Below are 54,847 nucleotides of genomic sequence, written 5' to 3'. Positions count from 1 at the left end.
CCGTCCTGCTGCTCATGCAGTCGCGCGGCCGGGTGACCGCGGCCGGGCTGGCCGCGGAGCTGGAGGTGTCCGTGGCCACCGCGCGCCGGGACCTCGAGGCGCTGTCCGCGGCGGGCGTGCCGGTATATCCGCAGGCCGGGCGCGGGGGCGGCTGGTCCCTGCTGGGCGGCGCCAGGACCGACCTCAGCGGCCTCACCGCCAACGAGGCCGAGGCGCTGTTCCTGCTGGCCGGCCCGGCCGCGTCCGCCACACCCGAGGTCAAGTCCGCGCTGCGCAAGCTGGTGCGGGCCCTGCCCCAGACGTTCAGGGACGACGCCGAGGCCGCCGCCGACGCCGTGGTGATCGACCCCACCGGCTGGGGCGAGCGCGACCCCGACCGGCCCGAGCTGGTGCGGATCCTGCAGAGCGCCACCGTGAGACGCCGCAAGGTCAGGCTCGGGTACGAGGGCCGCTCCGGCGAACGTACGCACCGGCTCGTCGACCCCTGGGGCCTGGTGGACAAGGACGACGTCTGGTACCTGATCGCCGGCACCGAGGCCGGGCAGCGCACGTTCCGGGTGGACCGGATCGCCGAGGCCGAGGTGACGGAGCTGACCTTCCAGCGGCCGGAGGGGTTCGTGCTGTCGGAGGCGTGGGGGAAGGTCGTGGACGAGATGGAGCGGCGGCGCTCGCTGCTGTCCGCGACCGTGCTCATCGCCGAGCGGTTCCTGCCGGTGCTGCGCCACCAGTTCGGGCGCCACTGCGAGGTCGAGCGCGTCGAGGAGGACGGGCGGGTCAGGGCACGCGTGGCGGCGCCCATGGCGTTGTCGATCGCCGAGCAGCTGGCCGGATGGGGTGCGACGGTGGAGGTCGTGGAGCCGGAGGAGGTCAGGGTCCAGCTGGCCAGGATCGGGTCCGAGCTCGTGGAGCGCTACCGCGTCTGAGCTGTGAGGGCCTGAGCTGTGAGGGCCTGAGCCGTCAGGGGAGCGTGGCCGACAGGGCCGCGTGCTCCCACCGGATCTGCTCCCACGCCCGCTCCACGTGCCGCCGCTCCGTCGCCACGCCGCCGATGGCCATCCGCAGCACCACCCGGTCATCGATCCTGGTGTGCGTCATGTACATGGACCCGCCGGCGTTGAGCAGCTCCAGCAGCCGCATCGTGGCCCGGTCCGCCTCGTCCGCCGCCAGGCCCGGCCACACCGGGCGGAAGCACACGAGCCCGAGCGGGTGCGGCTCGTGCACCTCGAAGCCCGGGTCCGCGGAGATCCACGACGCCAGCTCCTGCGCCAGCGCCACCCCCTTGCGAATGTGCGCGCGCAGCCCCTCGGCCCCGTACCAGCGGATCACCGACCACAGCTTCAATGCCCTGAAGCGCCGGCCCAGCGGCACCTGCCAGTCCCGGTAGTCGACGACGGAGCCGGTCGCGGTGGCGGGGTTCCTGAGGAACTCGGGCATGACCGACAGCGCGTCGAGCAGCGGGGCGCGGTCGGCCGTCCAGAGCACGGTGCAGTCGAAGTTGGTCAGCAGCCATTTGTGCGGGTTCGTGGAGTAGGAGTCGGCGTACTCGGCCACGCCCTCGTTCAGCCACCGGAGCTCGGGGCAGATTGCCGCGACCCCGGCGTAGGCCGCGTCCACGTGCAGCCAGATCCCGCGTTCGCGGCACAGCTCGCCGATCGCGGGCACCGGGTCGACGGCGGTGGTGGAGGTGGTGCCGACGGTGGCGCACACCATGACCGGCACGGCGCCGTCCGCTTCGTCCTGGTCCAGCAGGGTCCGCAGGTGGTCGGGGTCCATGGCCAGCGTACGGGGATCGACGTCCACCACCCGTACGCCGGCCGCCCCCAGCCCCGTGATCCGCGCCGCCCGCTCCAGCGACGAGTGCGTCTGGGACGACACGTAGATCGTGTACCTCCGGGTGACGCCGTCGGAGGCGACCCGGCCGCCGCTCGCCCGGTGCAGCGCGGCCAGCAGCGCGACCAGGCAGGCACTCGACGCCGAGTCCTGGATGACGCCGCCGCCCGCCCGGTCCGTACGGAAATGCTCCGGCAGGCCGAGCAGCCCGGCCAGCCAGTCGACCACCACGGTCTCCAGCTCCGTGCACGCCGGGCTGGTCACCCAGAGCATGCCCTGCACGCCGAGCCCGCCGGACAGCAGGTCGCCCAGGATGGCCGGGCCGCTGGCGTTGGAGGGGAAGTAGGCGAAGAAGCCGGGATGCTGCCAGTGCGTGATGCCGGGCAGCAGGATCCGCCCCAGGTCCGACAGCACGGCCTCGAACGGCTCGCCGTGCTCGGGCGCCACGGCCGGCAGCGCGCGGCGGATGTCCCCCGGTCTCACCTGGGACATGACGGGATGGGACTCGATGCCGGCGAGATAGTCCGCGATCCAGTCGACGACCTGCCTGCCGTGGCGGCGGAACTCCTCGGGGCTCATGTGACCGCTCATCCGACCACTCTGATCGCCTGGCGGGCGTCGGGAAAGGGGACGGGCCGGAGGCTTTGCCGCCTCCGGCCCGTCTATGTCGAGCGGTCGATCGACCGCCTTGGGTCAGTAATGTCCGCGGTGGCGCCGGCCGCCGAACGACTTGCCGAGGTGGAAGCCGCCGGGCAGGTGCACGGAGACGTGGCGGCGGCCGTCGGGAGTGGTCGTGACGTGGAAGCGGCGGTTGCCGTAGCTGTGGCCGACGCCGCGACGTGACAGGTTGATCCGGAACGGGCCCACCTTGATGGTCTTGCGGTAGTGCCAGCCCATGTCCCTCCTTCGCCGTTTGTGCGCTCACCCTGACAACGGACGGGGCCGCCGTCAGGTTCCGGCGAGTACCCGGGCCAGGGCTTCGAGGGCGTGCGGGTAGGCGCGTTCGGACGCGGCGGCGTACCCGATGAGCAGGCCGCCGGGGCCGTCGCCGCGCCAGAGCGGGGAGGCGGCGCGCAGCGCGATGCCCCTGCGCTCGCACTCGGCCAGCAGGTCCCCTTCCGCGGGACCCTCCTCCGGGAGCAGGAGGAGCGCGCGCAGCCCCGCGGCCACCCCGGGCAGGGCGACGCCGGGCAGCGGCTGGCCGGGCCCGGGGCCGAGCCGGGCGAGCAGCAGCTCGCGGCGGCGGCGATAGCGCAGGCGGGCGGCGCGGATGTGGCGGTCGTAGTCGTGGGTCTCGATCAGCCTCGCCAGCACGAGCTGGCCGAGCACCTCGGTGTGGGTGTCGGTGTGCAGCTTGGCCTCGGCCACGGGGCCGATCAAGGACGGAGGCACCGCCATCCAGCCCAGGCGCAGGGCCGGGGCGAGGGACTCGGAGGTGGTGCCGACGTACACGACCCCATCGGGCGCGGTCCCCTGGAACGCGCCGACCGGCTGCCGGTCGTAGCGGAACTCCCCGTCGTAGTCGTCCTCCACGACGAGCCCGCCCCACTCGCGCAGCGCGCGGCGGCGGGCGGGGTGCAGGGGCACGCCCGTGGGGTACTGGTGCGCGGGCGTGACGACGGCCGCCGCGGTCGCGCCGGTGAGCGTGTCCACCTGGGCGCCCAGCCCGTCCACGGGCAGCGGTACGGTCTCGCGCCCGGCACGGCGCAGCACCTCGCGGTAGAAGTCGTGCCCCGGCTCCTCCGTGGCGATCGGGCCGTCGATCACCTGGACGAGCAGGTTGAGCGCCTGGACGAACCCCGTCGTGACCACGATCAGGTCCGGCGTGGTGATCACCCCGCGCGTCCTGGCGAGGTAGCCGACCAGCGCCGCCCGCAGCTCGATCCGGCCGCGCGGGTCGCACGGGCCGAGGACCTCGGCGGGTGCGGTGGAGAGCACGTGCCGGGTGGCCCGCAGCCACGCCCGCGCCGGAAACGCCGACACGTCGGGCTGCCCGGGCCGCAGGTCATGCAGCGGCGCCCCAGGGGGTCCGGCCGGCAGCCGCAGGTCATACCCCGGCCCGGGGGAGGGCTCGGACGGCGGTTCCGGACGGGTCGGCGTGGTGGGGGACACGTCGGCGACCTCGGTGGCCGAGCCCGGGCGGGTGGCCAGGTAGCCCTCGGCGACGAGCTGGTCGTAGGCCGCGCTCACCGTGCCGCGCGACAGCCCCAGCTCCGCCGCCAGCGACCGCGTCGAAGGCAGCCGCGTGCCGCGCGGCAGCCGCCCGTCCCGGACCGCCTGCCGCAGCGCCTCCTCCAGCCCGCGCCGCCGCCCGCCGCCGGTGGAGACCTCCAGATGCAGGTCCACCCCGAAACCGGCCCAATCTTTCCGCACAGAACCGGATCTTACGCATGGTCCGGTACCCGGGCCTACGGTAGGTGAGCAGGCAGAACCCGGAAGGACGACGTCAACATGATCGTGATCGCTCACCTGAGCGACATCCACATCGGCGCGACGCCCCAGAGCGTCGACCGCGCCACCTCCGTCATGCGCTACCTCGACGCGCTCCCCGCCGACCTCGACGCCGTGCTCGTCACCGGCGACATCGCCGACCACGGCCTCCCCGAGGAGTACGAGGAGGCGCGCAAGCTGCTCTCCTCCCGCCACCCCGTCCTGGTCGGCCCGGGCAACCACGACGTGCGGGAGCAGTTCCGCCGCGTCCTGCTGGGCGACCGGAGCGGCGGCGCGGGCCCGATCAACCAGGTCCTGCGCACGGACAGGGCCGTCTACGCCATGTGCGACTCCTCCATCCCCGGCGAGGACTCGGGCCATCTGGACGACGAGACGCTGGCCTGGCTGGACGACGTGCTCGCGGGCGCGGACCGGTCGGTGTTCGTGGCCTTCCACCACCCGCCCACGCTGCTGCACAGCCAGGTGGTCGACGGCATCAGGCTGCACCGGTCCGAGCCCCTGGAAGAGCTGCTCGGGCGGCATCCGGACGTGCCCGCCGTGCTGGTCGGCCACGCCCACACGGGCGCCGCCACCACCTTCGCCGGCCGCCCGCTGCTGGCCGCCCCCGGCGTCGTGTCTACGCTGAAGCTGCCGTGGGAGGGCGGAACGACGTTCGCCAACTGCGCGGACTACGACCTCCCGCCGGCGATCGCGTTCCACGTGCTCGACGACACGGGCCGGATGACCACGCACTACCGGGTCGTCGCGTAGCCGCCGGGCGGGCCTCCAGGAGGAGGCCCGCCCGCGCCGTCATCGCTCGGTCAGCCGTACGAACGTCACCGAGTGCGCGGGGAAGTCGTAGGTGAAGGCCGAGGAGAAGCCGTGCACCTGCCGCTCCACCGGCGCCACCCGCTCCGGCTCGGAGAGCGAGTTCGTGTCGGACGGCGAGCCCGTCAGCGTGGTCACCGTGGCGACCGGCCGGAACCGCGCCGCGCCGAGGTCCACACTGCCGCGTACGGACGTGTCCCGCACGTTGACGACCTTGAGCGTCACGGACTTCCCGTCTCTGGACACCACCTGGTAGAGCGGCTCCACGACGGCGTCGTCCACGAAGTCGTTGATCTTCTGCCCGTCCAGCCAGGTCGTGATCCGCCGCCCGCTCACCTGGATCTTGATCCGGTAGTCGCGGCCGGTCTCGATCGTGGTGGCGGAGGTGGCGATCGAGGACTTGGCGCCGTTGGCGGCCTTCTCTATGGCGGACTGGGTGTTGCCCCAGCCGCCGAGGTTCCACCAGTAGAAGTTGCCGGTGTCCTTGACCCCGAACATGATCAGGAAGCCCTCGGCCCCGGCGGTCTTCCTGGCGGTGACCTCCATCGTGTAGTTCGACCAGTCGGCCGAGCCCGCCGTGGACCTGGCGTCCGTCACCTGGGCGGTCTGCGCGTAGGCGCCGTCCTGCACGGCCCAGGTCCCCAGACCGGGGGTCCACCTGCCGGCTCCGGCCGAGAAGTCGTCCGCCAGCAGCGTGGTCCCGTCGGCCGCGGTGACCTTCACGTCGTCGTACCGGACGGCGGTGTTCCACGCGCCGAGCCCCACCGCGCCGCCGATGTCCTCGACCGTCCCGCCCTCGCCCGTGAAGGTGCTGGGCAGCACCCGGTCGCCGACGTTGGCGGAGAAGAGGCGCTGCACGTAGTAGTTCGGCGAGCCGTAGACCTGGTCGTTGTCGAACCAGATGAGATCCGGCGTCCAGTCCACGTAGTCCACGTTGGCCAGCAGCGGCGCGTACGACGCCAGCCGCACGACGTCGGAGTTGCGCTCCAGGCCCGTCATGTACGACGCCTCCGCCAGCGCGTTGTGCCACGTGTTGCCGCGCGAGGCGTACTCGCCCACGAACACCTTCGGCCCGCCGCGGTCATAGGCGTCGTAGCGGTGGTTGTTGGTCAGGAACCACTCCGGGCTGTTGTAGTAGTGCTCGTCGACGAGGTCGGCCTTCTGGTCGCGGGCGAACTGCCACATCCGGTCGAACCAGGCGCCCTGTGACGTCTGCCCCGCGTTGCTGATGATCTTGACGTCCGGGTACCTGGCCCTGATGGCGTCCGCGAACTTCGGATAGTTCGCGAAGAACTCGGGGTAGATCTCCTCGTTCCCGAGCCCGATGTACTCCAGCCCGAACGGCTTCGGATGCCCGAGCCGGGCCCGCTTCCCGCCCCACTCCGAGGTGACCGGCCCGTTGGCGAACTCGATCAGGTCGAGCGTGTCCTGCACCCACCGGGCCAGCTTGGCCTCGTCGGTCAGCGGCCGGTTCTCGCCGCACCCGTTCACGCCCACCGACAGCACCGGCAGCGCCCGCGCCCCGATGTCCTCGGCGAACTGGAAGTACTCGTAGTAGCCGAGGCCGTAGGACTGGTTGTAGCCCCAGAAGTTGAAGTTGGTCGGCCGCTCCTCGACCGGGCCGATCGTCTCCTTCCACTGGTAGATGCGCCGCCGGTCCTGGTTGTCCGCGTACGGGTCGTACGTGCCGACGTTCGTCACGCACCCGCCGGGGAAGCGCAGGAACCTGGGCTTCAGGCCGGCGACCATCCTGGCCAGGTCCGTCCGCATGCCGTGCCCCTTGAACGTGTCACGCGGGAACAGCGACACCATGTCCAGGTCGGTCCGCCCGCCCGGCGCCAGCACCATCAGCCGCCCCGCGTCCGTCGTCCCCGAGGCCGTGAACGACGCGGTGTACTTCGCCCAGCCGCCGGCCTTCACCCGCAGCGTGACCGTGCCGAGCACGGTGGAGCCGCTCTCGACCGAGACCGTCAGCGGCCCGGCCGCGTCACGCCTGGCCCAGAACGACATGTCGTACCGCTTGCCCTGCTTCACGGGGATGCCGCGGTTGAACCCGGCGTTGCTCGCGCCCGCGGTGCCGTCGCCGGTCACGTCGAGCCGCAGGTAGTTGCGGTTGGCGGCGTTCAGCGGCCGGTCGGTGCCGATCGCGAGCTCGGCGGTGGCGCCGCGTTCGTCCTTGGACCACGCGGTCAGGCCCGTGTAGGAGCGCTCGTCCACGCTGTTGAACTCGAACGAGCGGTTCTGCACCAGCTCGGCGTAGAGCCCGCCGTCGGCGGCGTGGTTGATGTCCTCGTAGAAGACCCCGTAGAGGTCGGGGCTGACCTCGGTGCCCCTGGCCCCGGTGTCCACGGCCAGCTTGCCCGAGCTGTAGCCCTCGACCCTGAACTTCGTGATCGCGCTCCCCACGACCAGGGTGCCGTCGCCGACGGAGACGTTCTGGCCGCCCGAGGAGAGCACGACCTTGCCGCCGCCCGCGTCCTTGAGCCGGAAGACCGACGCGGTCCCGCCCAGCCGCACCTTCCCGGCGGAGACCCGCAGGAACTCGCCGCTCGCCACGTCCTTCAGCGTCACGCCGTCACCGGCGGCCGTGGCCGTGAGGGCCAGGCTGGTCATCCCCGCCTTCGCCGACGCCCGCACCACCCCCGACGGGCCGGCCGACAGGTACGGCAGCGCGCCGGAGCGCAGCGTAAACGCCCCGGACGGCACCACCGGCCTGCCCTCGCTCGCCTTGATCGCGATGTAGTCGAACGCCGCCGTCACCGACGTGCCGTTCTGCGCCGACAGCGCGAACAGGCCGAGCTGCTTGACGTCCAGCTTCGCGCTCACCTTGGCCGCCTGCACCCAGGCTGACCCGTCCCAGTACGAGGAGACGAACTCGTCGCCGGTCCTGGCCAGCTTGACGATCTCGCCGGTCGAGCCGGGCCGGGCCGCGAAGCTCGCGTTGAACGAGGCCCCGACCTCGGTGTCCGTCTCGATCACCGGCCCGCCCGCGGACCCGACGTGGGCGAGCCCGGCGCGTACGTAGTTGTCCCAGTCCTGCCAGGCCAGCAGGCCCGCGCTCTGGTAGTCCAGCGCGACCGGGGCGCTCAGCTTGGTGACCACCTCGAAGTCGCCGGCGGGGACCTCCACGAGGAAGAGGTTCCTGGCGGTGTTGGTGCCCTGGTACGTGTCGCCGGTCAGGCTCTCCACGCGCAGCGCGCCGCCCGACAGCGACCAGCGGGAGCTGTCCGGCGACAACACCGTCCAGTCCTCGCCGAGCGCGGTGCCGTCGAACTGGTCGACCACTGCGCCGTCCGGGATGGGCTCGGCAAGCGAGGCCGCCGCGGTCGCCGGCGGTGGCGCCACCAGCGAGGCCGCCAGGAGCAGGGCGGATAAGGCGATTCGCGTCATGAGCGGGGGGCTCCTCAAGGTTGTTAGCGTTAACAAGGCGAGTGAGCGTTAACAACGGCGATCCGCGACAAGTTAAGGACTGGCCCAGACCCTCGTCAAGGCCCAGCCCATGTGATCCGACCGTAATCAGGCGGCCCCTTGACGAGACCGGTTGTTAACGTTCACAGTCGGGGCGAGCTCACCAAGCACTTCAAGCATCCTCAGCACATCGAAAAGTAGGCGTCGGCGACGCCCTCGGGGACCGGTGTGGCCGGTGCGTAGGCCGTTGCGCAAGGCAGGAAGGCGCCGGCGTCCCGCATTGGGATGTTAGCGCTCACATGAGAAGGGAACCCCCACGTGTTGAAGAGGATCTCGGCTTTAGTTCTCGCCGGTCTGACCGCGATGTCCATGACCGCCTGCGGCAGCGGCGGTGGCGGCGGTGGTGGCGGCGGCTCGATCACCATGGGCTTCTCCCAGGTGGGAGCGGAGAGCGGGTGGCGCACCGCGAACACCAAGTCCGTGCAGGACTCGGCCAAGACCGCGGGCATCACGCTCAAGTTCTCCGACGCCCAGCAGAAGCAGGAGAACCAGATCAAGGCCATCCGCTCCTACATCCAGCAGAAGGTGGACATCATCGCCTTCTCGCCGGTGGTGGAGTCCGGCTGGGACACGGTGCTCAAGGAGGCCAAGGACGCGAAGATCCCGGTCATCCTGACCGACCGCGCCGTGGACTCCAAGGACACCTCCCTCTACAAGACCTTCCTCGGCTCGGACTTCGTCGAGGAGGGCAAGAAGGCCGGCCAGTGGCTGGTGAACGAGTACAAGGACGCCAAGGACCCGGTGAACATCGTCGAGCTTCAGGGCACGACGGGCTCGGCCCCGGCCAACGACCGGAAGTCCGGCTTCCAGGGGGTCATCGGGGCCGATCCCAAGTTCAGGATCATCGCCTCGCAGACCGGCGACTTCACCAGGGCCAAGGGCAAGGAGGTCATGGAGGCCTTCCTGAAGTCGAACCCGGACATCGACGTCCTCTACGCCCACAACGATGACATGGGCCTGGGCGCGATCGAGGCCATCGAGGGCGCGGGCAAGGTGCCCGGCAAGGACATCAAGATCATCACCGTGGACGCCGTCAAGGACGGCATGCAGGCGCTCGCCGACGGGAAGATCAACTACATCGTCGAGTGCTCGCCGCTGCTCGGCCCGCAGCTCATGGACCTGGCCAAGAAGGTCGTCAAGGGTGAGCAGGTGCCGGCCCGCGTGGTGACCGAGGAGACCACGTTCACGCAGGAGCAGGCCAAGCAGGTCCTCTCCTCCCGCCAGTACTGACCCGCCTTCCGGCCGCGCGCCTCCGTACTCCGGCTGGGGTCCCTTGGGATGGAGGGAGTGGCGAAAGCGCCGCCGTACTCCGGCCGGGGTCCTGGGCACTTCCACCAGCCGGGGTGCGCGGGGCGCGGCCGTCCTTCCGGACGCCCCCGGGCCCTGGACCGGGGCGCAAGGGAGGCGTAGTGACGAGGCAAGGCGCGGTTTTCCTGCCATATGAGGAGAGACATGGTCACACCCGCGCCGGTCCTGACGATGAGCGGGATCGGCAAGCAGTTCCCTGGCGTGAAAGCCCTGGACGGCGTCGACCTGCGGCTGCTATCGGGCGAGGTGCACGCGCTCATGGGAGAGAACGGCGCGGGCAAGTCCACCCTGATCAAGGTGCTCACCGGCGTCCACCCCGCCGACGCGGGCACCATCGAGCTGGGCGGCGCGCCCGTCGCGTTCGGCAGCCCCCTGGAGGCGCAGCAGGCCGGCATCAGCACGGTCTACCAGGAGGTCAACCTCTGCACGAACCTCTCGGTGGCCGAGAACATCTTCATCGGCCGCGAGCCCCGGAAAAGGGGACGCATCGACTGGAAACGGATGCGCGCCAGGGCCGCCGAGCTGCTGTCCCGGCTGGAGCTGAGCGTGGACGTGTCGGCGCCGCTGTCGACGTACTCGCTGGCCGTCCAGCAGATGGTGGCCATCGCGCGGGCGATCGACATCGAGGCGAGGGTGCTCATCCTGGACGAGCCCACCTCCAGCCTGGACGCCGACGAGGTCGAGCAGCTCTTCCGGGTGATGAGGCGGCTGAAGGAGGAGGGCATCGCCATCCTCTTCGTCTCCCACTTCCTCGACCAGATCTACGAGATCTCGGACCGCATGACGATCCTGCGCAACGGCAGGCTCGTCGGCGAGTACCTCACCGATCGGCTCCCGCAGGTCGAGCTGGTCGCCAAGATGATCGGCCAGGAGCTGGCCGCGCTGGAACGGCTGCACGGTGAGGCCAAGGTCTTCGACCGGCCGCTGGTCGAGGCGCGCGAGCTGGGCCGGCCGGGAGCCATCGAGCCGTTCACGCTCACGATCCACGAGGGCGAGGTGGTGGGCCTGGCCGGGCTGCTCGGCTCCGGCCGTACGGAGATCGCGCGGCTGCTGTTCGGCGCCGACCACGCGGGCACGGGCGAGATCGCGGTCGGCGGGACCCCGGCGTCGTTGCGCACGCCCCGCGCGGCCATGAACCACAAGATCGCGTTCTGCTCCGAGAACCGCAAGGCCGACGGCCTCATCCCCGACCTCACCGTGCGCGAGAACATCATCCTCGCCCTCCAGGCCACCAGGGGCTGGACCAGGCCGGTGCCGCGCGAGCAGCAGGACGAGCTGGTCGGCAGGTACGTCAAGGCCCTGAAGATCAGCCCGCCCAACCCCGAGCACCTCGTACGCAACCTCAGCGGCGGCAACCAGCAGAAGGTCGTGCTGGCCAGATGGCTCATCCTCGAGCCGCGCCTGCTCATCCTGGACGAGCCCACCCGGGGCATCGACGTCGGGGCGAAGACCGAGATCCAGCGCCTGGTGGCCGAGCTGTCCGACGGCGGCATGGCGGTGCTGTTCATCTCGGCCGAGCTGGAGGAGGTGCTGCGGCTCAGCCACAAGGTCGAGGTGCTGCGCGACCGGCGGCTGGTGGCCGAGCTGCCCAACGACGACGAGCTCACGACGGACGTGCTCATGGAAACGATCGCGAGCGGAGGCCGGACCTCATGAGGCGGCTGCTCTGGCCGGTGGTGGTCCTCGTACTGCTGCTGGCGCTGAACGTGTTCTTCACGCCCAGCTTCTTCTCGATCCAGGTCAGGGAAGGCCACCTGTACGGGAGCCTGATCGACATCCTGCGCTTCGGCGCCCCGCTGATCCTGGTCTCGCTCGGGATGACGCTGGTCATCGCCACCGGCGGCATCGACCTGTCGGTGGGCTCGGTGGTGGCGATCTCGGGGGCGCTGGCCTGCCTGCAGATCAGCGAGGACGCGAGCCTGTTCACCGCCGTGGCGGCCGCGCTCGGACTCTGCCTGGTGCTGGGCGCCTGGAACGGGTTCCTGGTCGCGACCGTCGGCATCCAGCCGATCATCGCCACGCTCATCCTCATGGTGGCCGGGCGCGGCCTGGCCCAGCTCATCACCGACGGGCAGATCATCACCGTCAACAGCCCGGCGTACAAGGTGATCGGCGGCGGCTACTGGCTGACCGTGCCGTTCGGCATCATCATCGTGCTCGGCGTGCTGGCGATCACGGCGTTCCTCACCCGGCGGCTGGCGCTGGGCATGCTGATCGAGTCGGTCGGCGGCAACGCCGAGGCCAGCCGGCTGGCGGGCATCAGGGCACGCGGGATCATCATCATGGTGTACGCGTTCGCCGCGCTGTGCGCGGGCGTGGCCGGGCTGATGATCAGCTCGAACGTCTCCAGCGCCGACGGCAACAACGCCGGCCTGTGGATCGAGCTGGACGCCATCCTGGCCGTCGTGATCGGCGGCACGTCGCTGTCCGGCGGCCGGTTCTCGCTCGGCGGCACCGTGCTGGGCGCGCTGATCATCCAGACCCTGACCACGACGATCTACTCGATCGGCGTGCCACCGGAGACCACGCTGCTGTTCAAGGCGCTGGTCGTGACGGCGGTCTGCCTCATCCAGTCCCCGTCCTTCCGTGAGAAGGCGTTCCGCAGACGCGGCCGCGCCGCGCCCGCCGGTCCGGTGGCCGAGGAGAAGGTGCGAGTGACCACATGAGCACGCTGACGATCGGGCGGGCGAGCGTGCCCGCCAAGTATTTGCCGGTCCTCGTGACCGGGTGCCTGTTCCTGGCCATGTTCGTGGTCGGCGGGATCCGCTATGAGGGGTTCGCCAGCGGGCAGGTGGTGCTCAACGTCTTCATCGACAACGCCTTCCTGCTGGTGGTGGCCGTCGGGATGACGTTCGTGATCCTGACCGGGGGCATCGACCTGTCGGTGGGGTCGGTGGTGGCGCTGTCCACGATGATCTCGGCCAGCCTCATGGCGGGGCCGGGGTGGCCGCCGTACCTGGTGATCCCGCTGGTGCTGGTCATCGGGTCGGGGCTGGGGCTGGTGATGGGGTACATCGTGCACGCCTTCGACATCCAGCCGTTCATCGTGACGCTGGCGGGCATGTTCTTGGCGCGGGGGCTGTGTTACACGATCGGCACGGACTCGATCCCGATCAACGATCCCACCTTCACGGCGTTCGCGCAGGCGAGGATCGACCTGTTCGCCGACATGTGGATATCACCCAGTGTGATCATCGCCGTGGTGGTCGTGCTGGTGGCGGCGTACGTGCTGCACTACACCCGGCTCGGCCGCGCGGTGTACGCGACCGGCGGCAGCGAGCAGTCGGCGCTGCTGATGGGGCTGCCCGTGGGCCGGACGAAGATCGCGGTCTACACGATCAGCGGGTTCTGCTCGGCGCTGGGCGGTGTGCTGCTGTCGTTCTACATGCTCTCCGGCTACGGGCTGCACGCCGTGGGCATGGAGCTGGACGCGATCGCGGCGGTCGTCATCGGCGGCACCCTGCTGACCGGCGGCAGCGGCTTCCTGCTGGGCACCGTCCTCGGGGTGCTCGTGCTGGGCCTGATCCAGACGATCATCAGTTTCGAGGGGACACTGTCCTCATGGTGGACCAAGATCTTCATCGGAATGTTGCTCTTCGTCTTCATCTTGCTGCAGCGCCTGTTTTCGGCCCGTGCGAGGCGCTGACCTGCGGTGAAAGTTACCTGAAAGTTTCCGGTAGGTTATGCGCGCCCGTTGACACGAGCGTTGTTAGCGATAACAATCGGCGGAAGCGAACGAGAATTATGTTCTGATTCGTTACTTTCTGTAATCGAATTCCTCGCTCTACCGGCAGTTGCCGCGTCCAGCGCTGCCGGACCCCCATCGCAAGGAGATGACATGAGGTTGGGACGAATCGGGGGCGTGGTATCCGTCATCGCGCTCGCCGCGACGATGACGGCCTGCGGGTCGAGCACGAAGACCGTCGACGCCCAGGCTTCCGCCTCGGCCTCCGCCGGAAGCGGGGGCGCCCTGATCGGCGTCACCATGCCCACGAAGTCGTCGGAGCGCTGGATCCACGACGGCGACAACGTCAAGCAGCAGCTGGAGAAGCTGGGCTACAAGGTCGACCTCCAGTACGCGGAGAACGACATCCCGACGCAGGCCAACCAGATCGAGAACCAGATCACCAAGGGCGCCAAGCTCCTGATCATCGCCTCGATCGACGGCACCGCCATCACCTCCCAGCTCCAGCAGGCCGCCGACAACAAGATCCCGGTCATCGCCTATGACCGTCTGATCCGCAACAGCCCGAACGTCGACTACTACGCCACCTTCGACAACTTCAAGGTGGGCGTGCAGCAGGCGACCTCGCTGCTCAAGGGCCTCGGCGTCGAGGACGGCAAGAAGGGCCCGTTCAACGTCGAGCTGTTCGGCGGCTCGCCCGACGACAACAACGCCACGTTCTTCTGGAACGGCGCCATGTCGGTGCTCAAGCCGAAGATCGACGACGGCACCCTGAAGATCGCGAGCGGTCAGACCGACTTCAAGCAGGCCGCCATCCTGCGGTGGGACCCCGCCACGGCGCAGAAGCGCATGGAGGACATCCTCACCAAGACCTACGGCGGCAAGAAGGTGGACGGCGTGCTGTCGCCGTACGACGGTCTGTCGATCGGCATCCTGTCGGCGCTCAAGAGCTCCGGCTACGGCACCAGCGGCCAGCCGTACCCGATCGTGACCGGCCAGGACGCCGAGCTCGCGTCGGTGAAGTCGATCATCGCCGGTGAGCAGTACTCCACCATCTTCAAGGACACCCGCAAGCTCGCCGAGCAGACGGTGAAGATGGCCGACTCCGTGCTCAAGGGCCAGAAGCCCGAGGTCAACAACGAGAAGGACTACGACAACGGCAACAAGGTCGTCCCGTCGTACCTGCTCGACCCGGTGATCGTGGACAAGAGCAACTACAAGGAAGTCATCATCGGCGGCAACTATTACACCGAGGACCAGCTCAAGTAAGGGCCAGAGCCCCGGGGACCCCAGGGGTCCCCGGGGCTTCCTCTCTGAGCGAGGGAAATATGACCGAGCACATCTTGCGGATGAGCGGGATCACCAAGACCTTCCCCGGCGTCAAGGCGCTGCAGAACGTCAACCTGTCCGTCCGGCGGGGCGAGATCCACGCCATCTGCGGCGAGAACGGCGCCGGCAAGTCGACGCTGATGAAGGTGCTTTCCGGGGTCTACCCGCACGGCGAGTACGAGGGCGAGATCACCTTCGAGGGCAGGACGGTCGAGTTCGGCGGCATCCGCGACAGCGAGCACGCCGGCATCGTGATCATCCACCAGGAGCTGGCGCTCAGCCCCCAGCTGTCGATCGCCGAGAACATCTTCCTCGGCAACGAGCGCGCCAAGCGCGGCTTCATCGACTGGAACCGCACCAACTACGAGGCCGGCGAGCTGATGAAGCGGGTCGGCCTGCGTGAGAACCCGACGACGCCGATCGCCGACATCGGCGTGGGCAAGCAGCAGCTCGTCGAGATCGCCAAGGCGCTCTCGAAGGAGGTGAAGCTGCTCATCCTCGACGAGCCGACCGCCGCCCTCAACGACGACGACTCGGCCCACCTGCTCGACCTGCTGCGCGGCCTGCGGGACGAGGGCATCACCTGCGTGATCATCTCTCACAAGCTGAACGAGGTCACCGCCATCGCCGACTCCGTCACGATCATCCGCGACGGGCAGACGATCGAGACCCTCGACATGGCCACCGACGCCGTCACCGAGGACCGCATCATCGCCGGCATGGTCGGCCGGGCGCTCGACAACCGCTTCCCGCCGCACGAGCCGACCATCGGCGACGAGGTGCTGCGCATCGAGGACTGGACGGTCTACAGCCCCAGCCAGCCGGGCCGGAAGGTGGTCGACGGCGCCGCCCTCACGCTGCGCCGGGGCGAGATCGTCGGCCTCGCGGGGCTGATGGGCGCCGGGCGCACCGAGCTGGCGATGAGCGTGTTCGGGCGCGCGTACGGGGTGCACATCTCCGGCAAGATCTTCAAGGACGGCAAGCCGATCGAGATCCGCAACGTGCAGGACGCGATCAAGCACGGCATCGCCTACGCCACCGAGGACCGCAAGCGGTACGGCCTCAACCTCATCGAGGACATCAAGCGCAACATCTCGGCGGCCGGGCTCACCGGGCTGTCCAAGCGCGGCTGGGTCAACGAGAACGAGGAGTACAAGGTCGCCGAGCAGTTCCACAAGAGCATGAACATCAAGGCGCCCACCGTCAACAGCATCGTGGGCAAGCTGAGCGGCGGCAACCAGCAGAAGGTCGTGCTCTCCAAGTGGATCCTGACCGAGCCGGACGTGCTCATCCTCGACGAGCCCACCAGAGGCATCGACGTCGGCGCCAAGTACGAGATCTACACGATCATCAACCGGCTGGCCGACCAGGGCAAGGCCGTGCTCGTGATCTCCTCTGAGCTGCCCGAGCTGCTCGGTCTGTGCGACCGCGTCTACACCCTCTCCGAGGGCCGGATCACCGGCGAGGTGCCGCGCCAGGAGGCCACCCAGGAACACCTCATGTACCTGATGACCAAGGGACAGGAAAAATGAGTAGCATCACGCCCACCGACGTGGAGGTCGGCGCCAAGGGCGACGGAGGAGCTCCACGGCAGCCGGGCAGGGTGTCGCTCGGCGGAGTGTCGCTCAACCTGCGATCCAGCGGCATCTACATCGCCTTCGCGCTGATCGTCGTGCTGTTCTCGGTGCTGACCGACGGCGCGATGCTCACGCCGCAGAACATCTCCAACATCATCGTCCAGAACTCCTACGTCCTGATCCTCGCGATCGGCATGATCCTGATCATCATCGCCGGGCACATCGACCTGTCGGTCGGCTCGGTGGTGGCGGTCACGGGAGCGCTGGCGGCCGTGCTCATGGTGAACATGGGCTGGCCCTGGCCGCTGGCCCTGCTCGTCACGCTGGTGGCCGGGGCGCTGATCGGGGCATGGCAGGGCTACTGGATCGCGTACTTCGGCATCCCGGCGTTCATCGTGACGCTGGCCGGCATGCTGCTGTTCAGGGCGCTGACCCTGACCGTGCTGGGCAACCAGGGCATCGGCCCGTTCCCCGACCAGGTCCGCACGCTGGCCAACGGCTTCACCAACGGTTACCTCAAGAACGTCGGCCTCGGCCCGCTCGGCGGCGCCGACCTGTTCAGCCTGCTGATCGGCGTCGTGGCCATCGCCGGCATGGCGGTCTCCCAGTGGCGCACCCGCAACGCGCGCCAGGGCTACGGGCAGGCCGTGGAGCCGATGGCGCTGTTCGTGCTGAAGCTGGCGGCGGGGGCCGCGCTGATCCTCTTCCTGGTCGTGCAGCTCGCCCGCTTCAAGAACCTCCCGTGGGTGCTGGTGCTGCTGGCGGTGCTCGTGCTCGGCTACTCGCTGATGGCCAACCGCACGGTCTTCGGCCGGCAGATCTACGCCATCGGCGGCAACCTCCAGGCGGCCGTCATGTCCGGCGTGAAGGTCAAGTCGGTGGTCTTCTGGATCTTCGTCAACATGGGCGTGCTGTCGGCCATCGCCGGCATCATCTTCGCCGGCCGGCTCAACCAGGCGGGTCCCACCGCCGGTAACAGCTTCGAGCTGGACGCCATCGCCGCGGCCTTCATCGGCGGCGCGGCCGTCCAGGGCGGTGTCGGCAAGGTGGTCGGCGCCATCACCGGCGGTCTGATCATGGCGGTCATCAACAACGGTATGTCCCTGATCGGCTCGCCCAGCGAGCGGGTCATGCTCGTCAAGGGAGCGGTCCTCCTGGCGGCCGTCGCGTTCGACGTGTGGACCAAGCGCAGGGCAGGTGCCGCGCGTTAGTAAGATCCCCTGAGCCCAGCGAAAGGAGAGACCGTGACGACCCCCAAGCGCCGCCTGCCGGTCATGGCCGATGTGGCCAAGGAGGCGGGCGTGTCGCACCAGACGGTCTCCCGGGTGCTCAACGACCACCCGAACGTCCGGGCGGACACCCGCGCCCGGGTGGAGGAGGCGATCACCCGGCTGGGCTACCGACGTAACCTGGTCGCCCGCGCCCTGGTCACCAAGCGGTCGAGGACGCTCGGCGTGGTGAGCTTCGACACCACGCTGTACGGCCCGGCCAGCACGATCTACGGCATCGAGCAGGCGGCCAGGACCGCGGGCTACTTCGTGAGCATCGTCAGCCTGAAGTCCATCGACGCGGCCAGCGTGCGCGACGCCATCGACTACCTCGCCGAGCAGGGCGTGGACGGGGTCGTGGTGGTCGCGCCGCAGCGCTCGGCCGGGCGCGCACTGGAGAACCTGCCGAGCGGCATGCCGGCGGTTGCGGTCGAGGGCACTCACGCCGCCGACGTGTCGGTGGTCTGCATCGACCAGGTCCAGGGCGCCAGGCTCGCCACCCGCCACCTTCTGGAGCTGGGTCACGAGACCGTCTGGCATGTCAGCGGCGCCCCCGACTGGCTGGAGACCGAGGGCCGGATCGAGGGCTGGCGCGCGGCCCTGGAGGAGGCGGGCCGGCCGGTGCCCGAGCCGCTGGCCGGTGACTGGAGCCCGCGCGCGGGTTACGAGGCCGGCAAGAGCCTGGCGGCGATGGAGGGCGTCACGGCCGTGTTCGCCGGCAACGACCAGATGGCGCTCGGCGTGCTGCGCGCGCTCAGCGAGGCGGGCGTGCGGGTGCCCGACCAGATCAGTGTGGTGGGCTTCGACGACATCCCCGAGTCGGAGTTCTTCTCGCCGCCGCTCACCACGGTCAGGCAGGACTTCGACGTGGTGGGCAGGCACTGCATCGAGGTGCTGCTGCGCCAGATCGACGCCGGGCCCACCGCGTACGAGCGCCTGGTCGTCCCTCCCAGCTTCGTCGTGAGGTCGAGTACCTCGGCTCGGCGGTAGATGATGTGCAGGCCACAGAAAAAATCCCCTGGAGTGGAATGTGAACGCTAACAGTTACGTGGTCGGAGTCGACTTCGGCACGCTCTCGGGGCGTGCCGTCGTCGTCCGCGTGAGTGACGGCGCGGAGCTGGGCAGCGCCGTCCACGAGTACGCCCACCGCGTCATCGAGCACAGCCTGCCGGGATCCGACGAGAGGCTGGGCCCGGACTGGGCGCTGCAGTCGCCGCAGGACTGGATCGACGTGCTGAAGATCGCCGTACCCCAGGCGGTCGCCGCCTCGGGCGTCGCGCCCGAGCAGATCATCGGCATCGGCACCGACTTCACCGCCTGCACCGTGCTGCCCACGACGGCGGACGGCACGCCGCTGTGCGTCGAGACCCCGTCCGAGCCGCACGCGTGGCCGAAGCTGTGGAAGCACCACGCCGCGCAGTCGCACGCCGACCGGATCAACGAGCTGGCCGCGCGCCGGGGGGAGAGCTGGCTGCCGCGCTACGGGGGCAAGATCTCCTCGGAGTGGGAGTTCGCCAAGGGCCTGCAGGTCCTGGAGGAGGCCCCCGAGGTGTACGCCAGGGCCGAGCGCTGGATCGAGGCCGCCGACTGGATCATCTGGCAGCTCACCGGCGTCGAGAGCCGCAACATCTGCACTGTGGGATACAAGGGGATCTTCCAGGACGGCTCCTACCCGTCCGAGGAGTTCCTCGCCGAGCTCAACCCCGGATTCGCCGGGTTCGCGAGCAAGCTCGCCACCGGTCAGGTCGGCGACCAGGTCAACGGCACCACGCTGGCCCCCCTCGGCGGCCTCGCCGGGCGCCTGACCGCGCAGGCCGCGCAGTGGACCGGCCTGTCCGAGGGCGCGGCCGTGGCCGTCGGCAACGTGGACGCGCACGTCACCTCGGCCGCCGCCGACGCCGTCGGGCCCGGCCAGATGGTGGCCATCATGGGCACCTCCACCTGCCACATCATGCCCAGCGACCAGCTCGCCGAAGTGCCCGGCATGTGCGGCGTCGTACGCGACGGCATCGTGCCCGGCCTCTGGGGCTACGAGGCCGGCCAGTCCGCGGTCGGCGACATCTTCGCCTGGTTCGTGGACAACTTCGGGGGCGACCTCGACCACGAGAGCCTCACCGCGCTGGCCGAGAAGCAGGCGGTCGGCGAGCATGGGCTGGTCGCGCTCGACTGGTTCGGCGGCAACCGCTCGGTGCTCGTGGACCACAACCTCTCCGGCGTGATCATCGGCCAGACGCTGGCCACCAAGCCCGAGGACGTCTACCGGGCGCTCATCGAGTCCACCGCGTTCGGCGCCCGGATGATCGTGGAGACGTTCGAGAAGTCGGGCGTGCCGGTCGAGGAGTTCGTGGTCGCCGGCGGCCTGCTGAAGAACCGCTTCCTCATGCAGGTCTACGCCGACGTGCTGCGCCGCCCGCTGTCGGTCATCGGCTCCGACCAGGGCCCCGCGCTCGGCTCGGCCATCCACGCGGCCGTCGCCGCCGGTGCCTACCCGGGCATCCAGGAGGCCGCCGCGGCCATGGGCAAGCGCACCGAGGCCGCGTACGTGCCCGACGAGGCCAGTGCCGACGCCTACGACCGGCTCTACGCCGAGTACCACAGGCTCCACGACTTCTTCGGGGACGGGAAGATGCTGCACACCCTCCGCGCGATCAGGAACGAGGCCCAGGCATGACAACGAGGAAGACCGTCGCCGACCTGCACGCGGAGCTGGTCCGCTACAACCTGGTCGTCTGGACCGCGGGCAACGTCTCGGGCCGGGTCCCGGGCGAGGACCTGTTCGTCATCAAGCCGTCCGGGGTCTCGTACGACGAGCTGACCCCGGAGAACATGGTCGTGTGCGACCTCGACGGCAACCTCGTGGAGGGTGAGCACTCGCCGTCCAGCGACACCGCCGCGCACGCGTACGTCTACCGCAACATGCCCGACGTCGGCGGCGTCGTGCACACCCACTCCACCTACGCCTCCGCCTGGGCGGCGCGCGGCGAGGCCATCCCCTGCGTGCTGACCGCGATGGCCGACGAGTTCGGCGGCGAGATCCCTCTCGGCCCGTTCGCGCTGATCGGCGACGACTCGATCGGCCAGGGCATCGTCGAGACGCTCAAGGGTCACCGCTCCAAGGCCGTCCTCATGCAGAACCACGGCGTGTTCAGCATCGGCAAGGACCCGAAGGCGGCCGTGAAGGCCGCCGTCATGTGCGAGGACGTGGCCCGCACCGTCCACGTGGCCAGGCAGCTCGGCGAGCCGCTGCCGATCCCGCAGGACGACATCGACCGCCTGTACGACCGCTATCAGAACGTCTACGGACAGAGGAGCCCGCGTTGAAGATCTGGTTTCTGACCGGCAGCCAGGGGCTGTACGGCGAGGACACGCTGCGCCAGGTGGCCGAGCAGTCTCAGCGGATCGCCGAGCAGCTGCCCATGCCCGTCGAGTGGAAGCCCGTGCTCACCGACGCGGCGGCGATCAGGCGCGTGATGCTGGAGGCCAACGCCGACGACTCGTGCGCCGGCGTGATCGCGTGGATGCACACCTTCTCCCCGGCCAAGATGTGGATCTCGGGGCTCGACGCGCTGCGCAAGCCGCTGCTGCACCTGCACACGCAGGCCAACGTGGAGCTCCCGTGGAGCACCATCGACATGGACTTCATGAACCTCAACCAGGCCGCGCACGGCGACCGCGAGTTCGGGTTCGTGCAGACGCGGCTGGGCGTGCCGCGCAAAACGGTGGCCGGGCACGTCAGTGACCCGTCCGTGGGCGAGCGCATCCTGACCTGGGTGCGGGCCGCCAAGGGCCTGGCCGAGGTGCGCACGCTGAAGCTGGCCCGCTTCGGCGACAACATGCGCGACGTGGCGGTCACCGAGGGCGACAAGGTGGAGGCGCAGCTCCGCTTCGGCGTCTCGGTCAACACGTACGGCGTGAACGACCTGGTGGAGGCCGTGGACGCGGCCTCGGACGCGGACGTGACGGCGCTGGTCAAGGAGTACGCCGAGCAGTACACCGTCGCTCCCGAGCTGCTCGGCGAGCGCAACGAGTCGCTGCGTTACGCGGCCAGGATCGAGCTGGGCCTGCGCGGCTTCCTGGAGGCGGGCGGCTTCAAGGCGTTCACCACGAACTTCGAGGACCTCGGCGGCCTGCGCCAGCTCCCGGGACTGGCCGTGCAGCGGCTCATGGCCGACGGGTACGGCTTCGGCGGCGAGGGCGACTGGAAGACCTCGGTCCTCCTGCGCACCCTGAAGTCCATGGCGCCCGGCGGCACCTCGTTCATGGAGGACTACACCTACGACCTGTCGCCCGGCCAGGAGCTCATCCTGGGCGCGCACATGCTGGAGGTCTGCCCCTCGATCGCCTCCGGCACGCCGTCGTGCGAGATCCACCCGCTGGGCATCGGCAACCGGGAGGACCCGGTCCGGCTCGTGTTCGACGCCGAGCCCGGCCCCGGCATCGTGGTGGGCCTGGCCGACATGGGTGACCGGTTCCGGCTGGTGGCCAACGAGATCGACCTCGTGGCCCCGCCCCAGCCGCTGCCCAAGCTGCCGGTCGCCCGCGCGGTCTGGAACCCCCGCCCCAACCTGCGTACGTCCACGGAGTCGTGGCTCACGGCGGGCGCGCCGCACCACACGGTGCTCTCCACGGCGATCGGCCGCGCGGAGCTGACCGACCTGGCCGACATGCTCGGTGTGGAGCTGCTGATCATCGACGCCGACACGACGACCGAGCGGTTCACCAAGGAGATCCGCTGGAACCAGGCGTACTACCGCCTGGCCCAGGGCTTCTAGTCCTCGGGCGGTTTCTTGGGGGCGTTCCTGCGCTGCTCCTCGGCGCGTTCGCGGCAGCGGCGCAGGAACTCCTCGTCGTCGTCCGGGTTGCCGGCGGCGAAGCGGCCCGGGCGGTCGTACTCGGGGAACGCGTTCGGCCGGGTGGCCGCCTGCGACCGGTCCGGTCGGCCCGCCACCAGCCAGGCGATGGAGCCGATCAGCGGGAACAGCAGCACGACGACCACCCAGACGATCTTCGGCAGGTTCCTGCAGAGCACGTCGGGCGTGGTGATCGCGTCGAAGAGGCAGTAGAGCCAGAGCACGAGCGTGACAAGGCCGACAGCCTCGGACAGGTAGAGCACGGCACACCTCCGTCAGCGGCTCCCGAAGCTAGCGGCACCCGGGCGGGGCTGACAAGGTGGTTTGTGGGAAGGTAATGCCGTGACGCTGACCAATTGGGCGGGAAACACCGCATTTCGGGCGCAAGATGTCCATCACCCGACCTCGCTCGACGAGCTCCAGCGGCTCGTCTCGGCCGGCTCCCGCGTGCGGGCGCTGGGGAGCGGCCACTCGTTCAACGACGTCGCGGACACCGACGGCGACCTCGTCGTGCTCGACCGGATGCCGGACGCGGTGGAGATCGACAGCGCGGCGGCCACGGTGCGGGTGCCCGCGCGCATGACGTACGCGCGGCTCGCGCCGCAGGTGCACCGGGCCGGGTTCGCGCTGGCGAACATGGCCTCGCTGCCGCACATCTCCGTGGCCGGCTCGGTCGCGACCGGCACGCACGGCTCCGGCGACGCCATCCCCGGCCTGGCCTCGGCCGTGTCCTCGCTCGACCTCGTCACCGCCGACGGCTCCGTGCTCACGCTCTCCCGCGGCGACGCCGACTTCCCCGGCGCGGTGGTGGCCCTCGGCGCGCTCGGCGTCGTCACCTCGCTGACCCTCGACCTGGTGCCGGCCTTCGAGCTGCGCCAGTACGTACGCGAGGGCCTGACCGTGGCCGCGCTCGCGGACTTCGACCGGATCATGTCCGCCGCCTACAGCGTCAGCCTCTTCACCGACTGGCGCGACACCCGCGTCTGGCTGAAGAGCACCGAGGAGCTGACCGACGCCGACTGGCACGGCACCACCCCGGCCGACGGCCCCCGCCACCCCCTGCCCGCGATGTCGGCGGAGAACTGCACGGTCCAGCTCGGCGTGCCCGGGCCGTGGCACGAGCGGCTGCCGCACTTCCGTCCGGACGCCGAGCCGAGCGGCGCGGGCAACGAGCTGCAGTCGGAGCTCATCCTGCCCCGGGAGCACGCGGTCAAGGCGCTGCGCGAGCTGTACGCGATCGGTGACCGGATCCGGCCCGTCCTGCAGATCTCCGAGGTGCGCTCGATCGCGCCCGACGACCTGTGGCTGAGCCCCTTCCGCGGTCGCGACAGCGTCGGCATCCACTTCACCTGGATCAGGGACGTGGCCGCGGTGCTGCCGGTGCTGGAGCTGGTGGAGGAGACACTGGCGCCGTTCGCGCCCAGGCCGCACTGGGGCAAGCTGTTCACCCGCCGGCCCGAGTGCCCCGGCGAGTTCCGCTCGCTGGCGCGGCGGCTCGACCCCGAGGGCAAGTTCGCCAACGACTTCACGCGGATACTGCTGCAGGAGTAGCACTCTCGCGCGGGCGTGCGCCCCCGGATGTAGGAGACCACCGGTCCGGGGGACGATGTCGCCGCGGCGCGGATCCGCGATCGTTGGTGGCATGACCGATCACCCGTTCAGGTTCGGCGCGGTCGCCGGACATGCCACCGACGCCGGCGCGTGGACCGGCCTGGCCCGCAGGGCGGAGAGCCTCGGCTACTCGACGCTGCTGGTCCCCGACACGCTCGGCACGCTGTCGCCCTTCGTCGCCGCCGCCGTGGCCGCGACGGCCACGACGACCCTGCGCGTCGGCACGTTCGTGCTGAGCGCCGCCAACCGGACTCCCGAGGCCGTGGCGTGGGAGACCGCCACCCTGCACGCGCTCACCGACGGGCGCTTCGAGCTCGGTCTGGGCGCCGGACGCCCGGACGCGGAGCGGGACGCCGCGGCGCTCGGCGTCGGGTACGGCACGCCCGGCCAGCGCATCGAGCGCGTCGCCCGGACGATCGAAGCGGTCAAGGACGTACGCGTCCTGGTCGCCGCGTCCGGGACCAGGCTCCTCAAGCTCGCCGCCCAGCAGGCCGACACCGTGGCGCTCGGGCTGCCGCCGCACTACACGGAGGATCAGGTGGCGGCGAAGCTGGACGAGCTGTACGAGCTGGCCGGCGACCGCTTCCACGACCTGGAGCTCAGCATGAACCTCGCGGCCGCCGGTGCCGAGCCGCCCTCGTGGCTGAACGTCCCGGCCGGCGGCACCGGCGTCCTGCTGGGCACCGCGGACGAGATGGCGGACACGCTGCGCAGGCGCCGCGACCGGCTCGGCGTCTCGTACGTGTCGGTGAACGCCCAGTACCTGGACGAGTTCGCGCCCGTGGTGGAACGCCTCACCGGTACCTGACGGGACCTGACAGGTATGACCGGCACGATGGAGCCATGACCGCCAAGGGAACCTTCGACACCGCAGGCTGGGACGCCAAAGCACCGTTCGTGGAGCGTGACGGCGTCTCGATCGGGCTCGTGACCATGTCCAAGACCTTCCACGGGGACCTGACGGCCACCAGCGTCGTCCACCTGCTGACGGCCTCGACGCAGGTCGAGGACTCGAGGTCGTACGTGGCGCTGGAGCGCATCGAGGGCACCCTCGACGGCCTCGCGGGGGCCTTCGTCGTGCAGCACAACGCGGTCAGCGACCGCGGCGAGCGGTCGCTGAGAATCTCGGTCGTCCCCGACTCGGCGACGGGGGAGTTGCGGGGGCTCAGGGGCGAGATGGACATCATCATCGCCCCTGACGGCTCGCACTCCTACACATTCGACTTCACCCTCTGAAGCGCCACGACCAGCAGCGCCACCGCTCCCAGCCCGAACACCAGGTGGCTGGCGAGGTCGAGCCCGAGGGACGACGGCACCAGCGGGTGGGAGAAGAACGCGTGCCAGGCGTAGGTCAGCAGCGCCCCGCCGGCCAGCGCCATCCGGTGCCTGCCGTCCCACCCCTCGCGCGCCGACCAGGTGAGCGCCGCCCAGGCGATGCCCGCCTCGGCCGCGACGAGCCCGGCGATGGTCAGCCAGACGGGCAGCCCCTGGATCACCGTCTGTAGCTCGAACACCAGCCCGGCGACCAGCGCCACCCCGAGCACCAGCCACGGTGACGGCGCCCGCCCTGTGGCCCACTCTGGGGCCCGGCCCGGGCGCGGCAGCCGGAAGGCCGCCACCACCAGCAGGACCACGATCACCACGATGGACACGAGCTGCGGCACGGACGCGAGGAAGTGCCCGTTCTGGTAGGAGAACAGCGTGGTCGACGCGGCTCCCAGCACGGCCAGCGCCGCCGCCACGCTGAGACCGGCCCTGCCCAGCCACGGGGTGGTCCGCCGCTCGCCGGCCAGCTCCTCCATGACCGCGATGGGCACGCTCACGCTCCACACCGTGTGCAGGGCCAGCACGAACAGCGTCCACGGCACCCCGATCCCGAGCGCGGAGATGTAGCCGGGGTCGAGCAGCCGCTGCCCGGCGTAGTCGGGGTTGAAGAGCGACATCGTCATGATGCCCTCCTCGAACACGCCGTAGGCGAGGGCCATGAGCACGATGCTCGGCCACCCGAGCCCTTTCCTCCTGGCCACCTCCCGGATGACCACCGTGGCGCCGCCGTAGGTGGGGGCGAGCAGGAGCAGGAAGTACAGGTACGTCAGGGGGAAGTCGCCGAGCAGGAACTCCGCGACGAGCGGGGAGAGCAGGGCCAGCCCCAGGGCCAGGAGGATTCTTCTCATGCCTCGATGGTCCGGCGATTTCGCGGCGTTGACCGGTGCCATCGATCCTGACCTCGGCATGACAATCGTCCTATGCCTGGTGCTCCTCCTCCGTGAGCTGCCCCAGCACGGTCTCGGCGATGGCGCCCAGCGCCTCCAGTTGGGCCGGGGTCAGCACGTCGACGACGTAGCGCCGTACGGCCCTCTCGTGGTGGAGCCTGGCCTCGGCGGCGAGCCGGCGGCCCTCCTCGGTGACCCGGATGACCGACCCCCGGTTGTCCTCCTCGCACTCGGCGCGCGTGACCAGCCCGCGCTGCTCCATGCGCCGCAACTGGTGGGACAGGCGGCTCTTCTCCCATGCCAGCCCGCACCGCAGCGCCAGCGCCCGCATCGACTCCTCGGGCGACTCGGTGAGGTGGGCGAGGATCTCGTAGTCGGCCTCCGACAGGCCGGTGGCCCCGGCGAGCTCCCGGTTGATCCGCCCGGTGAGCTGCACGCGCATGCGCTGATAGCTGGCCCACTGGGCCGCCTGGCGGGTGGAGAGCGTGGACATGACGACAGTCTAGTATGGTTGATGCATCAACCTAATTGTGTGAGAGGGCTCGGATGAACTACGGCCATCCACTGACGTTCGGCACGTTCATCACCCCCGGAGCCGAGGCCGTGTCGCTGGCGGTCCGGAGTGAGGAACTGGGGTACGACCTGGTCACCTTTCCGGATCATCCGGACACGTTCGACACGTGGACGCTTCTGTCGTGGGTGGCCGGACGGACCTCGCGGGTGGGCCTGTCGGCCAACGTCCTGGACCTCGCGCTGCGCCCGCCCGCCGTGCTCGCCCGCGCGGCGGTCAGCCTCGACCTGCTGTCCGGCGGCCGGCTGTCGCTCGCGCTGGGCGCCGCTGAGGGGGCCGGCGAGGCGATCGACGTGATCCGCGGCATGTGGGACGAGGACGGCGGGCCGCTGCGGTTCGACGGCGAGCACTACCGGCTCGGGGGCGCGCAGCCGGGGCCGCCGGCCGCGCACGACGTGCCGATCTGGCTGGGCGCGGACGACGCGGGCTCGCTGCGGCTGGTGGGGGAGCGGGCGGACGGCTGGCTGGTGTCCCTCGACGAGTGCGGGCCGGACCGGATCAGGGCCGGGAACAAGCTCATCGACGAGGCCGCGGTGGCGGCCGGGCGCGATCCCCGGGAGATCCGCCGGCTGGTCAACGTCCCGGCGCGGTCCCGCGTGGAAGACCTGCTCCCGCTGGCCGTCGAGGACGGGATCGGGACGTTCATCCTCAGGTCGGACGACCCTGAGGCCGTCGAACGGTTCGCCCTGGAGGTGGCGCCCGCGCTGCGCGAGGCCGTGGGACCGACCGGCCGTCAGCTGCGCCGCGCCTCCGTGCGCGCCGTGCGGCGAGCCGGGATCGACTATGACCTGGTGCCCGCGTCCCTCCCGGTGATCGAGCCGGGCGACCCGGGGTATTCGCGGGTCAGGTCGACCTACCTGCGGGGCGGGGCGCCGGGGCTGGTCATCCGGCCGCGCGACGCCGGCCAGGTGGCCGAGGCGCTGGCGTTCGCGCGGGCCCACCCGCACCTGCCGTTGGGGGTGCGCAGCGGCGGGCACGGGATCAGCGGCCGCTCCACCAATGACGGCGGCATCGTCGTCGACGTGTCCGGGCTGAACTCCATCGAGGTGCTCGACCGGGCGAACCGCCTGGTCAGGATCGGGCCCGGCGCGCGCTGGACGGACGTCGCCGCGGCCCTGGAGCCGTACGGGTGGGCGCTCAGCTCCGGCGACTACGGCGGGGTCGGCGTCGGCGGCCTGGCCACCGCCGGCGGCCTCGGGTTCCTGGCCCGCGACCACGGCCTGACCATCGACCACCTGCGCGCCGTCGAGATGGTGCTCGCCGACGGCTCGGTGGTGCGGGCGAGCGAGGCGGAGAACGCGGACCTGTTCTGGGCGGTACGCGGCGCGGGCGCGAACTTCGGCGTCGTCACGGCGTTCGAGTTCGAGGTGGACGAGGTCGGCGACGTCGGGTGGGCGCAGCTCGTCATGGACGCCAGGGACACGGCTACCTTCCTCGAGAGGTGGGGCGCGGTCCAGGAGGCGGCCCCGCGCGACCTCACGAGCTTCCTCATCGTGAGCCCGCCGCGCGCCGGACGTCCGGCGACCGGGCACGTGATGGCCATGGTCAACGCGGGCGTGCCGGAGACCGTCATCGACCGGCTCCAGCCGATGGCGGACATCGCCCCGCTGCTCGACCAGCAGGTCGTGATCACCTCGTACGCCGCCGTCATGGCCAACGCGGCCGGCGACGGCCACAACGGCCAGGGGGAGCCGGTCACCCGCTCCGGGCTGGTCGAGCACATCACCCCGGAGTTCGCCGCCGCCGCGGCGCGGCTGATCCACAGCGGCGCGGTCTACTTCTTCCAGATCCGCTCGGTCGGCGGCGCGGTGGCCGACGTCCCTGCCGACGCCACCGCCTACGCCCACCGCTCCGCCAACTTCTCGGTCATCGCGTTCGGGGCGAACCGGCAGCGGGTGGACAAGGAGTGGGCCCGGCTGGAGCCGTACGTCAACGGCCTCTACCTCAGCTTCGAGACCGACGGGCGGCCCGAGCGGCTGGGCGACGCGTTCCCTCCGGGCACCCTGCGGCGGTTGCGCGAGCTCAAGGCACGGTACGACCCGGACAACGTCTTCCGCGACAACTTCAACATCCGACCTGAGGAGTCATAGATGACCGACTACGGGCACGACCTGCTGTTCGGCGCGTTCGTCACCCCCACGGCGCAGCCCGCCACCCACGCGGTGGAGGTGGCCGTGGCGGCCGACCGCGCCGGCCTGGACCTGGTGACGTTCCAGGATCATCCGTACCAGCCGAAGTTCCTCGACACCTGGACCCTGCTGTCCTACGTCGCCGCCCGCACCGAGCGCGTCCGGCTCAGCGGCAACGTGCTCAACCTGCCGCTGCGGCACCCGGCCGTGCTGGCCCGCAGCGCGGCCAGCCTGGACCTGCTCAGCGGCGGCCGCTTCGAGCTGGGCATCGGCGCGGGCGGGTTCTGGGACGCCATCGAGGCCATGGGCGGCCGGCGGCTGTCCCCCGGCCAGGCCGTTGACGCGCTGGAGGAGGCGATCCGGATCTTCCGCGAGATCTGGGCGGCCGACGAGCCGGGCGGCGTCCGGGTGGACGGAGAGTACTACCAGGTCAAAGGCGCCAAACGCGGCCCCGCCCCGGCCCATGACATCGGGGTCTGGCTCGGCGCCTACAAGCCGAAGATGCTCAAGCTGACCGGCCGCGCCGCCGACGGCTGGCTGCCGTCGCTGTCCTACCTGCAGGGCGGCCCCGGGGACCTCACGGAGGGGAACAAGCACATCGACGAGGCCGCGCTGTCCGCCGGCCGCTCGCCCGCCGACGTACGCCGGCTGCTGAACCTCTCGGGCCGCTTCGCGAGCTCCAGCCGCGGCCTGCTCGACGGGCCGCCGGACCAGTGGGCGGAAGAGCTCGCCGGCCTCGCCCTGGACCACGGTGTCAGCACGTTCATCCTGATGGCGGACGACCCCTCGGTGGTGGAGCTGTTCGCGGCCGAGGTCGCTCCGGCCACCCGCGAGCTCGTCACCGCCGAACGCGAAAAATGACCGTCAGAGCGTGCTGATCGCCGCCTTGACGGTGGCCAGGTCGCCGAGGACGACCTCGTGGAGGCGCACGTGCGAGCTTCAGGCCAGGGACCGGGCCTTCACCGAGCTGGTGTGCCTGGCGCACCGGAGCGACGAGTCCGAGGTCAACCGGTTGATCGTCCGGCTGGTCGAGCGGGCCCAGCGGGCGGAGGCGCTGCGGGCGGACGTCGGGCCGATCGACCTGGCGTTCTTCATGATGGCCAGCTCGCGGGTGGCGGAGGCCGATCCCGAGCGGTGGCGCCGCCACTTCACGCTGAGCCTCGACGCCCTGCGCGCCGGATAGTCCGGGTCAGACCTCGTCCGGGAGGGTCTCCATCGTGTTCAGGATGGGCACCAGCTGCTCCTCCTCGTAGTCCAGGTGCGCCTCCAGCTCGCGGGCCAGGCGGTCGAGCTCGGCCGCCACGCCGTCGCCGTCCTCGTCCAGCAGGACGCGGATGCGCTCCATGAGCCGCGCCACCACCACGTGCTCCGCCCGTAGGCGCTCCAGCGCCTGTGCCAGCTCGGGGTGCTCGCCCGCGAGGTGGGGGAAGAGCGCGCCGTCCTCTCCCTCGTGGTGGGCGTGGAGGGCGTCGCAGAACGCCAGGCAGTGCGTACGCAGGTCCGTTCCGCGCGACGAGCGCAGGTTGGCCAGGTCGCGCCGGAAACCGTCGTGCAGCTTGATCAGCTCGTCACCCCAGGCGACGAGCCGCGCCGAGTTTTCGTACATGTATAGAAAGTAGCATGGCAGGATGCCCGCACGTACAGGAAGGCCGCCCAGGATCTCCCGGGCGGAGATCGTGGCCGCCGCTCACCGCGTCATCGAGGAGGACGGAGTCGGCGGCCTCACCATGCGCAGGCTCGCCAAGGAGGTCGGCAGCACGGCGATGGCGCTGTACCACCACGTACGCGACAAGGAGGAGCTGCTCCTGCTCCTCCTCGACGACTACGCCGCCGGCATGCCCAGGCCCGAGCTGCCGGACGAGCCGCGCGAGCGCGTGGTGGCCGTGGCCACTGCCATGCGCGACGGGCTGTCCGGCTGTCCGTGGATCGTGGACGTGCTCAGGGCCGACGACCTGCTCTCGGTCGGCGCGCTCTGGTATCCGGAGAAGATCGTCGACGCCGCCGTACGCGCCGGGCTGTCGGTCGAGCGGGCCGTGGACGCGTACCGGATCATCTGGCACTACACGGCGGGGGAGCTCGGCTCCCGGGCGGCGGCCGGGAAGCGGCGGGCGGAAGGGGGGCCGACGTATCGGGAGCGGGTGTTCGCCGAGCTGGATCCCGAAGAGTTCCCGCTGATCAGCGCGGTGGGCGTACGGTGGGAGGAGTTGACCGCGCAGGACACCTACGCCCGGGGGCTGCGCGCCCTGGTGGACGGCCTGTTGCCGTAAATGGGTGGCCGCGCGGGCGCGGCATGTGAAACGGTCGGGTTCTGATGATCCACTGGACCGAGGCAGGGCAGGAACGGTCGGCGATCTGGCGTTCCGCGCTGGGCGCGCCGCCACCCAGGCGGGTGGTCACCGCCGACGACCGGATGACGGCCGACACCGCTTACCGGCTGGCCTGCGAGGGCACCGCGCTGCTCTGGCAGGGCGACTTCCAGAACGCTCGCCAGCTGCTGGCGGCCATGGGGCGCCGGTGCAAGCCCGCCGCCCCCGGCGCCGGGTTCCACCGCTACCGCCAGGCCCGCTCCCAGCGCGCCCGCACGCTGGGCATGCTGCTCGTCCCGTTCGCGGAGGACCACGTGGTGCCGCTGCGCAGGGCGCCGGACGTGCGCGAGGCGTGCGCCGAGGTGTACGGCGCCGAGGCCCCGCCGGCGGTCGGCCAGCTGCGCGAGCTGCTCGGCCTGATCGGGGCCCACGAATGGCGGCACAAGGGCGTCTACGTCCCCGCGCTCGAGGCCCGCATCCACCCGTACCATGGCGTGTTCTCGCCGATCAGGGGCGAGTACGTCGACCTGGTCGCGCGGGCGCCGCTGCCGGAGGACCACCGGCTGGCCTTCGACATCGGCACCGGCACCGGCGTGCTGGCCGCCGTGCTGGCCAGGCGGGGCGTGCACCGGGTCGTGGCCACCGACCTCGACCGGAGCTCCGTCGAGTGCGCCGAGGACAACCTCGCCCGCCTCGGGCTGGACGACCGGGTGGAGGTCGTGCGCGCCGACCTCTTCCCGCCCGGCCGGGCGCCGCTGGTCGTGTGCAACCCGCCGTGGTTGCCCGCCAAGCCGGTCTCGCCCCTCGACCAGGCCGTCTACGATCCCGGCGGGCGGATGCTGAACGGGTTCCTCGACGGTCTCGCCGGGCATCTGGAGCCGGGCGGCGAAGGCTGGCTCATCCTCTCCGACCTGGCCGAGCACCTTGGCCTGCGCACCAGGGCCGACCTGTCGGCCGCGTTCGAGCGGGCGGGGCTGCGCGTGGCCGGGCGCCTGGACGTCCCGCCCCGGCACCACCGGCCGAAGGACGAGCAGGACCCGCTGCACGAGGCCCGCGCCGCCGAGGTCACCTCCCTGTGGAGGCTCACGACCTGAGGGTCACGCGCTGAAGGCCCGCCGGTACGCCGACGGCGACGTCCGCATGGCCCGCGTGAAGTGGTGCCGGAACGTCACCGCGCTCTCGAAACCGACCGCCGCCCCGATCTCCTCCACCGGCGCCCCGGTGGACTCCAGCATCGGCAGGCTGGCCGCCACCCGCTGCGAGATCACCCACCGCAGCGGGCTGGTGCCGGTCTGCCGCTTGAAGTGCCTGATGAACGAGCGCTCCGACATGTGCGCCACCCTGGCCAGATCCGCCACGGCGATCGGCCCGGCCAGATGCTCCAGGGCCCACGACATCGCCCTGGCCACCCCGCCGTCGTCCGCCACCGGTGTCACGGCGGCCTGGATGAACTGCGCCTGACCGCCCTCCCGGTGCGGCGGTATGACCAGGCGGCGGGCCACGGAGTTGGCCACGTTCGGCCCGTGGTCGCCGCGTACGAGGTGGACCAGCAGGTCGAGGCCCGCCGCGCTGCCCGCGCTGGTCAGCACGTCGCCGCCGTCCACGTACAGGACCGAGGGGTTGACCCGGACGAGCGGGAAACGCTCCTGGAGCAGCTCGGCGTACTTCCAGTGGGTGGTGGCCTCGCGCCCGTCCAGCAGCCCGGCCGCCGCCAGCGCGAACGCGCCCGAGCAGATCGACACCAGGCGCGCGCCGCGCGAGTGCGCGAGCCGCAGCGCGGACACGAGCGCGCCGGAGACCTCTCCGCGCACGTCCGCCACCCCGGGCACGATCACCGTGTCGGCCTCGGCCAGCACGTCCAGCCCGTGCGCCGCCTGCATGGTGAACCCGCCCACCACCCGCAGCGGCTCCGGCGTCTCCGCGCACACCGCGAGCGAGTACCACGGGAGGTCCAGCTCGGGCCGGGCCAGCCCGAAGAACTCCACGACGCAGCCGAGCTCGAACGGCGCCATGCCGTCGAACGCCAGCACGGCCACCCGGTGCGGCCTGGAGGGATACGGCAGGAGCATGCCTCGCATGTTAGCCCCAGCCTTTCAGCGGCAAGAGAGGTATATGCATATATCGGCTGTGCAGACCGTTTTGCCGGATCATCGCTACGCGCAGGTGGAGATCACCGAGGCGTTCTCCCGGCTGACCGACTGCGACGAGGAGCTGCTGCGCCGATTCCATGCGGCGGCCGGCGTGGAGGGCCGCAATCTCGCGCTCCCGCTGGCCGACTACACCAAGCTCGACTCCTTCGCCCGCGCGAACGACATCTACCTCGAAACAGCCCTCGACCTGACCGAACAGGCCGTCAAGGGTGCCCTGAACAAGGCCGGCGTGCGCCCGGAGCGGGTCGATCACCTGCTGCTCTGCTCGACCACCGGCATCGCCACGCCCTCGCTCGACGCCCGGCTGGCCCAGCGCGTGGGGCTGCGGCCGGACGTCAAGCGGGTGCCCGTGTTCGGCCTCGGGTGCGCGGCGGGGGCGTCGGGGCTGTCGCGCCTGCACGACTACCTGCGCGGCTGGCCCGACCACGTCGCGATGCTGGTGTGCGTGGAGCTGTGCTCGCTGACGATCCAGCGGGACGACACCTCGGTCGCGAACCTGGTGGCCAGCGCGCTGTTCGGGGACGGCGCGGCGGCCGTCGTGGCGACCGGGCGCGGCCAGGGCCCCGAGGTCGTCGCCACCCGCAGCCGGCTCTATCCGGACACCGAGCACCTCATGGGCTGGGAGGTCGGGCCGCACGGGTTCCGGATCGTGCTGGACCCGGACCTGACCACGTTCGTGGAGCAGGTGCTGGCCGGTGACATCAAGGCGTTCCTGGCGGACTACGGCCTGACCCCCGGGCAGGTCGCCACCTGGGTCTGCCATCCCGGCGGCCCCAAGGTCATCGAGACGATCGCGCGGACCCTCGACCTGCCTCCCAAGGCGCTCGACGTGACCTGGCGGTCGCTGCGCGAGCACGGCAATCTGTCCTCGGTCTCGGTGCTCCACGTGCTCCAGGAGACGCGGGGCCGGCCGGACACGCCCGCCGTGCTCCTCGCGCTGGGGCCGGGATTCTCCGCCGAGCTGTTGCTGCTGCACTGGTGAGCGCGTACCTCGTCCTGATCGGGCTGGTCGCGCTGGAGCGGCTGGCCGAGCTGGCGGTGGCCCGCCGCAACCTGGCCTGGGCCAGGTCCAGGGGCGGCGTCGAGTACGGCCGGCGGCACTACCCCTGGATCGTCCTGGCCCACGCGGCGCTCCTCGCGGCGGCGCCCGCCGAGGTGTGGCTGCTCGGCCGGCCCTTCGTCCCGTGGCTGGGCTGGCCGATGCTGGCGGTCGTCGTCCTGGCCCAGGGGCTGCGCTGGTGGTGCGTCGGCACGCTGGGCAGGCAGTGGAACACCCGCGTGGTCGTGGTGCCGGGAATGCCGCTGGTGCACCGGGGGCCGTACCGGTGGCTGCGGCACCCCAACTACGTGGCCGTGGTCGCCGAGGGCCTCGCGCTGCCGCTGGTGCACTCGGCCTGGCTCACCGCGACGGCCTTCGCCGCCGCCAACGCGGTGCTGCTCACCGTACGGGTGCGGGTCGAGGACGCGGCATTGTCACGCTAGGGCCACAGCCCGATGGCCGGGACGTACTCCTGGTCACCCCAGCTGTCGCGGCTGTCACGACTGATCACGCGTCGATCGCGGTTTGTGCTCGCTTACGTCACCGGCTCGGCCTGGGCAGATCAAGTTCCGTCGTAGGGCATGGAGGTGGTTGCAATGAAATTTCGCCCTTTAGTGGCGGGAATCGGCATTGTTGCGCTGCTCGCCCTCTCTGCGTGCGGAGGCGGCTCCGGAAGCTCGAGCAGCGGTGAACGCGCGGCGAAGGCTCCGGCGAACGCGGAACCGGCCCCGGTCCGCCCGTCCGCGTCACCCGCCAAGACGAACGGCGAGGAGGACACGACCACGGCCCAGATCTCCACGTTCGCCCTCGACGTGGACACGGCCTCGTACGGTTACGCCCGGCAGACCCTCCGGGGAGGCCGCTGGCCCGCGCCCGGCGAGATTCGCCCGGAGGAGTGGATCAACGCGTTCCGGCAGGACTACGCGCCGCCGTCGGACGACGGCTTCGCGGTGCACGTGGACGGCGCGAAGCTGCCGGAGCGCGACCAGGCGATCCTGCGCGTGGGCCTGCAGACACGCGGATCGGACGCGGCGGCGCGGCGGCCCGCCAACCTCACGTTCGTCGTGGACGTGTCCGGCTCGATGGCCGAGACCGGGCGGCTGGACCTGGTCAAGTCGGCCCTGCTCAAACTGCTCGATCAGCTCGCGCCCGGCGACCAGGTGTCGATCGTGTCGTTCAGCGACGACGCCGAGGTGCTGGCGTCGATGACCCCGCTGACAGCGCGGCAGGAGCTGCGCGACGCGGTGAACGAGCTGACCGTCTCGGGCGGCACGAACCTCTCGGCCGGGCTCGTCACCGGCTACCAGGAGGCGTCCAAGGCGTTCCGTCCCGCCGCCACCAACCGGGTCATCCTGCTCTCCGACGGCCTGGCCAACCAGGGCTCCACCGAGTGGCGTACCATCCTCGACCAGGTCAAGGAGTACGCGGGCAAGCAGGTCACGCTGCTCACCGTCGGCGTCGGCCGCGACTACGGCGACGAGCTGATGGAGCAGCTCGCCGACAACGGCGACGGCATGGCCGTGTACGTCAGCAGCCAGGAGGAGGCCGACAAGGTCTTCACCACGCAACTGCCCGCGAACATCGAGCTGCGGGCGCGCGACGCCAAGGCCCAGGTGGTCTTCAACCCGTCGGTGGTGGAGAGCTACCAGCTCATCGGGTACGAGAACCGCGCGCTGAACACGGAGGACTTCCGCGACGACACCCAGGACGGCGGCGAGATCGGCCCCGGCCACTCGGTGACCGCGCTCTACTCGCTGCGGCTCAAGCCGGGCGCCGACGGGCAGCTCGCCCAGGCCACCGTGCGCTGGCAGGACCCCGACACCCGGTCCGCCTCCGAGGCGAGCAAGTCGCTGCGGGCCGACGAGCTGGCCGCGTCGCTGGACAAGGCGCCGGTCCGGTTCCAGGTGGACGTGGTGGTGGCCGCGTTCGCGGTCTACCTGCGGGACCGCAAGGCGTTCGGCATGGACCTGCCCGAGCTCAAGGAGCAGGCCGCCCGGCTGGCGCCGGCTACCGAGGACCCGATGGTGACGGAGCTGGTCCAGCTCATCGACCAGGCCCGGTCGGTGGGGTAAGGGGCTTCAGCCGAGTATGGGGGCGGCGGTGGCGGAGCTGTAGTAGAAGTCGTACATCGCCTGGGCGAACCCGTCCTTCGACACGTGCGCCACCTTGTTGCCGCGCAGCCGATCGAAGGACGCCCGTGACGCCGCCCCCGCCACGTCGTACGCCGACCACAGGCGCAGGAACTCGGCCCGGTCGAGCCGGTCGTCACCGTCGTCGTCGAGCGCGTCCCAGAGGGCGTCGGTGATCGGCCTGACCACGTTGGCCACGAACTCGGCGCGGTCGAGCTCCGGGGCCAGCGCGTAGCCGATGTAGGACTCCCTGCTGATGCGGCCCTCTGGGTCGGTGCCGATGTTGTGGACGGCGTACTGCCAGACCCGCTCGTACGCGTCCGCGACCCGCTGTGCGCCCTGCCCCGAGAGCCCGAGCCGGGCGCACAGCGCCGACGCGACCACGATCATGTCGCGGTGGTCGAGGTAGCCGTTGTGATCCATGTCGCTCGTGTCGAACGCATGTCCAGCATTTCGAGCATCCGCATCCATAGCCGGCCACCTCAGGTGACGATGCTGTTACAGAGTGTTACTGAGATGGTCGGCGGGGCGGGCTGCCTGTGTCAATGCGGTGGAGACGAATCCCTGCGCGGATGCCGGGCGCACCGGCAGCAGGCCGGCGTAGAGCAGGTCCACCATCGGCATCGGCCTGGGGTAGCAGAACACCGACGAGCCCGTGCCGAGGATCGACGGGGTGTCGATCACGAAGGGCAGCTCGGCCAGGAGGAACGGCAGGGCGTGCTCGGCCTGCTCGCGGGAGAGCTCCGGCGCGCCGACGATGGGCCGTACCGCGTCCATGCAGTGCTCCCTGAAGACCGGATCGGTGGCGAACAGCCGCTCCAGCCTCATCCGCGCGCAGTCGTAGGCCGGGACGGAGGCCAGCTCGTTCCAGTCGAACACGGTGGCGTTGGGCGGGTCGAGGGCGTCGAGCGCGCGGACCACCCGGTTGCGCGTGTTGTTGGCCGCCGCCCTCGCCTTGGCCCCGGCCTTGGCCTCCGGACACCCCCTGGCGACCAGCGTCCCGGCCAGCTCGACGCCGGGCACGAGGACGTGCACCCGGGCGAACGTCCTGGTCGCCCAGTCGAGCAGGTGTCTGATGGTGCGGGGGGTGAAGTACCCGTTGAGCGCGCTGACGCCGATCACGGCATGCTCGCGGCGGTCGAGGAGCTGGGCGCATCGCGGGTCAGGGGCAGTGGTTGCACGCTGGGCACGGCAACGGACAGTAGCAAGCTTTTACCCTGCGTATGCTTACTTTTTAACGTGTGCTTGAGGGGTCCGTAAGTCGGATACACTCGTACACGCAGCAAGGGGCTATGGCGCAGTTGGTAGCGCGCCTCCATGGCATGGAGGAGGTCTGGGGTTCGAATCCCCATAGCTCCACCCCGACCTGACCGCCTCTGCCTCACCTTGATGGGCAGGGGCGGTTTCGCGTTGTCCCGGTGTTCTTACTCGCGGGCGGTGTCGCGGTGGGCCAGGTAGAGCTGGCCGAGCCGGTCGATGCGCCAGAGCTGGCCGAGCGTGACCAGCGTGGCGCCGAACACCGTCGGCCAGATGTCGAGCGCGATCAGCCCCCAGATGAGCAGCGCGAACCCCGCCGAGCCTACCCCGATGAGCAGCCGCTGCACGTTGCGGTGGTCGCCGGTGACCAGCGACCGGTCGCGCAGCCACAGCTTCTCGCCGTAGATGCCCCGGGCCGACCAGCTTCCGGGCTGCTCGATCGCCGGGAAGACGTGCGGGTTGACCGCCAGCCAGACGACGACCAGGCCCACCGGGACGAGGGCCCACCAGCCGAGCCACTCCCTGCTCCAGATGGCCGCGATCATCAGCGGGATGGCGGCGAACCGGGTCCAGACGCTCCACGGGTTGGCGTGCCGCTTCCACGCCTCGTCCGTCATGCCCGCGGCCTGCGCGTACTTCTTCAGCACATTCATGCGACGAGCCCCCTGGCCAGCGCGTTGATGGTGGCCTCGACCACCTGGGAGTGGTCGGGCCCGAACCTGTCGCGGTTGAGCACCAGGAGGCCGGCCGTGCGCAGCACGCCGACCAGCACCTCGGGCGGGACGTCCGCGACGAAGACGCCGTCGGCCTGCCCACGGGCGAGGTAGTCGAGCAGCGGCGTCAGCAGGTGAGGTGTGACGCGGGCGACCTCCTCGGCCCCGACCCTGCGCGCCACCGCCTCCAGCTCCTCGGGCCGGGTGAGCAGCCGCCGGTAGAACGGGTCGGTGGAGAGCACGTCGATCAACTCGCGCATGATGTGGGCGAGCGCCTCGACGCCGGGCGGCCGGTCCAGGGCGGTGGCCAGCCGCTTGCCGAGCATGGGCGCCCTGCGGATCATCACCTCCTTGTACAGCTCCTCCTTGGACTCGAAGAACGCGTAGAAGCTGCCCTTGGCGATGCCCGAGGCGGCGACCAGCTCGTCGAGCGAGGTCTTCTTCAGGCCCTGGGTGGCGAAGAGCTCTTCGGCGGTGTCGAGCAGGGACGCGGTGATGCGCGCCCGGTCCTCGGTCGTGAATGCCACAGCCATGTGTGTCCCTATGACTGGATCGGATATTCAGTCATAGCCTAGCACTCCTGGAGATATCGAATGCGTGTTCGTATAATGATCGGTATGGATACCGACACGCAGGACCTGCCCGAGCTCTGGCGCCCGCCCGTCGTGGAGCACGCCACGGCGGCCCGCTACCTGCTGGCCTGGGGCGACGACACCGAAGGGGTGCGATGGGGATTCCTGCTCTGGCCGCCGCAGGCGAGCGAGGGCGCGCGATGGGTGCACTGGAAGGACATCCGGCCGGTCACGGGGGAGGACTACAGCACGGTGCCGGTCGCTGGTCCGTGGATGTGACCTCGCGAAGGAGAGATTCCCTGACTAAAGTCAGAGATATGGACGGTGCGGCGATCGGCCAGGTGCGCAGGTTCCAGCGGACCGTGACGCAGCGGATCGGGGCGCTCAACGACAGCTTCCTGGCCAGGGATCGGGCGCTCGGGCAGTCGCGGGTGCTCTGGGAGATCGGCGCGGAAGGCAGCGAGGTGCGTGTCCTGCGGACGCGGCTCGACCTCGACTCCGGCTACCTGAGCAGGCTGCTGCGGTCGCTGGAGGCCGACGGGCTGGTGGTCATGGACGACGGCGGCTCCGACGGCCGGGTTCGCACGGCCCGGCTCACGCCGGCGGGGCTCGCCGAGCGGGAGGAGCTGGATCGCCGGTCCGACGAGGCGGCGGCGCACATCCTCGAACCGCTCTCCGACGCGCAGCGCGACCGCCTCGTGGCCGCCATGTCCGAGGTCGAGCGCCTGCTGCTCGCCTCCATGATCGCCATCGACGTGCTCGACCCGCGCCATCCCGGCGCCCGCCGCTGCCTCCAGGCCTACGCCGACGAGCTGGCCCGCCGGTTCGAGGGCGGCTTCGACCCGGCCCGCAGCATCTCCGCCACCGACGCCGAGCTGCGGCTCCCGGCCGGGATGCTGCTGGTCGCCGCGCTGCACGCCGAGCCGGTCGGGTGCGTGGCGCTCAAGCTCCACCCGGAGGCCGGGTCCGCCGAGATCAAGCGGATGTGGGTGGACCCGGCCGTGCGCGGGCTGGGGCTGGGACGGCGGCTGCTCGCCGAGGCGGAGGGGAAGGCGGCCGCCCAGGGGGTCCGCACGCTGCGGCTGGAGACCAACCGGGCGCTCACGGAAGCCGTCGCCCTCTATCGGGCGAGCGGCTACCGGGAGGTGGCGGCGTTCAGCGACGAGCCGTACGCGCATCACTGGTTCGAGAAGCGCCTGCCTCGACCGGGGGGTTGAAGCGGTGATAGCCGGGGGCGGTCCAGCCGGCCGACACGGTCCCGCCCAGGTGCGCGTACTCGTCCAGCTCGAAGCGCACCGTCCGCTGGTCCCCCCATTCCACCCGGGCCCGGCCCGTGAGCTGCAGCGTCTCCCCACGCTCCCAGTCCACGAACAGCAGCCCGGCCGCCGGGTCCAGCTCCAGGTTGCCCAACGTCATGTACATCGCGTTGCCCTGGTAGTCGGGGAACTCCAGCGAGCGCGCCCCCGTCACCCGGACGAATCCGGGGTTGCCGCCCCGGTGCGACACGTCCGCCCCGAGCCCTTCGGCCCGCGTGGCGATGAAGAACGTGTCCGCCTCGGCGATCCACGTACGGTGCCGGTCCGCCAGCGCGATCCCGCGCCCCAGCCCCGCGGGCTCGCCCGGAGCGGAGGTGGGGGAGCGGGTCTGGATGTACTTGGGGCAGTTGGAGTAGACCTGCTCCGTCCACACCACCAGGGCGTCGCCGGCCCGCACGGCGGTGCCGTTCACGCGCATCCGGCGCCGCGTGTGCGGCTCGATGGCGATCAGGCCGACGTCCCGTTCATGCTCGAACAGCCCGTGGAGAGGGTCGTCGGCGCCCGGCAGGGCGTGCAGCACGATCGTGCGGTCGTCCGCCGCGGAGGCGAACCCCGCGGGGCCCGTGAGCACGCCCGCCCACACGCGCCCGCCGTCGTCGGCCGCGCCCAGGACGACCATGTGCTGGTTCCGCAGGAACTCGGCGGCCGGCTCCGGGATCTCCGGGCGCGTCCGTGAGCTCCCGTGGTCCTCCAGCCGCACCCCCGCCCGGCGCTGCACGGCGACCTCACCCGGATGCCTCATTAGAAGAACCCGCAGGTCGGCGCTTCAGAGCTGGGCGCGGGCCGGTCGCCCGCGCCGTCCGGGGCGAAGATCTCCAGCCGGATGCCGTCGGGGTCGGCGAAGAACACGCCGCCCGACGAGGCGCCCTCGCGGTGCGGCACGACGCCGTCGTGGAAGAGGGTCGCGCCGATCTCCCTGATCATCGTCTCCGCCCGGCGTACCGCGTCGAGGTCCGCCACCTGGAACGACAGGTGGTGCAGGCCCGGCCGGCCTGCCTCGAAGCGGCCCGCGCTCTGCTGCCAGAGCGTCAGCACCAGCGTGCCGTCCTGGGTCAGGAACGCGTACCGGCGGCCGTCCTCCTGTGACTCGCCCGCCACCGTGAAGCCGAAGACCCGCGTGTAGAAATCTTTGGACTTGTCGAGATCGGTGACGTTGAGCCCGACGTGCCCGGTCTGGAAGGACATTCCCCGCTCCTCTAACGCATGCGCGGCCGAGTTGCCGTTAGAAATACTATAACGGAAACTCGGTCTTGCAAGCGTTAGATTTTTTTGTGCTCCCGGTAGTGCCTGGCCGCCCGGGCGCGGTTGCCGCAGCCCGTCGAGCACCACTCCTGGCGCGGGTGCTCCTTGACGAAATAGAGCACGCAGCGCGGGGCCTGGCAGGTGCGGACCAGTGCGCGGTCCGGCCCCGCGAGGAACTCCACGGCCGCCGTGGCGAGCCTGGCGAGCAGTCGCGTGCCGGGGGAGGCCTGCGTCGCGGGCGCGGTGGCGAGGGACGGCTCGCCGTTCCAGTGCAGTTGGGGTGCGGTGGGGGCGGCCAGGGCGGTGGCGTTGACCAGGGCCAGCGACTCCTCGAACCCGGGCAGGTCCGCCGCGTCCGCCCGGCTCGGCGGGCCCGGCGCCACGGCCTTGGCGAACAGGGCGCGTACGGCCTGGCGCAGGCGCACCGTCTCCTGGCGCAGCTCCTCCGTGACGGTGAGGTCGCCGAGGTCGGGCGCGTGCGTCCGCACCCAGGCCGTCATGCCGTCCGTGTCGGCCAGCCTGTCGACCGATCCGGACCGCTCGGCCCTGATCGTGCTGACGAATTCGAGGGTCAGGGACATGCTCCCAATCTAACGCGCCTCGCCTCTGTCATCCGTTAGTCAAAAACATGCGTGGTCCGAAAATTTGCTGACTCCGCACTTTTTTCGATACGGTGAGCCCATGAGCGGGCTGAGAGAGCGGAAGAAGCAGGCCACGCGCGAGGCGCTGATGACGGCCGCCCTCCGGCTGGCTCACGAGCGCGGGCTGGAGCGCGTACGCGTCGAGGACATCGCCGCCGAGGTCGGCGTCTCGCCCCGCACGTTCAACAACTACTTCTCCAGCAAGTACGAGGCGATCGCCGCCCGCCACATCGACCGCATCACGCGTTCGGTGGCGGCGCTGCGGGCCCGGCCGCCGGCGGAGCTACTGTGGGAGGCGCTGACCGAGGCCATGGTCGAGCCCTGGGCGCTGGCCCGCACGGAGGTGGCGCCCGATCCCGAAGTGCTGGCGAGCATCAGGATGCTGGCGGAAGAGCCCGCGCTGCGGGCCGAGTCGCTGCAGATGGTGTTCGCCGGGAACAACGAGCTGGCCGCGGCCGTGGCCGAGCGCACCGGCACCGACGCCGCCCGCGACCTCTATCCCCACCTCGTGGCCGTCGCCGTGGGCTCCGCCGTGCAGGCGGCCGTCGCCCACTGGCTGCGCTCCGACCCGCCGGTCCCGCTCGTGCCCCTGCTGCGCGAGGCCCTGGGCGCGCTGGCCGCGGGGCTGCCCGATCCTTCCCTCTGAGGAGAACGCATGGACATCGTGATCATCGGCGGCGGCCCCAACGGGCTGATGCTGGCCTGCGAGCTGGCCCTGGCCGGAGTCCGCCCGACCGTCGTCGAGCGCCTGCCCCGGCGCAGCGACCAGCCCAAGGCCAACGGGATCGTCGGCCAGGTCGTCAGGCTGCTCCACCAGCGCGGCCTCGCCGTGGGGGACGCGCCGATGCCGGGGTTCGTGTTCGGCGCGCTGCCGCTGAACCTGGCCGGGCTGGAGGACAACCCGCTGTACGGGATGGGGATCAAGCAGCCCGCCCTGGAGGAGCTGATCGAGCGGCGGGCGGTCGAGCTGGGTGTGGAGATCAGGCGCGGGCACGAGCTGCTCGGCTTCACCCAGGACCCCCACGGCGTCTCGGTGGAGCTCCGGGGGCCCGAGGGCGCGTACGAGCTGCGCACCCGCTACCTGGTGGGCTGCGACGGCGCGCACAGCACGGTCAGGAAGCTCGCGGGCATCGGCTTCCCCGGCGTCACCTCGACCGACGTCGTGAGCCGCAGCGCCCACGTCACCCTGCCGGGTGCGGTGATCCGGCCAGGCACGGTGGAGCTGGAGGTGCCGGGGCTGGGCACGTACGTGATGTACGCCTGGCACAGGACAGAGCGCGGCGCTTACGCGATCCTCCCCGCGGACCACGGGACCCTGCTGGTCAGCGCCATGGAGTGGGACGCCTCCGCGCCCGACGACGACGAGCCGATGACCGTCGGCGAGCTGCGCGCCGGCCTGGCCCGCGTGCTCGGCGCCGACCTGCCGCTCGCCGAGCCCACCGGCGAGGGCCCGCACCTGCTCAGGCGGCTCAAGGGCCGCAACACCCGCGTCGCCGACCGCTACCGGGAGGGCAGGGTCTTCGTGGTGGGCGACGCCGCGCACGTCCACTCGGCCATGGGTGCGCCCGGCCTCAACCTCGGCCTGCAGGACGCCGCCAACCTGGCCTGGAAGCTGGCCGCCGAGGTGCGGGGCTGGGCGCCGCCTGGGCTGCTCGACACCTACGGTGCCGAGCGCCGCCCGGCCGCCCTGCGCGTCGCCGTGCACACCCAGGCGCAGCTCGCGCTGGCCGCGCCGGGGCCCGAGATCACGGCCCTGCGTGAGGTGTTCGGCGAGCTGCTGGGCGACGACGGCGCCCGCCGCCGCATCGCCGCCATGATGGCCGGAGCGGACCTGGCCTACCCGGTGCCCGCGCCGGCGCATCCGCTGGCGGGCCGGTTCCTGGCCGACCTGCCGGCCGAGCCGGCCGCGCGCGCGTGGCCCGTGCTGCTCGACGGGACGGGCGGCCTGCGGGTGCGGCACGGGCGCGTGCACGTGGTGCCCTTCGAGGGCGACGGCGCCGTGCTGGTGCGCCCCGACGGCTACGTGGCCTGGGCCGGCGAGCCCGACGAGACCCTCGACGAGGCCCTGAGGACCTGGTTCGGCGAGGGCCTGGAGGTGGCGGCCTAGGCCGGGCGGCGGCCCACGCCGGCCAGGATGCCGCCCTTGGAGAGGTCGTACGAGCCGCCGGGGGAGCCCTCGGGCGTCCAGTCGGCCACCGGCACGACACCCGGCCCGAGCAGCTCCAGCCCGTCGAAGTAGGAGGCGATCTCGTCGTAGCCGCGCCGCGCCAGGCCGCCCGAGGTCGTGCTGGAGTAGACCTGCTGGCCGGCCGTCGCGACGTCGTCCATGTCGTGGCCCGCGTACAGCAGGTGCGACAGCACCAGGTGGCCCCCGGGCCGCAGGCGCTCGCGGATGCGCGCGGCGATCCGGTCGGCCTCGGCGTCGTCGTGGATGAAGTGCAGTACCGCGACCAGCAGCACGGCGTACGGCTGGGAGAGGTCGAGGTGCTCCGCGACGCGCGGGTCGTCCAGGATGGCGTCGGGATCCTTGAGATCGCCCTCGATCGCCAGGACGTCCGGGTCCCTGGCCAGCAGCGCGCGGGCGTGGACCAGAACGATGGGATCGTTGTCGACGTAGACGACGCGGGAGCCGGGGGCGTGCCGCTGGGCCACCTGGTGCACGTTGTCCTGGGTGGGCAGGCCCGCGCCGATGTCGACGAACTGGCGCACTCCGGCCTCGGCGAGCATGCGTACGGCATGACCGATGAAGGCGCGGTTGGCCAGGGCGATCTCGCGGGCGTCGTTGCCCATCCGCCGGCCGATCTCCATCATCTTCTCGGCCGCCTCGCGGTCGGCGGCGAAGTTGTCGCGGCCCCCGAGGTAGTAGTCGTACATGCGGGCGACGCTGGGCACGTTCGGGTTGATCCCGGCGGGTACGCGATCCGCCTCGGCCATGTGACGACCCTTTCTAGTCGATCTTCCTGGGGCCGATTGTAGGGCCGAAATGTGGCTTTTGCCGGAGGAACTCAGAGTCGCCGGAACGTGTGCCGGTACGCCAGCGGCGAAACCCCCACGGCCGCGTGCAGATGCTGACGGAGCGAGACCGCCGTCCCGAACCCCGCCTTCCTGGCCACCTCCTCCACGCCCAGCTCGGTCGTCTCCAGCAGGTGCCTGGCGTGCTGGACCCGCTGGCCGTTCAGCCACCTGGCCGGACTCACGCCGGTCTCGTCGCGGAAGCGCCTGGTGAACGTCCGCACGCTCATCCTGGCGTGCTCGGCCAGCGCGGTCAGGTCGAGCGGGCGCTCCAGGTGGGCCAGCATCCAGTCGCGGGTGGCCGCCGTGCCGCCGCCCGCCTCCGGCAGGTGCCGGTCGATGTACTGGGCCTGGCCGCCGTCCCGCCACGGCGGCATGACGCAGCGGCGGGCCGCGCGGTTGGCCACCTCGCTGCCGTGGTCGTTCCTGATCACGTGGAAGCACAGGTCGAGCCCGGCCGCCACGCCTGCCGAGGTCAGCACGTCGCCGTCGTCCACGTACAGCACGTCGGGATCGAGCTTGACCTGCGGGAAGAGCCGGGCGAACCGGTCGGCCTCGCGCCAGTGGGTGGTGGCCGGGCGCCCGTCGAGCAGGCCCGCCGCCGCCAGCACGAACGCCCCCGTGCAGATCGACAGGATCCTGCGCCGCCCTTGGAGGGCCGCGGCCAGCGTGTCCGAGATCGTCCCGTCGAGCAGTGCCCGGCCCGCGTGGATGCCGGGCACCACGACCGTGTCGGCGGTGTCGAGGACGTCGAGGTCGTGGTCGGGCAGCACGCTGTAGCCCGCCGAACAGCGGACCGGCATCCGCCCCTCCGAGCAGGTCACCACCTCGTACAACTTCTCGCCGTCCGCCGTCTCGGCCGTCCCGAACACCTGGCCGGGCACGCCGAGGTCGATCGTGGCGAAGTGGTTGAGCACGACGACTGCCACGCGATGTGTCATGGCCGAATTCTTTCACATATTGACCATCCGGCCACTCGTGACCTTGTAAGGGGATAAAGCAGGATTGGCGCATGACGTTGAGCACCACCGCCCCCACGCGCCGCCTGCACCGGGCCTGGTTCGTGGCGGCCGTCGCCTTCGTGGCGATCCTGGGCGCGGCCGGGTTCCGCGCCACCCCCGGCGTACTGATCACCCCCTTGCAGGAGGAGTTCGGCTGGTCGGCCGGCACGATCTCCCTCGCGGTCTCCATCAACCTGGTGCTCTACGGCCTGACCGCCCCCTTCGCCGCCGCCCTGATGGACCGCTTCGGCATGCGCCGCGTGGTCTCCCTCGCGCTGCTGCTGATCGCCGCGGGCAGCGGCCTGACCGTGCTGATGACGGCGAGCTGGCAGCTCCTGCTGTTCTGGGGCGTGCTCGTCGGGCTCGGGACGGGCTCGATGGCGCTGGTGTTCGCCGCGACCGTGGTGGACCGCTGGTTCGTCCGGCACCGCGGGCTGGTCACGGGCGTGCTCACCGCGGCCGGCGCCACCGGGCAGCTGATCTTCCTGCCCGTGCTGGCCCAGCTCGCCGAGGGGCCGGGGTGGCGCTTCGCCTCGCTGACCGTGTCCGGTGCGGCGCTGGCGGTGGTGCCGTTCGTGTGGTGGCTGCTGCGTGACCACCCCGCCGACGTGGGCACGACGGCGCTCGGCGCGGAGCCTGACGCGGTCCGTACTGCGCCCCCGAGCAAGGTGAACGCGGCGGTCAGGGCGGTCACCGTGCTGGCCTCGGCGGCCAGGACCCGGCCGTTCTGGCTGCTCGCCGGCGGCTTCGCGATCTGCGGCGCCAGCACGAACGGCCTGGTCGGCACCCACTTCATCCCCGCCGCGCACGACCACGGCATGGCCGAGCCCGTGGCGGCCGGCCTGCTGGCGGTCATCGGGATCTTCGACATCGCGGGCACGATCGCGTCCGGCTGGCTCAGCGACCGGGTCGACCCCAAGGTGCTGCTCGGCGTCTACTACGCGCTGCGCGGGCTCTCCCTGATGGTGCTGCCGAGCCTGTTCGCGGCCACGACCGAGCCCAGCATGCTGATCTTCATCGTGTTCTACGGGCTGGACTGGGTGGCGACCGTGCCGCCCACGGTGGCGCTGTGCCGGCGGATCTACGGGGCCGACGGAGCCGTGGTGTTCGGGTGGGTGTTCGGCTCGCACCAGGTGGGGGCCGCGTTCGCCGCCGTCGCCGCCGGGCTCACCCGCGACCACCTGGGCAATTACGACCTCGCCTGGTACGGCGCCGGCGCCTTGTGCCTCCTCGCCGCGGGCATGTCCATGGCCATCGTGCATGCTAGAGGGCGATGAATTCTGAGCTTTATGTCCTGCCGCTGGTCGTCAGGATCGAGAGAGCCGCGCCTCCCGAACGCACCGACGCGCTGGAAGCGGCCGCCATGGCCGTGCTGAGCCTGCTGGACGACCCCGGCGAGTGGGCCGCCGAGCTGCACTCCTGGGAGTCCACCGGCAAGATCCGCAAGGTGGTCCGCCGGGCCAGGGGCGCCGAGTGGCGCAGGGCGGTCGCGCTGCCGGGACGCACCGTCGAGCACCGTACGGCCGAGGTGCGCGTACATCCGCCCGTGCCGCTCGACGGCTGGCCGCGGGACCTCGCGCGGCTGCAGGTGGGCGGCACCGAGCTGAGCGACACCGCCGATCCGCCGCCCGCGGAGCCGCCGGTCCTGTGGGCCAACCCGGGCCTGGCCATGTCCGCGGGCAAGGCCATGGCGCAGGCCGGGCATGCCGCCCAGCTCGCCTGGTGGGCCAGTGACGCGGCCGAGCGGGAGGCCTGGCGCGCCCGCGGGCTCGCGGTGTCCGTGCGCACCGCGGCCTCCCAGGGCGACTTCGACGCCATGGCCGCCGCGGGGCTCCCCGTGGTGCGCGATGCCGGGTTCACGGAGATCGAGCCGGGCTCGTGCACGTTCGTGGCCGAGGCGTCCTGGTTGCGCGGACGCGTCGCTAGATCGTGAAGGCGCCCTGGTTGCGCGGACGCGTCGCTAGATCGTGAAGACGTCCGCCAGCACGCCGCCCGCCGGGGTGAACCGCGCGGGCGACGGGCTGTCGTACACGACCATGAGCCTGCCGTCGGCCAGCAGCGCCAGCCCTTCGGGGTGGTCGCACTTCACGCCGTGGGGCAGCTCGATCACCGTCTCCAGCTCGCCCTCGGGGACGACCCCCTGCCTGGTGCCGGGCCGCCAGCGCACGATCCGTACGGGACCGTCGAGGTCCATGGTCGGGCCGGCGAGGATCAGCAGCGAGTCCCCGTCCGGGCAGAGGTCCCGCACGCCCAGCCCGCCCAGGTCCAGGAAGTGCTTGCGGTACGGCTCCCGCAGCCGCAGCCGTGACCTGCCCGCCTCCTCGAGCCGCAGCTCCAGCAGCACCGCCCAGCCCCGCAGCACGGGGCCGCGCAGCCCGAGGTAGATCCGCTCGGACACGACGGCGATGCCCTCGACGTCGAGCCCGTTGTCCTTGCCGGGCAGCTCCAGAAACGGCGCCAGGTGCCGGTCGTCGCGCAGATGCGTGGTCAGGTTGTCCCTGCCGGCGAGGATCGTTCCAGGGCCGGGAGTCTCGTCGTGGAGCGGCAGCCGGGTCAGGATGAACCGGTTCTCCTCCCTGACCACCGTGGCCAGCCGGTCGGCGGCCTTCTCCGGGTCCTTCGACTTGACCTTCTTGCGCTTGAGGCTGTGGGAGCCGACCAGCCAGAGGTAGCCGTTCGCGCGGGCCAGCCCCTCGATGTCGGCCTCGTCCTCGGGGCCCGCGGGCAGCTCGACGTAGTCGGCCAGCGGGAACGTGCGCTGGTCGCCGAAATGGTCGCCCAGCCAGGTCAGGTGCTCGAAGGTCGCGGTCTCGTCGCCGGCCACCCAGAGCCCGGCGGAGCCCTGCCGGATCGCTGAGAGGTTCGTGTGCGTTTGGGCCGCTCGCGCGGCGTGGTCGAATCGCAGCTCAACCTGTTCCACGCCGTCCATGATTGCACTTCGGTAGCTTCCGACGCGCAATGGCTGGATATGTCGTACGCTCCGCTCGTGCTCGATGGGGAAGAAGAGATCAAGGGTTCCCAAGTGAGGACCGCGGCGAGGCCCGGAACCCCTGCTTCTCCGCCCAAACGCTCCCGTATCGGAGATATCCGGATGCGGGTGGTGTACCGGGGGCTCGCCGCGATCGGCCTGGTCGTGGCCGCGGCTGCGACGCTGGTCGTGGTGCTCCCGTCAGGGCCGGACGAGGTCGCGGCGGGGCCGGTAACCGCGCCGCCGGCCGCACCGTCCTCGTCCGGCCCCGCGCCTTCCACCGCGCCTTCCACCGCGGCTCCTCCGTCTGTGACCCCCGCAGCGGAGGCGACGCCTTCGCCCGGCTCGTCGCTCGCGCCCGGTTACACGGCCATGCAGGCCCTGTACGCCGACCCGCGCGTCCCCAAGCTGACGGGCCGGATCAAGCGGATGTCCCTGGCCTCCCCGTCCAGGAAGGTCGTCAAGGACAAGCGCATCGGGCTGGCGGTGCCGAACCTCTCCAAGCCGTGGAAGTCGTACGGCGCGGCGCCGTTCACCTCCAAGCAGGTGCTCCCCAAGACGCGCGCCGGCCTGCGTGGGATGTTCGTCACATGTCCGCTCCCGATCATGCGGCAGAAGTCCCCTCGTGACACGGCGCTGCTCGCGGCCCGCTGGACGCTCAACCACCACCCCGAAGGCTCCAGGATCACCTGGCTTGCCTCGCAACCGGTCAAGCGCGGCTGGATGCTCGTATATCGGGTCAAATACGGAAAGCATCAGTCGCGGGCGGCCGTCGTCGTGATGGACGGGGGAATGAGTAAGCCGGGGCTGGCGTTCGTCACAGTGCCTGACTCGCAGCGCAAGCAGTGGCGTGACATCAGCCGCGTGGTCGCCGGGGTGCGTGTTCTAGGCTAAAAGGATCATGTATGCGGCGATGTGGGGAGTGACGCCGTGGAACGCTCGGGACAGCCGCAGGCACCGAAGAACGGCAAGGGCAAGCCGCCCTGGCGTTCGGAGGGCCTGCCCGGCACGCCCGGAGGCCGGCCCAAGATCAACTGGTGGCGATTCGTCGTCACCTTGCTCGTGGTGTACGCAGGCTTTTTCGTCGTGTCGTCGTTCGTCGACAGCGGATCCGTCGAGACGATCTCGTACACCGAGTTCACCAAGCAGGTGAACTCCAAGAACGTCAAGGACATCTACGCCCAGGGCCTGTCCGTCGAGGGCGACCTGCGGTCGGCGGCGAAGAACCCCGAGAGCAACGAGTCCTACACGAAGTTCGCGACCGAGATCCCGGCCTTCGCCAACACCGACCAGCTCGACCAGCAGCTGTCCACCGGCCAGGTCGAGATCACCTCCAAGCCGATCACCCGTGGCTTCTTCTCCAACCTGCTGCTCTCGCTGCTGCCTGTGCTGCTGCTGGCCGGGCTGTGGATCTGGGTCATGCGCCGCGGCGCCAGCATGATGGGCGGCGGGCTGGGCGGGCTCGGCAGGTCCAAGGCCGCCAAGCCGGTCGAGGCCGGGCAGGTGCGGGTCACGTTCGACGACGTCGCGGGCATCGACGAGGTCGAGAACGAGCTCGTCGAGATCGTCGACTACCTCAAGGACCCCGGGAAATACCGTCGTCTCGGCGCGAAGCTGCCCAAGGGCGTGCTGCTCGCCGGTCCTCCCGGCACCGGTAAGACGCTGCTGGCCAGGGCGGTCGCGGGCGAGGCCAAGGTGCCGTTCTTCTCGGCCAGCGCCTCCGAGTTCATCGAGATGATCGTGGGTGTGGGCGCTTCGCGGGTGCGCGACCTGTTCGAGGAGGCGCGGAAGGTGGCGCCGTCGATCGTGTTCATCGACGAGATCGACGCCATCGGCCGGGCCCGCGGCGGTGCCGGCGGCCTCGGCGGCCACGACGAGCGCGAGCAGACGCTGAACCAGATCCTCACCGAGATGGACGGCTTCTCTGGCGCCGAGGGCGTGATCGTCATCGGGGCCACGAACCGTCCCGAGGTGCTCGACCCGGCGCTCCTGCGTCCCGGGCGCTTCGACCGTACCGTCCAGGTGGGGCTGCCTGACGCGGCCGGCCGCACCGCCATCCTGCAGGTGCACACGCGGGGCGTGCCGCTGGACGGCGAGGTCAGCCCCGACCAGCTCGCCAAGACCACCCCCGGCATGACCGGCGCCGACCTGGCCAACCTGGTCAACGAGGCCGCCCTGCTGGCCGCCAAGCGCGGCAAGGAGAAGGTCACGATGTCCGACTTCGCCGACGCGCTGGAGAAGCTGCAGCTCGGCGCGGCCCGCAGCATCGTGATGCCGGAGGAGGAGCGCACCAGGACCGCCTTCCACGAGGCCGGTCACGCGCTGCTCGGCATGCTCCAGCCGGGCGCCGACCCGGTCAGGAAGATCTCGATCATCCCGCGCGGGCGGGCGCTCGGGGTCACGCTGTCCACCCCCGACACCGACCGGTACGCCTACGACGAGCAGTACCTGCGCGGGCGCATCACCGGCGCGCTCGGCGGCATGGCGGCCGAGCAGGTCGTGTACGGGGTCATCACCACGGGCGCCGAGAACGACCTGGAACAGGTCACCATGATCGCCCGTGGCATGGTCGGGCGCTGGGGCATGTCGGAGAAGGTCGGCCCGCTGACCATCCTCCCCAACGACGGACAGCAGCCGCAGGCCTCGCCCGCGACGCTCGCCACCGTCGACGAGGAGGCGCGGCGGATCGTGGACGAGTGCTACGAGCGCGCGATCCAGATCCTCACCGACAACCGCGACAAGCTCGACGCCATCGTGAAGGCCCTGCTCGAACACGAGACGCTCGACGAGGCCGGCGCTTACACGGCGGCGGGCCTGGCCTCGTCGGCCACTCCTGTCCCCGTGAGCGGCTTTTCCGAGAATTAGCGCAAATCGGGCATTGCTCCGGCCCTGATCAGGGCAGCTCTCCCGGAACAACGATCGGGGGACTGTCGTGACACTGACGGACGAGCTCCTCACCGAGCTCGGAGACTCAGGGCTGGAGCAGATCGCAGGGATGCTCGGCACGGACACGACCATGGCCCGCGACGTGGTCGAGGCCGTGTCGGGCGTCATCGTCGGGGGCATGGCCCGCAACGCCCGTCACCCGGACGGCGCCGACGCCCTGCGCGCGGCCCTGGACGACCACGTGGACACCGATCCGTTCACCGGCGACGTGGCCTCGCTGACCCGCGACGGGCACAACATCCTCGGCCACGTCCTGGGCGGCCGGGGAACGGAGGAGGCCGCGGACGCGCTGGCGCGGTTCGCCGGAGTCGACTCGGGGATCATCATGAGGCTGCTGCCCCTCGTCGCGCCCATGATCATGTCCCTGCTCGCCAACCGGGCCGAGAGCCGCGGCATGAACGCGGGCGCTCTGGCCGACGACCTGGACCGCGAGCAGCCGGCCTGCCCGGGGGAGCTGGGCGAGCTGCTCCAAGGCCTGCTGGACGCCGTCTTCGGCGGCGGGGTGCCCGCGCAGGGCGGGCCGTACGAGTCCCGCCCGCCCTCCGGCATCAGCCCTGACACCGGCTCCGGCACCGGCCGCGGCACCGGCCGCGGCACCGGCCGCGGCACCGGCCGCGACACCGGCCGCGACACCGGCCCCGGCACCGGCCGCGACACTGGCTCCGACACCGGCTCCGACACCGGCCCCGGCACCGGCCGCGACACTGGCTCCGACACCGGCCGCGACACCGGCCCCGACGCCGGCACCGTGGGCCGTCGCGGCGCCCCGGACGGTCATGAGGAGGGGGACCCGCACGAGGTGGTCCCCGGCACTTCCAACCCCGACTGGTGAATGACGCGGCGCAGGTCAACGGTAGGCTTATGCGGTGATCGTTCTGGCCTCAGCCTCCCCCGCCCGACTCGCCCTCCTCCGCAGCGCCGGGCTCGACCCCAAGGTGATCGTCAGCGGCGTCGACGAAGACTCGTTCTCCGCGCACACCCCGGCGGCGCTCAGCCTCGTGCTCGCCAAGGCCAAGGCGGAGGCGGTCGCGAACGAGCTCGACGAGGGCCTGGTCATCGGCTGCGACTCGATCCTGGAGCTGGACGGCCGCCCGTACGGCAAGCCCGCCACGCCTGAGGAGGCCGCCGAGCGGTGGCGGCTCATGCGCGGGCGCACGGGACGCCTGGTGACGGGTCACTGCGTGATCGACGTGGCCGCGGGCAAGCAGGCGGCGCAGGTCGCCACCACCGTGGTTCGCTTCGGCCGGCCGTCCGACGAGGAGATCGACGCGTACATCGCCACGGGGGAGCCGCTCAGCGTGGCCGGGGCCTTCAGCATCGACGGGCGCGGCGGTTGGTTCGTCGAGGGCATCGAAGGCGACCACGGCAATGTGATCGGCATCTCGCTGCCGCTGCTGCACGACCTGTTCGCGGAGCTGGGCTACGCGGTGACGTCGTTCTGGCGCTAGCCTGCCGGGCATGCGATCACTGCGCGACTTCACGTCCGGCGTCGGCTTCTTCTTCCAGGGGTTGGGGTGGGTCGCCAGGCATGGGCGGTGGTGGCTGTTCGGGCTGATCCCGGCGCTGATCGCGTTCGCGGTGTACGTCGCGGCGCTGATCTTGCTGGGCACGCACGCCACCGACCTGGCCGCGTTCCTGACGCCGTTCGCGGAGTCGTGGGGCTGGCGTGACCTGTTTCGGACGCTGGTGGGGATCCTGCTGTTCCTCGGAGGGCTGGCGCTGGCCGTACTCACCTTCACCGCGCTCACCCTGGCGATCGGGGAGCCGTTCTACGAGCGGCTGTCGGCCGAGGTGGACCCGCTTCCGGACGCCGACGAGCAGCCGTGGTGGCGCACCCTGCCGCGCTCGCTCAGAGACAGCCTGATCACGCTGTTCTACGTGCTCCTTTTCACGATCCCGCTGTTCTTCCTGGGCTTTGTGCCGGTGGTCGGCCAGACGGTGGTGCCGGTGCTCGGGGCGCTCGTCTCGGGCTTCTTCCTGACGGTGGAGCTCACCACCCTGGCGCTGGAGCGGCGAGGGATGGCCCGCAAGCAACGCTTCGCGCTGCTGCGCGCGAACAAGGCCAGCGCGTTGGGGTTCGGGGTGGTGGGATTCCTGCTGTTCCTGGTGCCGTTCGTCGCGGTCATCGCCATGCCCGCCGCCGTAGCCGGCGCCGCCCTCCTGGTCCGCGCCCACCTGACCCCCACCTCATAACCCTCACTTCCACCCGATCCCCCCGTCTCATAGCCCCCCACCTCATCCCTTCTCGGCCAGCGCCTTCTCGGCCAGCGCCTTCTCGGCCAGCCTTCACCCCCAGCGCCTCCACCCCCAGCCCTTTGACCCCAGCCCTTCACCCCCAGGGCTTTCGGCTCGGCCCACCCCTCGGCCCGCTCCCTCCGGCTCCGGCCCGCTCCCTCCGGCTCCGGCCCGCTCCCTCCGGCTCCGGCCCGCTCCCTCCGGCTCCGGCCCGCTCCCTCCG

Annotated in this window: 52 protein-coding genes, 1 tRNA gene and 2 pseudogenes (1 of these 55 running past the window's edge); 36 read left to right on the top strand and 19 right to left on the bottom strand. The window is 71.0% G+C overall.

All coding sequences use genetic code 11. The annotated features are described in order from the left end of the window. Positions 1-923, top strand: the 3' portion of a protein-coding gene (locus ACWEPL_RS39365; protein ID WP_452439159.1) for a helix-turn-helix transcriptional regulator. It extends 22 nt beyond the left edge of the window; 923 of the gene's 945 nt are visible here — the last part of the coding sequence; its start codon lies off the left edge, out of view; its stop codon occupies positions 921-923. A 34-nt stretch (positions 924-957) separates the two neighbouring features. Here the strand turns inward: ACWEPL_RS39365 and ACWEPL_RS39360 are convergent, their stop codons facing one another. The 3 genes from ACWEPL_RS39360 to pdxR form a co-directional block, all read right to left on the bottom strand. Then, positions 958-2,421, bottom strand: coding sequence for an aminotransferase class I/II-fold pyridoxal phosphate-dependent enzyme (locus tag ACWEPL_RS39360; RefSeq protein WP_452439158.1), 1,464 nt, complete (start codon positions 2,419-2,421; stop codon positions 958-960). Between the two features lie 102 nt (positions 2,422-2,523). Further along, a complete protein-coding gene (locus ACWEPL_RS39355; protein ID WP_355204864.1) occupies positions 2,524-2,727 on the bottom strand; it encodes a DUF4236 domain-containing protein in 204 nt (67 codons plus the stop codon). Positions 2,728-2,778: 51 nt separating this feature from the next. Further along, entirely contained in the window at positions 2,779-4,203 is a 1,425-nt protein-coding gene (pdxR, locus tag ACWEPL_RS39350) for a MocR-like pyridoxine biosynthesis transcription factor PdxR (RefSeq protein ID WP_452439157.1), read from the bottom strand. Positions 4,204-4,281: 78 nt separating this feature from the next. Between pdxR and ACWEPL_RS39345 the strand changes: the two genes are divergently transcribed. Beyond that, positions 4,282-5,031: a metallophosphoesterase gene (locus tag ACWEPL_RS39345; RefSeq protein WP_452439156.1), complete on the top strand. Its 750-nt coding sequence runs from the start codon at positions 4,282-4,284 to the stop codon at positions 5,029-5,031. A 39-nt stretch (positions 5,032-5,070) separates the two neighbouring features. On the opposite strand, the gene ACWEPL_RS39340 is transcribed toward ACWEPL_RS39345, so the two are convergent. Beyond that, complete coding sequence (locus ACWEPL_RS39340) at positions 5,071-8,478, bottom strand: alpha-L-arabinofuranosidase C-terminal domain-containing protein (protein WP_452439155.1); 3,408 nt, start codon at positions 8,476-8,478, stop codon at positions 5,071-5,073. Positions 8,479-8,859: 381 nt separating this feature from the next. Here ACWEPL_RS39340 and ACWEPL_RS39335 point away from each other — a divergent pair, with 381 nt between their 5' ends. From ACWEPL_RS39335 to araA, 11 genes are all read left to right on the top strand, one after another. Further along, positions 8,860-9,786 (top strand): ABC transporter substrate-binding protein, encoded by a 927-nt coding sequence (locus tag ACWEPL_RS39335; RefSeq protein ID WP_452439154.1) that lies wholly within the window; start codon positions 8,860-8,862, stop codon positions 9,784-9,786. 222 nt (positions 9,787-10,008) lie between these two features. Next, positions 10,009-11,520 (top strand): sugar ABC transporter ATP-binding protein, encoded by a 1,512-nt coding sequence (locus tag ACWEPL_RS39330; protein ID WP_452439153.1) that lies wholly within the window; start codon positions 10,009-10,011, stop codon positions 11,518-11,520. Next, positions 11,517-12,530, top strand: coding sequence for an ABC transporter permease (locus ACWEPL_RS39325; protein ID WP_363966438.1), 1,014 nt, complete (start codon positions 11,517-11,519; stop codon positions 12,528-12,530). Before ACWEPL_RS39330 ends, ACWEPL_RS39325 begins: the two co-directional genes overlap by 4 nt. Beyond that, entirely contained in the window at positions 12,527-13,510 is a 984-nt protein-coding gene (gene yjfF, locus ACWEPL_RS39320; protein WP_363966436.1) for a galactofuranose ABC transporter, permease protein YjfF, read from the top strand. Before ACWEPL_RS39325 ends, yjfF begins: the two co-directional genes overlap by 4 nt. A gap of 192 nt (positions 13,511-13,702) precedes the next feature. Then, complete coding sequence (chvE, locus tag ACWEPL_RS39315; protein WP_363966434.1) at positions 13,703-14,818, top strand: multiple monosaccharide ABC transporter substrate-binding protein; 1,116 nt, start codon at positions 13,703-13,705, stop codon at positions 14,816-14,818. A gap of 59 nt (positions 14,819-14,877) precedes the next feature. After that, positions 14,878-16,410 carry a multiple monosaccharide ABC transporter ATP-binding protein gene (mmsA, locus tag ACWEPL_RS39310; RefSeq protein ID WP_363966432.1) on the top strand — a complete coding sequence of 511 codons (1,533 nt, stop codon included), beginning with the start codon at positions 14,878-14,880 and terminating at the stop codon, positions 16,408-16,410. Next, positions 16,407-17,666 (top strand): multiple monosaccharide ABC transporter permease, encoded by a 1,260-nt coding sequence (gene mmsB / locus ACWEPL_RS39305; RefSeq protein WP_363966430.1) that lies wholly within the window; start codon positions 16,407-16,409, stop codon positions 17,664-17,666. The genes mmsA and mmsB overlap by 4 nt, the downstream gene beginning before the upstream one ends. A 63-nt stretch (positions 17,667-17,729) precedes the next feature. Next, the gene (locus ACWEPL_RS39300) at positions 17,730-18,713 is read left to right on the top strand and encodes a LacI family DNA-binding transcriptional regulator (protein WP_350741823.1); all 984 of its coding nucleotides are present in this window, start codon (positions 17,730-17,732) and stop codon (positions 18,711-18,713) included. 58 nt (positions 18,714-18,771) lie between these two features. Then, positions 18,772-20,394, top strand: coding sequence for a ribulokinase (araB, locus tag ACWEPL_RS39295; RefSeq protein ID WP_363966628.1), 1,623 nt, complete (start codon positions 18,772-18,774; stop codon positions 20,392-20,394). Then, positions 20,391-21,044, top strand: a complete 654-nt coding sequence (locus ACWEPL_RS39290; protein ID WP_452439152.1) for an L-ribulose-5-phosphate 4-epimerase — start codon at positions 20,391-20,393, stop codon at positions 21,042-21,044. The genes araB and ACWEPL_RS39290 overlap by 4 nt, the downstream gene beginning before the upstream one ends. Next, positions 21,041-22,495 (top strand): L-arabinose isomerase, encoded by a 1,455-nt coding sequence (gene araA / locus ACWEPL_RS39285; protein WP_363966427.1) that lies wholly within the window; start codon positions 21,041-21,043, stop codon positions 22,493-22,495. The genes ACWEPL_RS39290 and araA overlap by 4 nt, the downstream gene beginning before the upstream one ends. Here araA and ACWEPL_RS39280 read toward each other — a convergent pair. Continuing rightward, the gene (locus ACWEPL_RS39280; RefSeq protein WP_363966426.1) at positions 22,492-22,836 is read right to left on the bottom strand and encodes a PLD nuclease N-terminal domain-containing protein; all 345 of its coding nucleotides are present in this window, start codon (positions 22,834-22,836) and stop codon (positions 22,492-22,494) included. The two genes, araA and ACWEPL_RS39280, sit on opposite strands and share 4 nt — an antisense overlap. Before the next feature lie 79 nt (positions 22,837-22,915). Here ACWEPL_RS39280 and ACWEPL_RS39275 point away from each other — a divergent pair, with 79 nt between their 5' ends. The 3 genes from ACWEPL_RS39275 (at position 22,916) to ACWEPL_RS39265 (ending at position 25,420) form a co-directional block, all read left to right on the top strand. Next, the gene (locus tag ACWEPL_RS39275) at positions 22,916-24,124 is read left to right on the top strand and encodes an FAD-binding protein (RefSeq protein ID WP_452439151.1); all 1,209 of its coding nucleotides are present in this window, start codon (positions 22,916-22,918) and stop codon (positions 24,122-24,124) included. A gap of 91 nt (positions 24,125-24,215) precedes the next feature. Then, positions 24,216-24,992: an LLM class flavin-dependent oxidoreductase gene (locus ACWEPL_RS39270; protein ID WP_449902067.1), complete on the top strand. Its 777-nt coding sequence runs from the start codon at positions 24,216-24,218 to the stop codon at positions 24,990-24,992. Between the two features lie 35 nt (positions 24,993-25,027). Continuing rightward, a complete protein-coding gene (locus ACWEPL_RS39265; protein WP_350741746.1) occupies positions 25,028-25,420 on the top strand; it encodes a DUF3224 domain-containing protein in 393 nt (130 codons plus the stop codon). Here the strand turns inward: ACWEPL_RS39265 and ACWEPL_RS39260 are convergent. Both ACWEPL_RS39260 and ACWEPL_RS39255 read right to left on the bottom strand, forming a co-directional pair. Beyond that, positions 25,396-26,358, bottom strand: coding sequence for a hypothetical protein (locus ACWEPL_RS39260; protein ID WP_452439150.1), 963 nt, complete (start codon positions 26,356-26,358; stop codon positions 25,396-25,398). The genes ACWEPL_RS39265 and ACWEPL_RS39260 overlap by 25 nt on opposite strands. Before the next feature lie 70 nt (positions 26,359-26,428). Then, positions 26,429-26,890 carry a MarR family winged helix-turn-helix transcriptional regulator gene (locus tag ACWEPL_RS39255; protein ID WP_452439149.1) on the bottom strand — a complete coding sequence of 154 codons (462 nt, stop codon included), beginning with the start codon at positions 26,888-26,890 and terminating at the stop codon, positions 26,429-26,431. A gap of 53 nt (positions 26,891-26,943) precedes the next feature. On the opposite strand from ACWEPL_RS39255, the gene ACWEPL_RS39250 reads away from it, so the two are divergent. The 3 genes and pseudogenes from ACWEPL_RS39250 (at position 26,944) to ACWEPL_RS39240 (ending at position 30,280) form a co-directional block, all read left to right on the top strand. After that, positions 26,944-29,058 (top strand): LLM class flavin-dependent oxidoreductase, encoded by a 2,115-nt coding sequence (locus ACWEPL_RS39250; RefSeq protein ID WP_452439148.1) that lies wholly within the window; start codon positions 26,944-26,946, stop codon positions 29,056-29,058. After that, positions 29,059-29,949, top strand: a pseudogene (locus tag ACWEPL_RS39245) (LLM class flavin-dependent oxidoreductase); the annotation flags it as partial. It abuts the gene before it with no gap. A gap of 19 nt (positions 29,950-29,968) precedes the next feature. Then, a complete protein-coding gene (locus ACWEPL_RS39240; protein WP_452439147.1) occupies positions 29,969-30,280 on the top strand; it encodes an SbtR family transcriptional regulator in 312 nt (103 codons plus the stop codon). Positions 30,281-30,286: 6 nt separating this feature from the next. Here ACWEPL_RS39240 and ACWEPL_RS39235 read toward each other — a convergent pair whose 3' ends face one another. Then, a complete protein-coding gene (locus ACWEPL_RS39235) occupies positions 30,287-30,703 on the bottom strand; it encodes a hemerythrin domain-containing protein (RefSeq protein ID WP_355204815.1) in 417 nt (138 codons plus the stop codon). A gap of 22 nt (positions 30,704-30,725) precedes the next feature. Between ACWEPL_RS39235 and ACWEPL_RS39230 the strand changes: the two genes are divergently transcribed. Both ACWEPL_RS39230 and ACWEPL_RS39225 read left to right on the top strand, forming a co-directional pair. After that, positions 30,726-31,364: a TetR/AcrR family transcriptional regulator gene (locus tag ACWEPL_RS39230; RefSeq protein WP_363966412.1), complete on the top strand. Its 639-nt coding sequence runs from the start codon at positions 30,726-30,728 to the stop codon at positions 31,362-31,364. Between the two features lie 44 nt (positions 31,365-31,408). Further along, positions 31,409-32,497 (top strand): class I SAM-dependent methyltransferase, encoded by a 1,089-nt coding sequence (locus ACWEPL_RS39225; RefSeq protein WP_363966410.1) that lies wholly within the window; start codon positions 31,409-31,411, stop codon positions 32,495-32,497. 3 nt (positions 32,498-32,500) lie between these two features. On the opposite strand, the gene ACWEPL_RS39220 is transcribed toward ACWEPL_RS39225, so the two are convergent. Then, positions 32,501-33,472 (bottom strand): helix-turn-helix domain-containing protein, encoded by a 972-nt coding sequence (locus ACWEPL_RS39220; protein WP_363966408.1) that lies wholly within the window; start codon positions 33,470-33,472, stop codon positions 32,501-32,503. Here ACWEPL_RS39220 and ACWEPL_RS39215 point away from each other — a divergent pair. From ACWEPL_RS39215 to ACWEPL_RS39205, 3 genes are all read left to right on the top strand, one after another. Next, the gene (locus tag ACWEPL_RS39215) at positions 33,471-34,535 is read left to right on the top strand and encodes a type III polyketide synthase (protein ID WP_363966407.1); all 1,065 of its coding nucleotides are present in this window, start codon (positions 33,471-33,473) and stop codon (positions 34,533-34,535) included. The genes ACWEPL_RS39220 and ACWEPL_RS39215 overlap by 2 nt on opposite strands. After that, positions 34,532-35,035 (top strand): isoprenylcysteine carboxyl methyltransferase family protein, encoded by a 504-nt coding sequence (locus ACWEPL_RS39210; protein WP_452439146.1) that lies wholly within the window; start codon positions 34,532-34,534, stop codon positions 35,033-35,035. Before ACWEPL_RS39215 ends, ACWEPL_RS39210 begins: the two co-directional genes overlap by 4 nt. Before the next feature lie 153 nt (positions 35,036-35,188). Further along, complete coding sequence (locus tag ACWEPL_RS39205; protein ID WP_452439145.1) at positions 35,189-36,664, top strand: YfbK domain-containing protein; 1,476 nt, start codon at positions 35,189-35,191, stop codon at positions 36,662-36,664. 6 nt (positions 36,665-36,670) lie between these two features. On the opposite strand, the gene ACWEPL_RS39200 is transcribed toward ACWEPL_RS39205, so the two are convergent. Beyond that, positions 36,671-37,144, bottom strand: a complete 474-nt coding sequence (locus ACWEPL_RS39200) for a hypothetical protein (RefSeq protein ID WP_350741768.1) — start codon at positions 37,142-37,144, stop codon at positions 36,671-36,673. A 75-nt stretch (positions 37,145-37,219) separates the two neighbouring features. Then, positions 37,220-37,870, bottom strand: a pseudogene (locus tag ACWEPL_RS39195) (tRNA-dependent cyclodipeptide synthase); the annotation flags it as partial. A 137-nt stretch (positions 37,871-38,007) separates the two neighbouring features. On the opposite strand from ACWEPL_RS39195, the gene ACWEPL_RS39190 reads away from it, so the two are divergent. After that, positions 38,008-38,080 (top strand) — tRNA-Ala (locus tag ACWEPL_RS39190). Positions 38,081-38,145: 65 nt separating this feature from the next. Here the strand turns inward: ACWEPL_RS39190 and ACWEPL_RS39185 are convergent. Both ACWEPL_RS39185 and ACWEPL_RS39180 read right to left on the bottom strand, forming a co-directional pair. Beyond that, entirely contained in the window at positions 38,146-38,631 is a 486-nt protein-coding gene (locus ACWEPL_RS39185; protein ID WP_355204791.1) for a DUF6653 family protein, read from the bottom strand. Continuing rightward, complete coding sequence (locus ACWEPL_RS39180; RefSeq protein ID WP_363966400.1) at positions 38,628-39,224, bottom strand: TetR/AcrR family transcriptional regulator; 597 nt, start codon at positions 39,222-39,224, stop codon at positions 38,628-38,630. The genes ACWEPL_RS39185 and ACWEPL_RS39180 overlap by 4 nt, the downstream gene beginning before the upstream one ends. A gap of 84 nt (positions 39,225-39,308) precedes the next feature. Here ACWEPL_RS39180 and ACWEPL_RS39175 point away from each other — a divergent pair, with 84 nt between their 5' ends. Beyond that, on the top strand, positions 39,309-39,542 hold the full coding sequence (locus tag ACWEPL_RS39175) for a hypothetical protein (protein WP_363966398.1): 234 nt from the start codon (positions 39,309-39,311) through the stop codon (positions 39,540-39,542). Positions 39,543-39,580: 38 nt separating this feature from the next. After that, positions 39,581-40,480 (top strand): bifunctional helix-turn-helix transcriptional regulator/GNAT family N-acetyltransferase, encoded by a 900-nt coding sequence (locus ACWEPL_RS39170; RefSeq protein ID WP_452439144.1) that lies wholly within the window; start codon positions 39,581-39,583, stop codon positions 40,478-40,480. On the opposite strand, the gene ACWEPL_RS39165 is transcribed toward ACWEPL_RS39170, so the two are convergent. The 3 genes from ACWEPL_RS39165 to ACWEPL_RS39155 all read right to left on the bottom strand — a co-directional run bounded on the left by ACWEPL_RS39165 (position 40,419) and on the right by ACWEPL_RS39155 (position 42,402). After that, positions 40,419-41,321, bottom strand: coding sequence for a pyridoxamine 5'-phosphate oxidase family protein (locus ACWEPL_RS39165; protein ID WP_452439143.1), 903 nt, complete (start codon positions 41,319-41,321; stop codon positions 40,419-40,421). The two genes, ACWEPL_RS39170 and ACWEPL_RS39165, sit on opposite strands and share 62 nt — an antisense overlap. Then, a complete protein-coding gene (locus tag ACWEPL_RS39160) occupies positions 41,321-41,764 on the bottom strand; it encodes a VOC family protein (protein ID WP_452439142.1) in 444 nt (147 codons plus the stop codon). The genes ACWEPL_RS39165 and ACWEPL_RS39160 overlap by 1 nt, the downstream gene beginning before the upstream one ends. 74 nt (positions 41,765-41,838) lie before the next feature. Further along, positions 41,839-42,402, bottom strand: a complete 564-nt coding sequence (locus ACWEPL_RS39155; protein WP_363966390.1) for a CGNR zinc finger domain-containing protein — start codon at positions 42,400-42,402, stop codon at positions 41,839-41,841. Between the two features lie 100 nt (positions 42,403-42,502). Here ACWEPL_RS39155 and ACWEPL_RS39150 point away from each other — a divergent pair, with 100 nt between their 5' ends. Together ACWEPL_RS39150 and ACWEPL_RS39145 are read left to right on the top strand one after the other, a co-directional pair. Continuing rightward, positions 42,503-43,108 carry an acyl-CoA-like ligand-binding transcription factor gene (locus ACWEPL_RS39150; RefSeq protein ID WP_452439141.1) on the top strand — a complete coding sequence of 202 codons (606 nt, stop codon included), beginning with the start codon at positions 42,503-42,505 and terminating at the stop codon, positions 43,106-43,108. A 9-nt stretch (positions 43,109-43,117) separates the two neighbouring features. Continuing rightward, positions 43,118-44,569 (top strand): FAD-dependent monooxygenase, encoded by a 1,452-nt coding sequence (locus ACWEPL_RS39145; RefSeq protein WP_452439140.1) that lies wholly within the window; start codon positions 43,118-43,120, stop codon positions 44,567-44,569. On the opposite strand, the gene ACWEPL_RS39140 is transcribed toward ACWEPL_RS39145, so the two are convergent. Next, entirely contained in the window at positions 44,566-45,396 is an 831-nt protein-coding gene (locus ACWEPL_RS39140) for an SAM-dependent methyltransferase (protein WP_363966384.1), read from the bottom strand. The genes ACWEPL_RS39145 and ACWEPL_RS39140 overlap by 4 nt on opposite strands. 71 nt (positions 45,397-45,467) lie before the next feature. Further along, a complete protein-coding gene (locus tag ACWEPL_RS39135; RefSeq protein ID WP_357748180.1) occupies positions 45,468-46,415 on the bottom strand; it encodes a GlxA family transcriptional regulator in 948 nt (315 codons plus the stop codon). 71 nt (positions 46,416-46,486) lie between these two features. On the opposite strand from ACWEPL_RS39135, the gene ACWEPL_RS39130 reads away from it, so the two are divergent. Together ACWEPL_RS39130 and ACWEPL_RS39125 are read left to right on the top strand one after the other, a co-directional pair. Then, positions 46,487-47,752, top strand: a complete 1,266-nt coding sequence (locus ACWEPL_RS39130) for an MFS transporter (protein WP_397372238.1) — start codon at positions 46,487-46,489, stop codon at positions 47,750-47,752. Continuing rightward, positions 47,749-48,408: an aminoacyl-tRNA hydrolase gene (locus tag ACWEPL_RS39125; protein WP_363966379.1), complete on the top strand. Its 660-nt coding sequence runs from the start codon at positions 47,749-47,751 to the stop codon at positions 48,406-48,408. Before ACWEPL_RS39130 ends, ACWEPL_RS39125 begins: the two co-directional genes overlap by 4 nt. A 27-nt stretch (positions 48,409-48,435) precedes the next feature. Here ACWEPL_RS39125 and ACWEPL_RS39120 read toward each other — a convergent pair whose 3' ends face one another. Further along, positions 48,436-49,404, bottom strand: coding sequence for a DUF3616 domain-containing protein (locus ACWEPL_RS39120; RefSeq protein WP_452439139.1), 969 nt, complete (start codon positions 49,402-49,404; stop codon positions 48,436-48,438). 162 nt (positions 49,405-49,566) lie between these two features. Here ACWEPL_RS39120 and ACWEPL_RS39115 point away from each other — a divergent pair, with 162 nt between their 5' ends. The 5 genes from ACWEPL_RS39115 (at position 49,567) to ACWEPL_RS39095 (ending at position 54,582) form a co-directional block, all read left to right on the top strand. Next, positions 49,567-50,337 carry a hypothetical protein gene (locus ACWEPL_RS39115; protein WP_363966375.1) on the top strand — a complete coding sequence of 257 codons (771 nt, stop codon included), beginning with the start codon at positions 49,567-49,569 and terminating at the stop codon, positions 50,335-50,337. A gap of 36 nt (positions 50,338-50,373) precedes the next feature. Beyond that, on the top strand, positions 50,374-52,308 hold the full coding sequence (gene ftsH, locus ACWEPL_RS39110) for an ATP-dependent zinc metalloprotease FtsH (RefSeq protein WP_363966373.1): 1,935 nt from the start codon (positions 50,374-50,376) through the stop codon (positions 52,306-52,308). Positions 52,309-52,375: 67 nt separating this feature from the next. Further along, complete coding sequence (locus ACWEPL_RS39105) at positions 52,376-53,221, top strand: DUF937 domain-containing protein (RefSeq protein ID WP_452439138.1); 846 nt, start codon at positions 52,376-52,378, stop codon at positions 53,219-53,221. Positions 53,222-53,255: 34 nt separating this feature from the next. Continuing rightward, entirely contained in the window at positions 53,256-53,837 is a 582-nt protein-coding gene (locus ACWEPL_RS39100) for a Maf family protein (RefSeq protein ID WP_363966369.1), read from the top strand. 10 nt (positions 53,838-53,847) lie between these two features. Continuing rightward, positions 53,848-54,582, top strand: coding sequence for an EI24 domain-containing protein (locus ACWEPL_RS39095; RefSeq protein ID WP_355204747.1), 735 nt, complete (start codon positions 53,848-53,850; stop codon positions 54,580-54,582). Positions 54,583-54,847: the final 265 nt, after the last annotated feature.

Source organism: Nonomuraea sp. NPDC004186 (genome assembly GCF_053603495.1).
This window is presented reverse-complemented; position numbering and strand designations above follow the sequence as displayed.

Excerpts from the sequence above, each read along its gene's own strand:
- ACWEPL_RS39290 (WP_452439152.1), top strand. The coding sequence starts at position 20,391 with ATGACAACGAGGAAGACCGTCGCCGACCTGCACGCGGAGCTGGTCCGC.
- mmsA (WP_363966432.1), top strand. The coding sequence starts at position 14,878 with ATGACCGAGCACATCTTGCGGATGAGCGGGATCACCAAGACCTTCCCC.
- mmsB (WP_363966430.1), top strand. The coding sequence starts at position 16,407 with ATGAGTAGCATCACGCCCACCGACGTGGAGGTCGGCGCCAAGGGCGAC.
- ACWEPL_RS39140 (WP_363966384.1), bottom strand. The coding sequence starts at position 45,396 with ATGGCCGAGGCGGATCGCGTACCCGCCGGGATCAACCCGAACGTGCCC.
- ACWEPL_RS39260 (WP_452439150.1), bottom strand. The coding sequence starts at position 26,358 with ATGAGAAGAATCCTCCTGGCCCTGGGGCTGGCCCTGCTCTCCCCGCTC.
- ACWEPL_RS39170 (WP_452439144.1), top strand. The coding sequence starts at position 39,581 with ATGGACGGTGCGGCGATCGGCCAGGTGCGCAGGTTCCAGCGGACCGTG.
- ACWEPL_RS39325 (WP_363966438.1), top strand. The coding sequence starts at position 11,517 with ATGAGGCGGCTGCTCTGGCCGGTGGTGGTCCTCGTACTGCTGCTGGCG.
- ACWEPL_RS39335 (WP_452439154.1), top strand. The coding sequence starts at position 8,860 with ATGTCCATGACCGCCTGCGGCAGCGGCGGTGGCGGCGGTGGTGGCGGC.
- ACWEPL_RS39160 (WP_452439142.1), bottom strand. The coding sequence starts at position 41,764 with ATGTCCTTCCAGACCGGGCACGTCGGGCTCAACGTCACCGATCTCGAC.
- ACWEPL_RS39250 (WP_452439148.1), top strand. The coding sequence starts at position 26,944 with ATGAACTACGGCCATCCACTGACGTTCGGCACGTTCATCACCCCCGGA.
- ACWEPL_RS39165 (WP_452439143.1), bottom strand. The coding sequence starts at position 41,321 with ATGAGGCATCCGGGTGAGGTCGCCGTGCAGCGCCGGGCGGGGGTGCGG.
- ACWEPL_RS39220 (WP_363966408.1), bottom strand. The coding sequence starts at position 33,472 with ATGCTCCTGCCGTATCCCTCCAGGCCGCACCGGGTGGCCGTGCTGGCG.
- chvE (WP_363966434.1), top strand. The coding sequence starts at position 13,703 with ATGAGGTTGGGACGAATCGGGGGCGTGGTATCCGTCATCGCGCTCGCC.
- ACWEPL_RS39340 (WP_452439155.1), bottom strand. The coding sequence starts at position 8,478 with ATGACGCGAATCGCCTTATCCGCCCTGCTCCTGGCGGCCTCGCTGGTG.
- ACWEPL_RS39360 (WP_452439158.1), bottom strand. The coding sequence starts at position 2,421 with ATGAGCGGTCACATGAGCCCCGAGGAGTTCCGCCGCCACGGCAGGCAG.
- ACWEPL_RS39185 (WP_355204791.1), bottom strand. The coding sequence starts at position 38,631 with ATGAATGTGCTGAAGAAGTACGCGCAGGCCGCGGGCATGACGGACGAG.
- ACWEPL_RS39345 (WP_452439156.1), top strand. The coding sequence starts at position 4,282 with ATGATCGTGATCGCTCACCTGAGCGACATCCACATCGGCGCGACGCCC.
- ACWEPL_RS39225 (WP_363966410.1), top strand. The coding sequence starts at position 31,409 with ATGATCCACTGGACCGAGGCAGGGCAGGAACGGTCGGCGATCTGGCGT.
- ACWEPL_RS39175 (WP_363966398.1), top strand. The coding sequence starts at position 39,309 with ATGGATACCGACACGCAGGACCTGCCCGAGCTCTGGCGCCCGCCCGTC.
- ACWEPL_RS39300 (WP_350741823.1), top strand. The coding sequence starts at position 17,730 with ATGGCCGATGTGGCCAAGGAGGCGGGCGTGTCGCACCAGACGGTCTCC.
- ACWEPL_RS39200 (WP_350741768.1), bottom strand. The coding sequence starts at position 37,144 with ATGGATCACAACGGCTACCTCGACCACCGCGACATGATCGTGGTCGCG.
- ACWEPL_RS39355 (WP_355204864.1), bottom strand. The coding sequence starts at position 2,727 with ATGGGCTGGCACTACCGCAAGACCATCAAGGTGGGCCCGTTCCGGATC.
- ACWEPL_RS39120 (WP_452439139.1), bottom strand. The coding sequence starts at position 49,404 with ATGGACGGCGTGGAACAGGTTGAGCTGCGATTCGACCACGCCGCGCGA.
- yjfF (WP_363966436.1), top strand. The coding sequence starts at position 12,527 with ATGAGCACGCTGACGATCGGGCGGGCGAGCGTGCCCGCCAAGTATTTG.
- ACWEPL_RS39330 (WP_452439153.1), top strand. The coding sequence starts at position 10,009 with ATGGTCACACCCGCGCCGGTCCTGACGATGAGCGGGATCGGCAAGCAG.
- ACWEPL_RS39150 (WP_452439141.1), top strand. The coding sequence starts at position 42,503 with ATGAGCGGGCTGAGAGAGCGGAAGAAGCAGGCCACGCGCGAGGCGCTG.
- ACWEPL_RS39115 (WP_363966375.1), top strand. The coding sequence starts at position 49,567 with ATGCGGGTGGTGTACCGGGGGCTCGCCGCGATCGGCCTGGTCGTGGCC.
- ACWEPL_RS39235 (WP_355204815.1), bottom strand. The coding sequence starts at position 30,703 with ATGTACGAAAACTCGGCGCGGCTCGTCGCCTGGGGTGACGAGCTGATC.
- ACWEPL_RS39255 (WP_452439149.1), bottom strand. The coding sequence starts at position 26,890 with ATGTCCACGCTCTCCACCCGCCAGGCGGCCCAGTGGGCCAGCTATCAG.
- ACWEPL_RS39135 (WP_357748180.1), bottom strand. The coding sequence starts at position 46,415 with ATGACACATCGCGTGGCAGTCGTCGTGCTCAACCACTTCGCCACGATC.
- ACWEPL_RS39265 (WP_350741746.1), top strand. The coding sequence starts at position 25,028 with ATGACCGCCAAGGGAACCTTCGACACCGCAGGCTGGGACGCCAAAGCA.
- ACWEPL_RS39180 (WP_363966400.1), bottom strand. The coding sequence starts at position 39,224 with ATGGCTGTGGCATTCACGACCGAGGACCGGGCGCGCATCACCGCGTCC.
- ACWEPL_RS39130 (WP_397372238.1), top strand. The coding sequence starts at position 46,487 with ATGACGTTGAGCACCACCGCCCCCACGCGCCGCCTGCACCGGGCCTGG.
- ACWEPL_RS39155 (WP_363966390.1), bottom strand. The coding sequence starts at position 42,402 with ATGTCCCTGACCCTCGAATTCGTCAGCACGATCAGGGCCGAGCGGTCC.
- ACWEPL_RS39145 (WP_452439140.1), top strand. The coding sequence starts at position 43,118 with ATGGACATCGTGATCATCGGCGGCGGCCCCAACGGGCTGATGCTGGCC.
- ACWEPL_RS39230 (WP_363966412.1), top strand. The coding sequence starts at position 30,726 with ATGCCCGCACGTACAGGAAGGCCGCCCAGGATCTCCCGGGCGGAGATC.
- ACWEPL_RS39270 (WP_449902067.1), top strand. The coding sequence starts at position 24,216 with ATGACCGATCACCCGTTCAGGTTCGGCGCGGTCGCCGGACATGCCACC.
- ACWEPL_RS39205 (WP_452439145.1), top strand. The coding sequence starts at position 35,189 with ATGAAATTTCGCCCTTTAGTGGCGGGAATCGGCATTGTTGCGCTGCTC.
- ACWEPL_RS39095 (WP_355204747.1), top strand. The coding sequence starts at position 53,848 with ATGCGATCACTGCGCGACTTCACGTCCGGCGTCGGCTTCTTCTTCCAG.
- ACWEPL_RS39125 (WP_363966379.1), top strand. The coding sequence starts at position 47,749 with ATGAATTCTGAGCTTTATGTCCTGCCGCTGGTCGTCAGGATCGAGAGA.
- ACWEPL_RS39215 (WP_363966407.1), top strand. The coding sequence starts at position 33,471 with ATGCCTCGCATGTTAGCCCCAGCCTTTCAGCGGCAAGAGAGGTATATG.